This is a genomic window from Microvirga massiliensis (assembly GCF_001006805.1).
Lineage (GTDB): Bacteria > Pseudomonadota > Alphaproteobacteria > Rhizobiales > Beijerinckiaceae > Microvirga > Microvirga massiliensis.
The window spans coordinates 175,385-229,600 of record NZ_LN811360.1; the positions used below are offsets into that span (position 1 = coordinate 175,385).

At 61.5% G+C, this 54,216-nt stretch carries 61 protein-coding genes and 1 pseudogene (1 of these 62 running past the window's edge); 43 read left to right on the forward strand and 19 right to left on the reverse strand.

Features of this window, described 5'->3' with window-relative positions; all coding sequences use genetic code 11:
* The 9 genes and pseudogenes from BN1233_RS28840 to BN1233_RS28880 form a co-directional block, all read left to right on the forward strand.
* Positions 1 to 741: hypothetical protein (locus tag BN1233_RS28840; RefSeq protein ID WP_048710090.1), on the forward strand; the 741-nt coding region annotated here is incomplete at its 5' end.
* Between the two features lie 961 nt (positions 742 to 1,702).
* Positions 1,703 to 2,152, forward strand: a complete 450-nt coding sequence (gene rnhA, locus BN1233_RS28845) for a ribonuclease HI (protein WP_197094644.1) — start codon at positions 1,703 to 1,705, stop codon at positions 2,150 to 2,152.
* 8 nt (positions 2,153 to 2,160) lie between these two features.
* A complete protein-coding gene (locus BN1233_RS28850) occupies positions 2,161 to 2,514 on the forward strand; it encodes a hypothetical protein (RefSeq protein ID WP_046867098.1) in 354 nt (117 codons plus the stop codon).
* 73 nt (positions 2,515 to 2,587) lie between these two features.
* Positions 2,588 to 2,890, forward strand: coding sequence for a hypothetical protein (locus BN1233_RS28855; protein ID WP_046867099.1), 303 nt, complete (start codon positions 2,588 to 2,590; stop codon positions 2,888 to 2,890).
* Between the two features lie 188 nt (positions 2,891 to 3,078).
* Complete coding sequence (locus BN1233_RS28860) at positions 3,079 to 3,471, forward strand: hypothetical protein (protein ID WP_046867100.1); 393 nt, start codon at positions 3,079 to 3,081, stop codon at positions 3,469 to 3,471.
* 328 nt (positions 3,472 to 3,799) lie between these two features.
* Positions 3,800 to 4,081, forward strand: coding sequence for a hypothetical protein (locus tag BN1233_RS28865; protein ID WP_046867101.1), 282 nt, complete (start codon positions 3,800 to 3,802; stop codon positions 4,079 to 4,081).
* A 27-nt stretch (positions 4,082 to 4,108) separates the two neighbouring features.
* On the forward strand, positions 4,109 to 4,420 hold the full coding sequence (locus BN1233_RS28870) for a hypothetical protein (RefSeq protein WP_046867102.1): 312 nt from the start codon (positions 4,109 to 4,111) through the stop codon (positions 4,418 to 4,420).
* Positions 4,421 to 4,608: 188 nt separating this feature from the next.
* Positions 4,609 to 5,100 (forward strand): annotated as a pseudogene (gene ssb / locus BN1233_RS28875) (single-stranded DNA-binding protein); the annotation flags it as partial.
* Positions 5,101 to 5,636: 536 nt separating this feature from the next.
* Positions 5,637 to 5,912: an SWIB/MDM2 domain-containing protein gene (locus BN1233_RS28880; RefSeq protein WP_046867103.1), complete on the forward strand. Its 276-nt coding sequence runs from the start codon at positions 5,637 to 5,639 to the stop codon at positions 5,910 to 5,912.
* 195 nt (positions 5,913 to 6,107) lie between these two features.
* Here the strand turns inward: BN1233_RS28880 and BN1233_RS28885 are convergent, their stop codons facing one another.
* Positions 6,108 to 6,428, reverse strand: coding sequence for a hypothetical protein (locus tag BN1233_RS28885; protein WP_046867104.1), 321 nt, complete (start codon positions 6,426 to 6,428; stop codon positions 6,108 to 6,110).
* Positions 6,429 to 6,971: 543 nt separating this feature from the next.
* On the opposite strand from BN1233_RS28885, the gene BN1233_RS47400 reads away from it, so the two are divergent.
* Positions 6,972 to 7,142 carry a hypothetical protein gene (locus BN1233_RS47400; protein ID WP_154678308.1) on the forward strand — a complete coding sequence of 57 codons (171 nt, stop codon included), beginning with the start codon at positions 6,972 to 6,974 and terminating at the stop codon, positions 7,140 to 7,142.
* A gap of 50 nt (positions 7,143 to 7,192) precedes the next feature.
* Here BN1233_RS47400 and BN1233_RS28890 read toward each other — a convergent pair whose 3' ends face one another.
* Positions 7,193 to 10,447 carry an error-prone DNA polymerase gene (locus tag BN1233_RS28890; RefSeq protein WP_046867105.1) on the reverse strand — a complete coding sequence of 1,085 codons (3,255 nt, stop codon included), beginning with the start codon at positions 10,445 to 10,447 and terminating at the stop codon, positions 7,193 to 7,195.
* A gap of 390 nt (positions 10,448 to 10,837) precedes the next feature.
* Here BN1233_RS28890 and ku point away from each other — a divergent pair, with 390 nt between their 5' ends.
* Both ku and ligD read left to right on the forward strand, forming a co-directional pair.
* The gene (gene ku, locus BN1233_RS28895; RefSeq protein WP_046867106.1) at positions 10,838 to 11,728 is read left to right on the forward strand and encodes a non-homologous end joining protein Ku; all 891 of its coding nucleotides are present in this window, start codon (positions 10,838 to 10,840) and stop codon (positions 11,726 to 11,728) included.
* Between the two features lie 37 nt (positions 11,729 to 11,765).
* Positions 11,766 to 14,348 carry a DNA ligase D gene (gene ligD / locus BN1233_RS28900; RefSeq protein ID WP_187144394.1) on the forward strand — a complete coding sequence of 861 codons (2,583 nt, stop codon included), beginning with the start codon at positions 11,766 to 11,768 and terminating at the stop codon, positions 14,346 to 14,348.
* Between the two features lie 3 nt (positions 14,349 to 14,351).
* On the opposite strand, the gene BN1233_RS28905 is transcribed toward ligD, so the two are convergent.
* Together BN1233_RS28905 and BN1233_RS28910 are read right to left on the reverse strand one after the other, a co-directional pair.
* Positions 14,352 to 15,854 carry a Y-family DNA polymerase gene (locus BN1233_RS28905; protein ID WP_046867107.1) on the reverse strand — a complete coding sequence of 501 codons (1,503 nt, stop codon included), beginning with the start codon at positions 15,852 to 15,854 and terminating at the stop codon, positions 14,352 to 14,354.
* Positions 15,772 to 16,524: an ImuA family protein gene (locus BN1233_RS28910; protein ID WP_046867108.1), complete on the reverse strand. Its 753-nt coding sequence runs from the start codon at positions 16,522 to 16,524 to the stop codon at positions 15,772 to 15,774. Before BN1233_RS28910 ends, BN1233_RS28905 begins: the two co-directional genes overlap by 83 nt.
* A gap of 424 nt (positions 16,525 to 16,948) precedes the next feature.
* Here BN1233_RS28910 and BN1233_RS28915 point away from each other — a divergent pair, with 424 nt between their 5' ends.
* On the forward strand, positions 16,949 to 17,494 hold the full coding sequence (locus BN1233_RS28915) for a hypothetical protein (protein WP_046867109.1): 546 nt from the start codon (positions 16,949 to 16,951) through the stop codon (positions 17,492 to 17,494).
* Positions 17,495 to 17,540: 46 nt separating this feature from the next.
* Here the strand turns inward: BN1233_RS28915 and BN1233_RS28920 are convergent, their stop codons facing one another.
* Complete coding sequence (locus tag BN1233_RS28920) at positions 17,541 to 17,753, reverse strand: hypothetical protein (protein ID WP_046867110.1); 213 nt, start codon at positions 17,751 to 17,753, stop codon at positions 17,541 to 17,543.
* 124 nt (positions 17,754 to 17,877) lie between these two features.
* Between BN1233_RS28920 and BN1233_RS28925 the strand changes: the two genes are divergently transcribed.
* The 3 genes from BN1233_RS28925 (at position 17,878) to BN1233_RS28935 (ending at position 19,072) form a co-directional block, all read left to right on the forward strand.
* Complete coding sequence (locus tag BN1233_RS28925; protein ID WP_046867111.1) at positions 17,878 to 18,132, forward strand: hypothetical protein; 255 nt, start codon at positions 17,878 to 17,880, stop codon at positions 18,130 to 18,132.
* Positions 18,129 to 18,494, forward strand: coding sequence for a GapR family DNA-binding domain-containing protein (locus tag BN1233_RS28930; RefSeq protein WP_046867112.1), 366 nt, complete (start codon positions 18,129 to 18,131; stop codon positions 18,492 to 18,494). Before BN1233_RS28925 ends, BN1233_RS28930 begins: the two co-directional genes overlap by 4 nt.
* Before the next feature lie 215 nt (positions 18,495 to 18,709).
* Positions 18,710 to 19,072: a hypothetical protein gene (locus BN1233_RS28935; RefSeq protein WP_046867113.1), complete on the forward strand. Its 363-nt coding sequence runs from the start codon at positions 18,710 to 18,712 to the stop codon at positions 19,070 to 19,072.
* Between the two features lie 59 nt (positions 19,073 to 19,131).
* Here BN1233_RS28935 and BN1233_RS28940 read toward each other — a convergent pair whose 3' ends face one another.
* Positions 19,132 to 19,518 (reverse strand): DUF3775 domain-containing protein, encoded by a 387-nt coding sequence (locus BN1233_RS28940; RefSeq protein ID WP_046867114.1) that lies wholly within the window; start codon positions 19,516 to 19,518, stop codon positions 19,132 to 19,134.
* A 229-nt stretch (positions 19,519 to 19,747) separates the two neighbouring features.
* Here BN1233_RS28940 and BN1233_RS28945 point away from each other — a divergent pair, with 229 nt between their 5' ends.
* The 8 genes from BN1233_RS28945 to BN1233_RS28980 all read left to right on the forward strand — a co-directional run bounded on the left by BN1233_RS28945 (position 19,748) and on the right by BN1233_RS28980 (position 23,948).
* Positions 19,748 to 20,182, forward strand: a complete 435-nt coding sequence (locus BN1233_RS28945) for a hypothetical protein (protein ID WP_046867115.1) — start codon at positions 19,748 to 19,750, stop codon at positions 20,180 to 20,182.
* Entirely contained in the window at positions 20,182 to 20,949 is a 768-nt protein-coding gene (locus BN1233_RS28950) for a hypothetical protein (protein WP_046867116.1), read from the forward strand. The genes BN1233_RS28945 and BN1233_RS28950 overlap by 1 nt, the downstream gene beginning before the upstream one ends.
* Positions 20,946 to 21,437 carry a hypothetical protein gene (locus tag BN1233_RS28955; protein WP_046867117.1) on the forward strand — a complete coding sequence of 164 codons (492 nt, stop codon included), beginning with the start codon at positions 20,946 to 20,948 and terminating at the stop codon, positions 21,435 to 21,437. Before BN1233_RS28950 ends, BN1233_RS28955 begins: the two co-directional genes overlap by 4 nt.
* Before the next feature lie 7 nt (positions 21,438 to 21,444).
* Entirely contained in the window at positions 21,445 to 21,720 is a 276-nt protein-coding gene (locus BN1233_RS28960; protein WP_046867118.1) for a hypothetical protein, read from the forward strand.
* A gap of 5 nt (positions 21,721 to 21,725) precedes the next feature.
* Entirely contained in the window at positions 21,726 to 22,028 is a 303-nt protein-coding gene (locus BN1233_RS28965; protein WP_046867119.1) for a hypothetical protein, read from the forward strand.
* Positions 22,029 to 22,057: 29 nt separating this feature from the next.
* Complete coding sequence (locus BN1233_RS43405; protein WP_052763969.1) at positions 22,058 to 22,573, forward strand: hypothetical protein; 516 nt, start codon at positions 22,058 to 22,060, stop codon at positions 22,571 to 22,573.
* A gap of 394 nt (positions 22,574 to 22,967) precedes the next feature.
* Positions 22,968 to 23,375, forward strand: a complete 408-nt coding sequence (locus tag BN1233_RS28975; RefSeq protein WP_048710100.1) for a thermonuclease family protein — start codon at positions 22,968 to 22,970, stop codon at positions 23,373 to 23,375.
* Between the two features lie 81 nt (positions 23,376 to 23,456).
* On the forward strand, positions 23,457 to 23,948 hold the full coding sequence (locus tag BN1233_RS28980) for a hypothetical protein (RefSeq protein ID WP_046867120.1): 492 nt from the start codon (positions 23,457 to 23,459) through the stop codon (positions 23,946 to 23,948).
* Between the two features lie 178 nt (positions 23,949 to 24,126).
* Here BN1233_RS28980 and BN1233_RS28985 read toward each other — a convergent pair whose 3' ends face one another.
* On the reverse strand, positions 24,127 to 24,732 hold the full coding sequence (locus tag BN1233_RS28985) for a hypothetical protein (protein WP_046867121.1): 606 nt from the start codon (positions 24,730 to 24,732) through the stop codon (positions 24,127 to 24,129).
* A gap of 167 nt (positions 24,733 to 24,899) precedes the next feature.
* On the opposite strand from BN1233_RS28985, the gene BN1233_RS28990 reads away from it, so the two are divergent.
* The 3 genes from BN1233_RS28990 to BN1233_RS50830 all read left to right on the forward strand — a co-directional run bounded on the left by BN1233_RS28990 (position 24,900) and on the right by BN1233_RS50830 (position 27,247).
* Complete coding sequence (locus tag BN1233_RS28990; protein ID WP_046867122.1) at positions 24,900 to 25,424, forward strand: hypothetical protein; 525 nt, start codon at positions 24,900 to 24,902, stop codon at positions 25,422 to 25,424.
* Between the two features lie 127 nt (positions 25,425 to 25,551).
* Positions 25,552 to 26,175: a hypothetical protein gene (locus BN1233_RS28995; protein ID WP_046867123.1), complete on the forward strand. Its 624-nt coding sequence runs from the start codon at positions 25,552 to 25,554 to the stop codon at positions 26,173 to 26,175.
* Positions 26,176 to 26,407: 232 nt separating this feature from the next.
* Positions 26,408 to 27,247 (forward strand): nucleoside monophosphate kinase, encoded by an 840-nt coding sequence (locus tag BN1233_RS50830; protein WP_063779858.1) that lies wholly within the window; start codon positions 26,408 to 26,410, stop codon positions 27,245 to 27,247.
* 85 nt (positions 27,248 to 27,332) lie between these two features.
* Here the strand turns inward: BN1233_RS50830 and BN1233_RS29005 are convergent, their stop codons facing one another.
* Together BN1233_RS29005 and BN1233_RS29010 are read right to left on the reverse strand one after the other, a co-directional pair.
* The gene (locus tag BN1233_RS29005) at positions 27,333 to 27,755 is read right to left on the reverse strand and encodes a hypothetical protein (protein WP_046867124.1); all 423 of its coding nucleotides are present in this window, start codon (positions 27,753 to 27,755) and stop codon (positions 27,333 to 27,335) included.
* 41 nt (positions 27,756 to 27,796) lie between these two features.
* Entirely contained in the window at positions 27,797 to 28,609 is an 813-nt protein-coding gene (locus BN1233_RS29010; protein WP_046867125.1) for an IS5 family transposase, read from the reverse strand.
* A gap of 375 nt (positions 28,610 to 28,984) precedes the next feature.
* Here BN1233_RS29010 and BN1233_RS29015 point away from each other — a divergent pair, with 375 nt between their 5' ends.
* The 4 genes from BN1233_RS29015 to BN1233_RS29030 all read left to right on the forward strand — a co-directional run bounded on the left by BN1233_RS29015 (position 28,985) and on the right by BN1233_RS29030 (position 31,290).
* The gene (locus BN1233_RS29015; protein WP_046867126.1) at positions 28,985 to 29,392 is read left to right on the forward strand and encodes a hypothetical protein; all 408 of its coding nucleotides are present in this window, start codon (positions 28,985 to 28,987) and stop codon (positions 29,390 to 29,392) included.
* Positions 29,389 to 29,691 carry a hypothetical protein gene (locus BN1233_RS29020; protein WP_046867127.1) on the forward strand — a complete coding sequence of 101 codons (303 nt, stop codon included), beginning with the start codon at positions 29,389 to 29,391 and terminating at the stop codon, positions 29,689 to 29,691. Before BN1233_RS29015 ends, BN1233_RS29020 begins: the two co-directional genes overlap by 4 nt.
* A 114-nt stretch (positions 29,692 to 29,805) precedes the next feature.
* A complete protein-coding gene (locus tag BN1233_RS29025; RefSeq protein ID WP_046867128.1) occupies positions 29,806 to 30,582 on the forward strand; it encodes a hypothetical protein in 777 nt (258 codons plus the stop codon).
* Between the two features lie 384 nt (positions 30,583 to 30,966).
* The gene (locus BN1233_RS29030; protein ID WP_046867129.1) at positions 30,967 to 31,290 is read left to right on the forward strand and encodes a hypothetical protein; all 324 of its coding nucleotides are present in this window, start codon (positions 30,967 to 30,969) and stop codon (positions 31,288 to 31,290) included.
* Between the two features lie 1,016 nt (positions 31,291 to 32,306).
* On the opposite strand, the gene BN1233_RS29040 is transcribed toward BN1233_RS29030, so the two are convergent.
* Positions 32,307 to 33,461, reverse strand: a complete 1,155-nt coding sequence (locus BN1233_RS29040; RefSeq protein WP_046867131.1) for a hypothetical protein — start codon at positions 33,459 to 33,461, stop codon at positions 32,307 to 32,309.
* A gap of 677 nt (positions 33,462 to 34,138) precedes the next feature.
* Between BN1233_RS29040 and BN1233_RS43410 the strand changes: the two genes are divergently transcribed.
* From BN1233_RS43410 to BN1233_RS29085, 8 genes are all read left to right on the forward strand, one after another.
* On the forward strand, positions 34,139 to 34,903 hold the full coding sequence (locus tag BN1233_RS43410; protein ID WP_048710107.1) for a hypothetical protein: 765 nt from the start codon (positions 34,139 to 34,141) through the stop codon (positions 34,901 to 34,903).
* Positions 34,904 to 35,899: 996 nt separating this feature from the next.
* Positions 35,900 to 36,376, forward strand: a complete 477-nt coding sequence (locus BN1233_RS29050) for a hypothetical protein (protein ID WP_046867132.1) — start codon at positions 35,900 to 35,902, stop codon at positions 36,374 to 36,376.
* Between the two features lie 731 nt (positions 36,377 to 37,107).
* Positions 37,108 to 37,380, forward strand: coding sequence for a hypothetical protein (locus BN1233_RS29060; protein ID WP_046867134.1), 273 nt, complete (start codon positions 37,108 to 37,110; stop codon positions 37,378 to 37,380).
* Between the two features lie 2 nt (positions 37,381 to 37,382).
* A complete protein-coding gene (locus tag BN1233_RS29065) occupies positions 37,383 to 37,988 on the forward strand; it encodes a hypothetical protein (protein ID WP_046867135.1) in 606 nt (201 codons plus the stop codon).
* 301 nt (positions 37,989 to 38,289) lie between these two features.
* A complete protein-coding gene (locus tag BN1233_RS29070) occupies positions 38,290 to 38,541 on the forward strand; it encodes a hypothetical protein (protein ID WP_046867136.1) in 252 nt (83 codons plus the stop codon).
* A 6-nt stretch (positions 38,542 to 38,547) separates the two neighbouring features.
* On the forward strand, positions 38,548 to 38,874 hold the full coding sequence (locus BN1233_RS29075; RefSeq protein WP_046867137.1) for a hypothetical protein: 327 nt from the start codon (positions 38,548 to 38,550) through the stop codon (positions 38,872 to 38,874).
* A 175-nt stretch (positions 38,875 to 39,049) separates the two neighbouring features.
* Positions 39,050 to 39,304 carry a hypothetical protein gene (locus BN1233_RS29080; protein ID WP_046867138.1) on the forward strand — a complete coding sequence of 85 codons (255 nt, stop codon included), beginning with the start codon at positions 39,050 to 39,052 and terminating at the stop codon, positions 39,302 to 39,304.
* Positions 39,305 to 39,716: 412 nt separating this feature from the next.
* Positions 39,717 to 40,385 (forward strand): hypothetical protein, encoded by a 669-nt coding sequence (locus tag BN1233_RS29085; protein ID WP_046867139.1) that lies wholly within the window; start codon positions 39,717 to 39,719, stop codon positions 40,383 to 40,385.
* Between the two features lie 162 nt (positions 40,386 to 40,547).
* Here the strand turns inward: BN1233_RS29085 and BN1233_RS29090 are convergent, their stop codons facing one another.
* Positions 40,548 to 40,814, reverse strand: coding sequence for a hypothetical protein (locus BN1233_RS29090; RefSeq protein WP_046867140.1), 267 nt, complete (start codon positions 40,812 to 40,814; stop codon positions 40,548 to 40,550).
* Positions 40,815 to 41,652: 838 nt separating this feature from the next.
* Here BN1233_RS29090 and BN1233_RS29095 point away from each other — a divergent pair.
* The 4 genes from BN1233_RS29095 (at position 41,653) to BN1233_RS43415 (ending at position 45,074) form a co-directional block, all read left to right on the forward strand.
* Entirely contained in the window at positions 41,653 to 42,975 is a 1,323-nt protein-coding gene (locus tag BN1233_RS29095; protein ID WP_046867141.1) for a carbon-nitrogen hydrolase family protein, read from the forward strand.
* A 61-nt stretch (positions 42,976 to 43,036) separates the two neighbouring features.
* Complete coding sequence (locus tag BN1233_RS29100) at positions 43,037 to 43,894, forward strand: winged helix DNA-binding protein (RefSeq protein WP_046867142.1); 858 nt, start codon at positions 43,037 to 43,039, stop codon at positions 43,892 to 43,894.
* Between the two features lie 167 nt (positions 43,895 to 44,061).
* Positions 44,062 to 44,220 carry a sterol desaturase family protein gene (locus BN1233_RS45020; protein ID WP_082145711.1) on the forward strand — a complete coding sequence of 53 codons (159 nt, stop codon included), beginning with the start codon at positions 44,062 to 44,064 and terminating at the stop codon, positions 44,218 to 44,220.
* Positions 44,220 to 45,074: a hypothetical protein gene (locus BN1233_RS43415; RefSeq protein ID WP_048710117.1), complete on the forward strand. Its 855-nt coding sequence runs from the start codon at positions 44,220 to 44,222 to the stop codon at positions 45,072 to 45,074. Before BN1233_RS45020 ends, BN1233_RS43415 begins: the two co-directional genes overlap by 1 nt.
* Before the next feature lie 467 nt (positions 45,075 to 45,541).
* Here BN1233_RS43415 and BN1233_RS29110 read toward each other — a convergent pair whose 3' ends face one another.
* The 8 genes from BN1233_RS29110 to BN1233_RS29145 form a co-directional block, all read right to left on the reverse strand.
* Positions 45,542 to 47,395, reverse strand: coding sequence for an ABC transporter ATP-binding protein (locus BN1233_RS29110; protein WP_082145712.1), 1,854 nt, complete (start codon positions 47,393 to 47,395; stop codon positions 45,542 to 45,544).
* 25 nt (positions 47,396 to 47,420) lie between these two features.
* Positions 47,421 to 48,662: a Zn-dependent hydrolase gene (locus tag BN1233_RS29115; RefSeq protein WP_046867143.1), complete on the reverse strand. Its 1,242-nt coding sequence runs from the start codon at positions 48,660 to 48,662 to the stop codon at positions 47,421 to 47,423.
* Positions 48,663 to 48,714: 52 nt separating this feature from the next.
* A complete protein-coding gene (locus BN1233_RS29120) occupies positions 48,715 to 49,578 on the reverse strand; it encodes an ABC transporter permease (RefSeq protein ID WP_082145713.1) in 864 nt (287 codons plus the stop codon).
* Entirely contained in the window at positions 49,575 to 50,588 is a 1,014-nt protein-coding gene (locus BN1233_RS29125; protein WP_046867144.1) for an ABC transporter permease, read from the reverse strand. The genes BN1233_RS29120 and BN1233_RS29125 overlap by 4 nt, the downstream gene beginning before the upstream one ends.
* A gap of 89 nt (positions 50,589 to 50,677) precedes the next feature.
* On the reverse strand, positions 50,678 to 52,195 hold the full coding sequence (locus BN1233_RS29130) for an ABC transporter substrate-binding protein (RefSeq protein WP_187144395.1): 1,518 nt from the start codon (positions 52,193 to 52,195) through the stop codon (positions 50,678 to 50,680).
* 133 nt (positions 52,196 to 52,328) lie between these two features.
* Positions 52,329 to 53,123 (reverse strand): creatininase family protein, encoded by a 795-nt coding sequence (locus BN1233_RS29135; RefSeq protein WP_046867146.1) that lies wholly within the window; start codon positions 53,121 to 53,123, stop codon positions 52,329 to 52,331.
* Between the two features lie 68 nt (positions 53,124 to 53,191).
* Positions 53,192 to 53,857 carry an isochorismatase family protein gene (locus BN1233_RS29140; RefSeq protein ID WP_046867147.1) on the reverse strand — a complete coding sequence of 222 codons (666 nt, stop codon included), beginning with the start codon at positions 53,855 to 53,857 and terminating at the stop codon, positions 53,192 to 53,194.
* 49 nt (positions 53,858 to 53,906) lie between these two features.
* Positions 53,907 to 54,216: the 3' portion of a RidA family protein gene (locus tag BN1233_RS29145; protein WP_046867148.1), read on the reverse strand. It continues 53 nt past the right edge of the window; 310 of the gene's 363 nt are visible here — the last part of the coding sequence; its start codon lies off the right edge, out of view; its stop codon occupies positions 53,907 to 53,909.

The window sequence follows — 54,216 nt, forward strand, 5'->3', positions numbered from 1 at the left end:
AGGGTCGGTCTTCGCGACGGAACCGGCAGGGGCTTTATGATCGTTCGGCAGAACCTGGATGACCTGGTCACCACCACGCTCGGTGGGCTGCGGGCCATTCGCCAGGATCCTCCCCAGGACGGGATTCCCTTCGCCCAGAAGGAGCCCGCCATTCCCGTCCTGCTGGACTTCCTGAGTCGGGCGAACCTGCCGTCGGGCATCGTCGAGCGCCACGATGTCCTCACGAGCTACGCGGCCGCGATCGCGCCGATCGACCAGTTTCCCCACCGCCTGACGCCTACGGTGCAGGTCCTCCTGACCAGCGTCATGCACCTCGTGGTGCTTGTCTTCAACGACGGCGTCGAAATCGAGTCCATGCCGCGCGGCCAGCTGCGGCACGCCGAGCCCGCCCACGTCGTCTATGTCCTGAGGCATTTCCAGGCGCTGCCGCTGCACGACGCGCTCTGGCCGGCCGACCATCCCGACACTCTAACCTGCAACCTCTATCAGCTCATTTATGAGATCCGCGGGGCTGTCTCGTCTGACGACGCCCCGTTCGTCACCGAGGGCTTCGAGGTCCTCATGCAGATGGGCCGCGAGGAGCGGGATGACCTCCTGAAACGCACCCTGGCGGCGATCGCGGCCTATGGCAGGCCGTATTACCTTCGGATGCCCATGGGCGGGCTCAAGAACGAGCATGGAGAGTTGCTCTGCGTCCTGATCGCTCAGGATCCCGGGAAACCCAATCCTGCGAACCTGTGAGTTCGTGAGGCGCTCGCCAGATTCGTCCCGCCGCGCCATGGCCTCCTGATCCGACCGCCAGGTCACAATAGAGTGCCCCGAACAAGAGAGCTCGCGCTGCAGACCTCACCAAGAGCTTGATCGGGACCGGCACCAGCCCCTGCTGCCTGCTGCCTCGAGCATCTCGAAACGGATTTCCGCAAAACACCATTTAGCATTTTCGAGAGTTCCGGGCTGACGTTGGTTGGCATGATATTCAGCGAAAATACAATCATTTCTTGTGCGACCGAATTATTTTGGCTGCCTTTGATCCAGCTCCCGATAAGTTCGTTATACCAATGCCCGGAATATTCTTGCGTTCCGCCTTGATCGGCCTCGCTCTTTCCTCGCTTACATATTCCGAAGTCGAAGCAGGAAGTCGAAAATCCCGCACTCGCAACATTTCGGAAACCTCTTCGATCACGAGCCGCTCTCCTGCTGAAATTCAGAAAGAAGCGATGCTGTCTCCGGACAGACCTGCCGTCTACCTCGGCCGCGCTGATTGGATCTGCTCGCCAAGCGGCTTTGGCCGAACCTCGCGGTGCTTCGCGCGCCCGCATTAAACCGTATCGGAATAATTGTGCCCGAGGAGTGGAACCGATCTTCGGTTAGCCAAGCTGGACGGAATTATTTTCGCAAAACCCCGGGAAGAACATCCATGGCTAACGGCGCGCATTGCCTCTTTCAGAATACTCTCGTCGATCTACGCGACTGCCATGAGCATCTTGGCGCCGATCTCAGCAACGGCGAGGCCCGCGCACGTACTAAGCTCCTTGATCTCTGCCAGGATATTCTCGCCGATGTCGAGAATATGGGACTCATCAATCCGGCCGAAGTCATTGGCCTTCCAGAGACCGGAGATTTCCAGCGCGATACGGACGGGGTTCTGCTAGGCCCAATCGCCGCGCCCATGCCGGTCACTGACGATGTTTTGCCGATCAGGATGATGGATGGCGACCGGCCCATCGTGGTCGCCTACATCGACGGCGCCTGCTCCGGCAATCCGGGACCCGGCGGCTGGGGCGTTGTGGTGCTCAAGAGCGATGGCTCCTTCCACGAGATCAGCGGCTCCAGCGAGGGATCGACGACCAACAACCGCATGGAGCTTCAGGCCGCCATCGAGCTTCTGTCGCGCCTTCCCGCGAACGCGGAGACCTTCGTCTATGCCGATTCCCAGTACGTCGTGAAGGGCATGACGGAGTGGCTCTCCGGCTGGAAGAAGAACGGCTGGCGCACGTCCGCGAAGAAGGAGGTCCAGAACATCGACCTCTGGCTTCGCCTCGAGGCTCTGGCTCACAACAGGAGCATCCAGTGGCACTGGGTGAGGGGCCATGATGGTCATGCCGCCAACGAGCGGGCTGACCAACTCGCCGTGGCTGCGGTCAGCCGCTGAGACCGAGCGTGTTCGCACAGGCAATCCAGAACGGCGCAGTGCGTGGCGCAACCGCTGGGACGGTCCGCGCCCTGCACAAAATGGGCATCCTCGCCGATGAGGCTCAGGCGTTTCTAGCGAAGGGCGACTTCTCCGCTCGCAGTGCCCACGACCTCGGCGTCCGCGACGCTCTGATCGAGTTCGGATATCTCGAGTGGTCCTGGCTTCGCCTGGGCTACCGCCTGTCCGGCAAGCCGATGCCCTCGGGCAGACCGTTCCTCGATCTCATGAGCCGCGAACTCGATAAGGCTCTCGCGGCCAGAGGGCTTACGTGGGAACAACTCCGCGCCATTCACCGTAGGCGCGAGGCAAACCGGGCCTGAAACTCGGCCAAGGCGCGCGGATCGGCATAGCCATAGCATAGCCCTGAAATTCGAAAATCCCGAGGACTGGACGATGCTCGCTCGTATCTCTGGGGCCGAAGCCATAGCGGCGATAATCCGCGATGCCGAGTGTTTGTCCAAGAACCGAGGAGCAGTACTTCGGGCCGGGTTCGCACGGTTCTTGACGCTCGATGCTGCTGGCCAGGCCAGAGCTCTCGAGTTTGCCGGACACAAGATCGAGTACCTGATGCCGCCCTATTACGTGCGGCGCGCTCTTCCGGGGCCGCTAGCGGCTGATGGAAAACCCACTTTCGTCTATGCTCTCCCGAAATTCGCAAGGCGGTGCGGGTTGTTGAATCTCGGCTCTGACGCGTGACCTCGAACACTTGCCCATGGAAATTCCGGCATTCCGGTCTCCGATAATTGCCCAACCGGAGCGCCGATGATCCGGGGCAGGGGCTTTCAAAACAGAGGTCCTCAAGCGACAGTTACAGGTTTGACACCTCAATGCCGTCATGAAAACGTGCCATCGGTTCATCTGTCGCCGTCCGTCGAGGAGACCCCATGAAGTCCGACGCACTCCTTGAGGCATTCCTGTCGTATCTGCAGAGGCTCCTGGTCCCGCTCACGTCTACCGATAGCGACCCTCAGGTCATGCTCTTCGGCTCTGACGAGTTCGGATTTGCTCCTGGCAAGAGCCAGGTCCGCCTCAAGGAGTTTGGCTGGATGGAGTGCCCTGGAATAACGAAGCAAATCCGACGAACCGCCAAATGGGCAGTTCTCGTTTGGCATAAGGATCGGCATAAGGATGAGTATGAGGTGATATTCGGAAGGGGGAATCCTTTCGAGATCCCAGCAGACCAAAATCTCCTTCCAACGAGAAATGGCGTAATTCCCGCTATACCGCTTACCTATGTGCTCCGACATCGCGCGTTCATGTCGGAGTATCGCGACTAGCTCTTTCGAAACATCTACCGCGAACTTGTATAGCCCACGAAAGTATCATCGACACGATGCTTGCGACGCTGAAGGGGCGGCCTCCTGGCTGCCCCTTTTCTATATTGCGTCAACACACCGCCGAACAGTGCAACAACCTGTTGCACAATTTCCCAAGCTGCCGAAGACAGTTGGACTTCCCGTGGAGAGCGGGTGCCACACGTTACGAGTTCCTCGATTCCCGGAATGATCCGGATTCCGGCGATCAATAATCATATTACCCGGATTTTCAGGGAGGGTCCAAAGCCCTCCCGTTTTGTTTTGGGAGCCCTATCTGCCCGCGCGATTAATGTCGAAGGATCCAAAGACCCTGTCGTGGCAGGAACGCTGCGCCACCGCGGCGGAGATCTACCGGCGCCGCGACAAGCTCTTCCAGCGCTTCATGCACCGTACGACCGCGCTCGCCAGGGCCGCTCACCCGGCAACCGGCGGCAATGAGTGCCTCTGCCACAACTGGGGGAACGAAGAATCCCGCCGGATCTGGCGCGACGGCTGGCGTCGTTGGGACGCCGCCGCTCGTGTCCTGGACGATTGTTACAGCGCCCTCTGGGCCGATCGCCGCGCCGCCTAACCCTGCCACCGCTCCTGGATCTCTGTCATGACCGCTTTCTCGTCTCATCCTCCTGCCGGCTGTCCGCGACCATTCCAGGGCTCTGCCTGGGACGGTCACACCTATTTGGAATGCCGGGACGCCTTCGCGGTCACCGAATTCTTCGGTCGGGGCGATCCCTTCTTCGGCGGATCCGCCGACGATCGCCCGCTCGGCGTTTCGGAGGCATTCCTCGCGGGAAGCTATCAACGCCTCGTCGTGCAGCGCTTTACGACGCGGGAACTCGCTGAGGCCGCCGCGAACCAGGCGAAGGCTCGCGACGGATCCCTCGTGAGCGTGGGCACCGACCGCGAGGCGTGAAGCCAGGTCTACCTGCCTGACAAGCGGTCGGAATATCCGGCAAAATTAACCCACCTCAATTGAGTTGATCACCGTAAATTTGCACGTGCCCAATAAAACGGATAATTTCTGCCCGTGAGCGTATTGGATTTTCGGATAACACCTACCTGTTTTCCGAAAAATGTGTGAAGCGAATGGAGTAGGCCCCCATGGCGGGCAGCGTGAACAAAGTGATCCTCGTCGGCAACCTGGGTCGTGACCCGGAAGTGCGCCGTCTCAACAACGGCGAGCCGGTGGTGAACCTGCGCATTGCCACCTCGGAGAGCTGGAAGGACAAAGCGACCGGCGAGCGCAAGGAAAGAACCGAGTGGCACTCGGTGGTGATCTTCAACGAGAACCTCGCTCGCGTTGCCGAGCAGTATCTGAAGAAGGGCTCGAAGGTTTACGTCGAGGGTCAGTTGCAGACCAGGAAATGGCAGGACCAGTCCGGCCAGGAGCGCTATACGACCGAGGTCATCCTGCAGCGCTTCCGCGGCGAACTGTCGATCCTCGACAGCCGCGGCAACGCCGGCGGCGATCAGTTTGCGGAAGAGCAAAGCGGCGGCAACATCCAGCGCGGTGACTTCGGCAGCCGTCCGTCCTCGACGCCAGCGGGCGGTGGCGGATCGCGCTTCACCGATATCGACGATGACATTCCGTTCGGCCGATCGGTACCTGCTGAGTTCGCCGCTCTCGCGGGTTGCCCCTTCAGCGGCACAGGTCTAGCGACGTCACGCGAATTCTGATTGCACCCGGCACCGGCATTTCGATCAAAGCGGCCTTTCGGGCCGCTTTTTTCTCGGCGTCGCGGAAGTCCGCAGGCAAATTCGTGAACGTGTGAACAGGCGATGCCTTCACCGTCCCTTCTCGATCCGACCTTACCTGACGCTTCGGCCAGAGAACTTCCAGATTGTCGCGCTCGGCGGCCGACCGCTGAGGCCTGAAACCAGTCAGGTGTAGCATTCCATCAGGGTAGTCACCGAAACAAATGTGCGCGAAGCGCCCATCATTGTGGTTTCGAGCCAAAATCCCGACAAGCCCATCTGAACAAACTGGCCTCTACGATTTGCAGTAGGCTGACCTTATGCCTACATGAGTAACCTATGGTGAAAGTAAGAACCTGTTAAGGCTTTTCTCGCCATGGTCACGCCACCTTATTCTTGCAGCTAGCAGGCTAACGCAACAATGGAGTTTCACTATGGCAGAGACTAGTAAGCAAAAGAAGAATCCGAATTCGGCCTTAGCGAAGCCGCTACAGCCGTCGAATGAACTGGCTGCAGTTGTCGGTTCGTCACCCTTGCCCCGAACTGAGGTCGTCAGCAAAGTTTGGGAATACATCAAGGCCAACAATCTCCAGAATCCTGCGAACAAGCGCGAGATCCTGGCAGACGCAAAGCTTCAGGCCGTCTTTGGAGGCAAGGACAAGGTGAGCATGTTCGAGATGAACAAGCACTTCGGTCAGCACCTCTCCTGATGTGGCTTTGAAGGGCCTCTAGCACATCGGCCAAGGCCAAAGTGCTTGAGCAATGCTGATCACCGCAATGCTCAAGCACGAACCTTCAGGCACCTTAGGTCTCGACCGAACCAGAGAAGGTGCTGGTCGTTCGATGGGGTCGCTTCCGATGTCCCGATATGGCGCCGTTCGATTGATAGTATCTAACAGAACCCTTCAGTCGGTGAGACGAATGGAGTTATCGTGGCACACGTCGAACTCCCCGAGTTCAGCGGCTGACTGATCCTCAAAGGTCGCGGAGACGGCTACTATACAGCCTGACATCTTTGGCAGCTTGAGAGTGGTCTTCGCCTTGGAGGCAAGCGGCTGCGCAATCCTCACCGTCTGCCCATTGGCATCTATGGCCACATCGGTCGCGGGCACCTCACGGGCATTCGTGATGACGAGGGCCGAGGCCGGCTTAAGCTTCGTCGGTGCGGCGATGGCATTGCTCGCCGCAAACAGGAGGCTGGAGGCGGCTAGAACGCGGAAAAGCATGATTATTCCCTCTCTACCGTTGGATGCTCACTGTGCACACGAGGGCATGGTCAAGGCCCTCATCCGTAAAACCGTCCGTCTGTATGTCGCGGACCGTCTCGTTCAATTTGGCCAAGCAAGCCGCCCGTGGTGACAGGACGGGACTGTCAAAGAAGAGCGCCCATTCCGGCTGGCGCTTCAGCTAGGCCACCTTACGCGACCCATCCAGGGACAACGACCGTGCCACCAAGGCACGAGAGAAGGCTGCGCCCGATAGGTTAATGAGCCATTAATGAGAAAAGCGGGCCCGCGAAAAGCAGGCAGGCCCGGATTAGGACCTCGCCGACCTCACATCGGGTGCCGTGAGCCTATCCGAGATGAGCCGCCGGAATGGCTTCTTCTCAGCCCTTCCGATCCGTCGTTTCAGGATCGTTGGTCTCGGCGGGGCCCGCTCAATGGCCGGCACCCAAAGGCGAACCGGTCTCGGTGACGATGGATTTTTCCCTTGGCAATCAAAGGTGTCTCGACGCATAGTGCCCGTTAACCACAAGGGGAGTCTCCAAAATGGCAGACCGCAACCTCGACCTGGTGAACGCGTTGACCGAGCTTTCCCGGCTCAAAAGCGCCGCGGAGAACTCAACCCATATCTTGGCCCGCCTATATGCCTCTGCCCTGGAGGAATGGGCCGGTCGCCTTGGAATGGATCGGCGCAAGCTGAGCAATATGATTCCGTAGGCAGGCAGCCTGAAGGCGAGCTCTGCCGGCTACAGGCTCTGGCGCGGGCACTACCGAAAATCCCGGGCCATGACCCTGATATGCGGTTCGTCCGCGACGGCTGGCTGCTCAAGCAGGCCCGGCGGCGCCGTCTCTTTTGCGCCCTGGCGCAGAACGTCCTTCGTTCCCTGCCGGGCCTCGTCGCCACGCCCGTGCGGGAGCCTCAACGGCTGATCCCGACGGCCGACGCTTCTCAGAGGGTCGGAGAGATCCATCACATGCTCCGCGATGAGGTGGATGACCTCGCCCTCGCGCTGAAGACGCCCCCGGCAGGCGAGCATCCCGGCCGACAGCAGGAGGCGCCGCTGTTTCTCCAAAAGCGAAGACCACACCACGATGTTGCCCACGTCGGTCTCGTCCTCGACCGTCATGAACATGACGCCGTTGGCCGAACTCGGCTTCTGGCGCACCAGCACCAGGCCGGCGATCGTGATGCGACGTCCGTCCCGGATGCGCTTGAGATCCGCACACGTCGCGATTCCGCGCCGCCTCAGATCCTCGCGCAGGAACGACACCGGATGCTCGCGGAGCGTCAGCCCTTTCGAAAGATAGTCCTCGACCACCTCCCGGCCCTCCGTCATCGGCGTCAGCGCGACGGCAGGCTCATAGACCTCGGGCCGGATCTGATGATCGCGTGCGTCCGCGGCCGCAAACAGAGGCAGCACTTCGTTGCTCAGGCCGCGGATAGTCCAGAGTGCATCTCGCCGATTGACCCCAAGTGATCCGAATGCATCGGCCTCAGCCAGTCGTTCAAGGGCCGTGACAGGTATGCCCGCTCGCCGCCAGACATCCTCGATCGACGAGAAGGGACGGTCCTCCCGTGAGAGAGGGAGCAACGCGCCGTCGGCATTCGCGAGCCCTTTGACCAGACGCAGACCGAGCCGAACCGCAAACCAGCCAGCCCGACCCGTCTCCTCGAGCGTGCAGTCCCATCGCGAGTGGTTCACGTCGACCGGCCGCACCTCGACGCCATGGTTTCTCGCATCCCGGACGAGCTGTGCCGGGGCATAAAAGCCCATCGGCTGGGAATTCAGGATCGCACAGCAGAACACATCCGGATGATGACACTTCATCCAGGATGACGCGTAGGCAATCTTCGCGAAGCTCGCGGCGTGACTCTCCGGAAAGCCATACGACCCGAAGCCTTCGAGCTGATTGAACGTTCTCTCCGCGAACTCCCGGTCATAGCCGCGGCTCGTCATCCCGTGAATGAGCTTGTCACGGAACTTCGAGACGCCGGCCGTATGCTTGAAGGTCGCCATAGCCCGACGGAGCTGATCGGCCTCCGACGGCGTAAAGCCGGCACACTCGATCGCCACCCGCATGGCCTGTTCCTGGAACAGCGGCACACCGAGCGTTTTCTCGAGCACACGTCTCAGCTCGGGCCGCGGAAACTGAGGCCGCTCCTTGCCCTCGCGTCGGCGAAGATATGGGTGGACCATGTCACCCTGAATCGGGCCCGGCCGCACGATCGCGACCTGGATCACCAGGTCATAGAAGATCTCCGGCTTGATGCGCGGCAGCATCGCCATCTGGGCCCGGCTTTCGATCTGGAAGACCCCGACCGTGTCGGCCTTCTGGATCATCCGGTACGTTGGCCGATCGTCGGTCGGCACGGTCGCGAGATCGAGATCGGCTCCTTTGTGGTCACGCAGCAGGTCGAAGGCGCGGCGCATGCAGCCGAGCATCCCGAGGCCGAGCACATCGACCTTCATGAATTTCAGTGTGTCGATGTCGTTCTTGTCCCACTCGATGACCTGCCGGTTTTCCATCGCGGCGGGCTCGATCGGCACGAGATCGTCGAGCCGGTCTTGGGTCAGCACAAACCCGCCCGGGTGCTGCGAAAGATGGCGCGGCGCACCGATGAGCTCACTGGCGAGGTCGAGCGTCATCCTGAGACGCGAATCCTCGAGATTGAGGTTCAGTTCCGCGGCCTCCTTGTCGGAGATCCCGTCGCGGCCCCAACCCCAGACCAAGCCCGCCAGGGACGAGGTGATGTCTTCGGGCAGGCCCATGACCTTGCCGACCTCACGCACGGCGCCGCGCGCGCGGTAGCAGGTAACGACCGCCGTCAATGCGGACCTGTGGCGGCCATAGGTGTCATAGATCCACTGGATCACCTCTTCCCGCCGCTCGTGCTCGAAATCGACATCGATGTCCGGGGGCTCGCGCCGCTCCTGCGAGACGAACCGCTCGAACAGGAGATCGTGCTCGGTCGGATTGATCGAGGTAAAGCCGAGCACGAAGCATACGGCGGAATTGGCAGCCGAACCGCGGCCCTGACACAGGATTCCGCGGCTCTTGGCGAAACGCACGATCGCATGGACCGTCAGGAAGTAGGGTGCATATTCGAGCTGCTCGATGAGATGGAGCTCGTGCCGCAGCGCCGCCGCGACGACATCCGGGACGCCATCGGGATAGCGCCGGTGCGCGCCCTCCCAGGTCAGCCGCTCGAGTTTGTCGTGAGCGGTCTCACCCGGTTCGGTCTCTGAGGGATACTGATAGCGCAGCTCGTCGAGCGAGAACGTGCAGCGGGCCAGGATCTCCTGAATGCGCCCGAACGCTTCGGGGTGCCGCTCGAAGAGCCGCGCCATCTCGGCCGGGTCCTTGAGGAAGCGGTCGGCGTGTCGCTCAAGCCTGTAGCCCGCTTGGTCGATTGTGCATCCCTGACGAATGCACGAGACCACATCCTGCAGCCGGCGCCGATCGGGAAAATGATAGAGAACATCTCCCATCGCGACCGTCGGGACTTTCGCGGCTCGCGCAGCCTGCTCGATGAAGTGAAGCCGCAGGTGCTCGTTGGGCGCGAACCGCCGGATCAACGCCATATAGGCCCGGTTGCCGAAGGTCGCCTTGAGACGCTCCAAATTGGACCTGAGATCATCGTTGGCCTCATCGCCCAACAGGACGGCGAGCATCCCTTCGTTCCACGCGACCACATCGTCCCAGCTCAGGAAGCATTTGCCTTTGCCGCCACGGCTCTTGCCGACGCTTAGGAGACGACAAAGCCGGGAATAAGCAGCCCGATCGGTCGGGTAAACGAGGAGGGAAGTGCCGTCGGTTAGATCAAGCCGACAGCCGACGACCAGGCGCACACCGGTTTCCCTGGACGCCTCATAGGCACGCACGATGCCGGCGAGCGAGTTACGATCGGTGATGCCGAGTGCCGTAATGCCGAGGAGTTTTGCCTGCTCGAAGAGTTCCGCCGGGCTTGATGCGCCGCGCAGGAACGAAAAATGGGTCGTGACCTGGAGCTCGGCGTACATAGGACAGATCGTTCCTCGGCGTCGGATCTGACCCAGAACATAACGCGAACATCGCAAACAAGTTCTTGACCCGAGGGATCGCCCGGTTGTCCCGATTTTTCACATGCCGCGGCGCGGAAGGCCGATGCCACGGCGACCGGACCCTACCTTCAAGAATTTCCGGTTCACGGGATTCCGGCAAAAATTAGGCTGCCGAAAAAATCCCAGCACCCGACCTGAATTCCTGTTTTAGGGTAAAGATTTAGCCGATTCGTCGCGTGCGGCGGTGTGAATCAGATTCCTGTGGACAGTCCGGAACGAGTCGTTTCGGGGCGACGTTGCTGATTCGCGCGGCAGCCAGGTTCGAGTTGCCTGGAATGCCGCGAGGTGGTGCGTAATAGGAGTCTTCGTATGTCCGAGAGGACCGTCTGGAAGGGTCACATCAAGCTGTCGCTCGTGTCCTGCGCTGTCGGCCTCTATCCCACGACATCCTCCGGCGGGAAAATCCGGTTCAACACCCTGAACCGGAAGACCGGAAACCGCGTGAAGCGCCAGTTCATCGACTCAGAGACCCATGAGGTCGTCGAGCCCGAAGACCAGGTCAAAGGCTATCCGGTCAGCAAGGGCCATTACGTCCAGGTCGAAGACGAGGAACTCGACGCCCTCAAGGTCGAGAGCACCCATACGATCGACATCGAGAATTTCGTGCCGCGCGAGGAAGTCGACGAACGGTTCCTCGATACGGCCTATTACATTGCCCCGACCGACAAGGTGTCCAACGAGGCGTTTTGCGTCATTCGTGACGCGATCCGCGACAAGGGCATGGCGGGTATTGCCCGCATCGTCATGGGCCGACGCGAGCGCATGATCCTGCTCGAGCCGCTCGACGAGGGTCTGATTGGCACGACCCTGCATTCGGCCGATGAGGTCAAGGACGAAGACAAGGTCTTCGACGACATCAAGGATGTCGATTATCCGGAGGAGATGAAGGAACTCGCCGCTCACATCATCCAGAGCAAGGCGGCGCACTTCGATCCGAAGCAATTCGATGACCGCTACGAAAAGGCCGTCACCGAACTGCTCAAGTCCAAGCAGGCCGGAAAGGCCTTCAAGGTCGACGAGGGCTCGGAAAAGCCGTCGAACGTCGTCAACCTCCTGGACGCGCTCAAGCGCAGCGTCGCCGGCACCGAGCCGGCCAATTCCAACACGAAAGCAGCCCCTGCGAAAAAGGCCGCGAAAAAGAGCAGCAAGGCCGCCAAAAAACCTCCTGCCGCTAAGCCCAAGGCTCGGAAAACGGGCTGATCGGAATCGGACGGCGTATGGCATTTAGGAGGTCTTGATGGCGGCCCCGGCAAAACGAAAATCCCGATCGGCACCCACGCGAGCCAAAAAGACCGCAGTGCCCAAGCGGGCGAATTCTCTCGCGGCCTATCAGGCCAAGCGCGATTTTTCAGTCACCGGCGAGCCCAAGCCCAAGCGCTCCCGGGCCAAAGGCAACCGGTTCGTGGTCCAGAAGCACGATGCCCGCCGGCTTCACTACGATCTGCGGCTGGAATTGGACGGCGTTCTCAAGAGTTGGGCCGTCACCCGGGGACCCAGTCTCGTGCCTGGCGAAAAGCGGCTTGCCGTTCACACCGAGGACCACCCGCTCAAATACGTGGACTTCGAGGGCGTGATCCCCGCCGGCCAGTATGGCGGCGGCACGATGATTGTCTGGGATCAGGGGCGCTGGATTCCCGAGGGCGATCCGCATGTCGATTACGCTCGCGGCCGCCTGACGTTCACGCTTGAGGGCGAACGCCTGTCGGGCCGGTGGCACCTCGTTCGCACCTCCGGCAAGCCGGGGCAGAAGCAGGAGCAATGGCTCCTGATCAAATCAGATGACGAGGCGGCCCGGGCTCCGGATGAGCCCGATATTCTCGAAGAAGAGACGACCTCGGTGAAATCCGGGCTGACCATCGAGGAACTCGCGGCCAAGGGCGAGGTCCGGATTGACCATGCCGAGCGCGCGAAGGTCTCCAAGTCCCGTCCGAAGAAAGCCCGTGCTCCCGGCAAGGTGCAAGGCGCCCGCAAGGGCCTCCTCCCGGTTTTCGTCGAACCAGAACTTGCCGAACTCGTCGAGGTTGCTCCCAGCGGCAGCAAGTGGCTGCACGAGATTAAATTCGACGGCTACCGCATGCAGGCGCGGATCGACGGCGGCGATGTGAAACTGCTCACCCGCAAGGGTCTCGACTGGACGGCGAAATTCAGGCCGATCGCCAGTGCTCTCAGGTCATTGAAAATACCCTCGGCCCTACTCGACGGTGAGATCGTCGTCGAGGACGATGCTGGCGTCTCGAGCTTCTCGGCGCTCCAGCAGGCTCTCAAAAGTGGCAAGACCAACACATTCGTCTACTACGTGTTCGATCTTCTCTACCTCGATGGCGAGGATCTGAGGTCGGCGGCTCTCAGCGACCGCAAAGCGGCCCTGCGGCTTCTGTTCGACGATCTTCCGCAAGGCGGCCCCATTCGCTTCAGCGATCATCTCGTTGGCGACGGCAAGGCGCTGATCACCCATGCCTGCCGCATGGGCCTCGAAGGGATCATCTCGAAACGGATCGACCGGCCCTACGTCTCCGGCCGCAGCAAGGATTGGGTCAAATCCAAATGCACCCTGCGGCAGGAACTCGTGATCGCCGGCTATGTGCCGTCATCCACGAGCCCCAAGGCAGTCGGATCCCTCGTCATGGGCCTCTACGAGAACGGTACTCTCGTACATGTGGGCCGCGTTGGGACCGGACTCACGGCCGAGACCGCCGGTGATCTCTTCAAGACCTTGTCCCGCATCAAGATCGCCGCGTCCCCGTTTGCTGAGAAACTGCCGGCGCTCTCGCGACGTGGCGTGCAGTGGGTCAAACCGGAACTCGTCGCAGAAGTCGAGTTCCGCGGCTGGACCCATGATGCCATGATCCGGCAGGCATCGTTTCAGGGACTGCGCGAGGACAAGGATCCGCGTGAGGTCATCCGCGAAACCCGTGTTCCGCAGGACACGGGACCGGCACGCCCTGATGTGCTCGAGACGGCTCATTTCACCCATCCCGACCGTGTCCTCTGGGAAGATGCGGGCATCACGAAGCTCGGGCTCGCAGAGTTCTATGCAGAGATCGCCGACTGGATCCTGCCTCACATCATCAGCCGGCCGCTCTCGCTCCTGCGCTGTCCCGGTGGAACCCAGAAGGAATGCTTTTTCCAGAAACACGCCTGGGCAGGCCTCGATGAGGATGTCGTCCGCCGTGTGAGCATCGGCGACGACACGGTGATCGCAATTGAGGATCTCGCCGGACTTCTCGCGCTGGTTCAGGCCGGTGTGCTCGAAATCCACCCCTGGGGCGCGACCGTGAAGAATCCGGAGAAGCCCGATCGCGTCATTTTTGATCTCGATCCGGGGGAGGGCGTTGATTGGACTGCCGTGGTCCAGGGAGCGATTGCGGTTCGCGACCACTTGGCTGGTGTCGGGCTGGAAACTTTCGTCAAGACATCCGGAGGCAAGGGCCTACACGTCGTCGCGCCCATTCAACCAAAAGCCTCATGGGACGAGGTCAAGGATTTCGCCGCCCATATAGCGGCTGCCCTGACGAAAGCGCATCCCGATCGCTACACCGACACGATGGCCAAGCGCGCCCGCACGGGCCGCATCTTCATCGATTATCTGCGTAACGGACGCGGCGCCACGGCAATCGCGGCCTATTCGACACGCGCCCGACCCGGCGCCCCGGTCTCAACGCCCGTCGGGTGGGATGAACTCGAGAGCCTGCGCAGCGGCAATCAGTATACCGTCAACAATCTTCCGGCGCGGCTCAGGCACTTGGAGAGCGATCCCTGGAAGGGCTTTCTCGACGTGAAGCAATCCTTGCCGAAAGCGGGCAAGCCTCGGCGCAGGTAGACCTCAGGCGAAGATCCCGTGCACCCACCAGCTGCCGCCTTCCGCAGCGGGCGCATCACGGAACACCCAGAACCGATCGCCCTTGGCGGTCTCGAGCCGGTAGTAGTCGCGGACCATCTTCGGCTGATCACCGAGCCACCACTCGGACGTGATGCGCTCGGGCCCGTCGGCCTTCGTGACCTTGTGGCGGACGTGCCGCCAGATGAAAAACGCCGGCGGATGATCCGGCAGCAGTGCCGTCGTCCCGATCGCCTCCGGCGGCTCCAAGAGCCGGGACGGCCGTGGGAGATTGTTCGGCCAGCCCGAGACCGCGGGCGGAGACAAGGGAGGGACCCTGCGGACCATGCGCTCGGGCACGAGCGTCTCGACCGGGGCCAGGCGATAGACCCTCTTGGAACCGACGCGCGCGGTGAGCCGATCGACAAGGCGGCTCATGTCGACATCCCCGTCCTCGCCGCCGTCCAGGTCACGGACCTCCGTTTGCTCGTCGGCCAGGGGTTCTGTCCGACTGGCGATCAGGACGATCTCCTCGATCCCGAACCCCGGATCGATGGTCTCGATGCGTTCGTCGAACAGCCTCGCGAGATGCTTGTGATCCCGCGTGGCTTTGACGGTGCCGACGCGCAGAGACGCGCCTTTCTGATCGACATTCCGGATGACGAGATCCAGCCGGCGTACGCCCTCGCCACGGCGCATGAGGTCGGCGCAGAGATCCTTGGAGAGGCGCTGCACGACATCCCGGATATCCTCGGGCCGGCTGATCGGATCGGCAAACGCGAGTGATGCCAGGACCGTCTCGTCCGGGATGAGCGGATTGATGGGTTCGAACACGTGCCCCATGGCCTGGTCGAGACGAAGAGCGACGTCCTTGCCGAACCGGCGGACCATCGGGGCCCGTGGCATTGCCGCGAGCTGTCCGACCCGCTCGATCCCGAGCTTGTTCATCGCGTTTAGTGCATCGGCGGTGAGCCGCAGTGCCTGCACGCTGAGAGTCGCCACGGCATCGACCGTCCGGCCCGGTGGCACGACCAAGGTGTTGCCGTAGCGCGCCACCGCCCAGGCAGCCCCCGGTGCGTCTGCGACTGCCGCTCGTGCCGTCACCCCGCGTCTTGCCAGTCGCTTCACGAGATCCCTGAGCAGGCCTTCCTCGCTGCCGAAAAGATGCGCGACGCCCGCGATGTCGATCCAGATCCCGTCCGGGGGATCTATGGCGACAACGGGCGAGAAGCCGATCGCCCATCGGGCAAGCTCCCGGAGCGCCGATGCATCCTCCTCTGGCGTGGCGTCCAGGACGTGCAGGTTCGGGACGAGCGCCTGAGCCTGTGCGATCGTCATTCCCGGATAAAGACCAAGCCCCTGTGCCGTTGCATCCGCGGCCGCGATCACGCGCCGCGCACCACTCACGCCAACCGTGACGAGCGGTTTATCGGGCGGCGGACCGCCGAAGCGGCGTCGGATTCTGTCGGTTGGCCAGGTCGGCAGGTACAGCGAGATGACCCTGCGCATCGCAGGCCTCCAGGATCCAGGTTTTCGGTTCCGCGCCACGACAGCGCATGAGTTCGATCTGCCAGCGCGCGCGTCCGAGACCCGGCGCCGGCATGTCCTCCGACGAGACCGGCGCGATCCGCCATCGCGTGGCCGCCGCCGTCGGAAGTTGGGTGAGGTCCTTCTCCGCGACCGTCCACCAGCGCCGCAGCACCAGAGCCGGAACGCCGGAGGACTCGGCCGCGAGTTGAAGGCGCCGCGACGCCGTGAGGCCAAAGCGCGTCACCTCGCCGATGACGGCCGCAAGTCCCTTCTCGCGCAGGCCTTCCTCCACGAGAGGAAGCACATCAGGCTCGCGGGATGTCTCGACGAAGATAACCCGATCCGGATGCAACCCGGCATTCAGGAGACCCGGCGCGAAGAGATCGCGCCGCGTCAGGCACCACAGCACCGGGCCCTTGAGCCGGGCCGCGATGCCGGCCGTGAACAGAGTGGCAGTCCCGGAAAACTCGGAAGCCTGACCTCCCTCAATGATCTCGTGGACTGCCCCCAGGGCCAGTCCTCGACCGGGCAGATGATCGTCGACAGCCCTGATGCCGAACGGCAATGCCTTGCGCCGGCGGGATTTCCCCTCCAGACGTTCGATCTGGCGACGCAGGTCCTCGATCGCAGCACGAGGCTTGGCTTGCATCGGCTACGCTCAGCAAAGAATGCCGGCCAGCAATCCAGTAATCGGCAACTCCGTCATCACACACTCGTCCGCCTTCCGCTCTACACGGCACCAGAACATACCGTGAACAACGCGGAAGGTTCCGAGTCAATCGGAGCGCGATTTCGACCCCTGTGGATTGCGGTGACGATTCTAATATTCGTCTCGAGCCCGCACGTGTTACCACTTTCTTCATCATCTGCCACGGCGGCCCGAGATAGCGCGCGTCCAATACACGCGCTGCTGAATTAACACCGAGGCTGTGATGCCCCAGCGAAAACACCGCGGAAAATAAAAATCCGCAAAGCCGTTTTCGAAAATGGTCGAGCGAAGCTGGATCACAACCCAGATTGCGTGGAAACGGCACTGGTAGTCGAGAAGGTTGCAGTTACTGGAGAGAGTTTTGATGACCAAAGGGAATTTTGTTTACATCGGAGAAGCTGCACGCAAGCTTCGAGCAGAGCTCGCCCGGGAGGGGCGGCTCTATGTGGTCGAGGAAAATCCCAGCGATCTCCCTGCCATGCAGAAACATGCACCATGGACGACGCGGTGCACCGGCCCACACAATCTCGGGCATGGCGGCGTGGATTACTATCGCAGTCGCGAGGAGGCCGAGTGGAGCGCTGACTACAACAACAGAGCCGAGGTACTACGCTATTTTGATCAGCTTGAGTCCGAAGAAATCGCAGAGCGGCTCAGAAGGACCATGCCGCCCGAGCCGGGAAAGGTTGCCAAGTCCGGCCCTTATGGAGTCGTATTTGACAGACGGCGGCACTGGTATGTCGTCGACGGCGCAGGCAGTAGAGTCTCTGGGGACATGCGCTGGGGTGCCGCTAAGGCTCTGGCGGACACTTACAATCGCCGCCCACATGGGCATGGAGCCGGGACAGGAATTTGGATCGCCGTGGTACTGTTAGTGTTGCTGACAGTCATTTTGGCCGCATCGCATTGAGCCCGCCCTTCGAGCATCAAGGCTCACAGTTAGTGCCTTCAGGACGTCAGGAGCCGGCGCGGATCTCCGGCTCTATGAGGAGAAGGTTCCCAAACCGGCGCTCGATCTCAGCCGCAGCTTCCTCGGAGGCCTCGACCGTGATGAGCTGTGGATTGCTGCCGCTGACGATCCGCACGCCGGGAACCTCTCGGACATTCTCCTCGGCCGTTTTCGAGCCCGCCTGAGCCTCACGCCTGGTTACGACCACGTATGTAGGCATTGTTGTACCTCCTCCATCCCGCCTGAGCGGGAACATCCATCGAAGGTGGAAATAGGGTGGTGGGTCGAGCGCCACAATTCTATAGGAACAGGGCGTCTCAACTCGAGAGACGGACGGAGGACGAATGAGTTACCAGCTGATCCAGCTCGCACCGGGCGCCTACGATGTTATGCGGGACGACGAGATTATTGCCAGTGTCGTAAGACATGGTCCCCACAGCCCCTCGAAATGGAGTGCTGAACTCCTAAACGATCTCCCGCCACCGGAGCGACCGGCACCGTTCACCGAGATCGAACATCAGTTCAGCTCGCTCGAAGCAGTTCGCGACTGGCTCGGCCACCCTCCGGTCAAGGCGATCCGGTGTGCCCGGGAGCCATGACCAAGGCGACACCAGCGACGATTTCCAAAGACGATACGGCCGCTGATCTGCTCCGGAGCTTCGTCGATCGCCTCGTGGTGCTTTATCGGGAACGGGAAACCGTCAGCCGGCACATCAAAGAGAACCGTAGGGAAGGGCGCCCCACCGATGCCCTCCGAAAGGAGCTGCAGGCGATCGGCACCGACGTCGGGAACGTCCTCGCGGAGGCGCAGCGGCTCGGTTTCACGCGGAAAGCCGTCGAGATCGTCGCGGCCGAGACCATGGAGACACTGGCCCAGCGGCGGAAGCGCGAGGAGCTCGAGCTGGTCGTGGACTTGTATCGCCAGGCGCTCGGTCTCAAAAACGATCACGGCCGAGGCTGACTTCACCAACGGAGTCCACAAGCCCTTCCGTGCGACCTGATCGCGCCCCGACACCTTCATGGTCGATGGGTCGGCGCCCTGTCGATCATGACTGCAACTCGCAGCATCACCGGGCCATCGAGCATTTCAAGCTGGCCAAACTACACCTTCTGGGAATCGCAGTGGCATCAGCCGCTTGGACCTGAGAGCACTCACAACCCCAGGAGAATACGACCATGGGCTATACCCGCGAGAGCCTTGAACTCGCAGTGAAGAGAATCGTCGATTCCCTCGGCGGTGTCCGTCATCTGTTTAGTCACCATCGGCTGCATCGGGATGGACAAGATCTCGAGACCTTCGAGGCCGAGTGGCCGGCGCTGCCGCTGGAGAGCCGCGTGGGGAAGCTTGCTTGCCTCATCGGCCCGTCGCGCATCGGTGACTGCGGTCTTCTCACCCGCGCCTATTTGGACCTCTGCAGGAAGAATGCCCCGCGCTTCGAAACAGGGCTAGACGGGCACAGTCGCCGTCTGGTCATTATCGGTGACGCCACGCATTACCGGCTCGACGAGTTCGACATTGCCGAAGACGTAACCCGCTGATCCAGGATCCTCCCCAGTTCGGCCTCGCGCCGCTCCGCGCCTGCACTCCGCGACTCAGATCATCTCCTCGGCATCACCTGAAGCCCGCTTTCGAGATACTTGGCCAAGACCAGTTGCTTGTCGGCCAGATACCCCGGCGTATGCCGGTCGAACTCGCTCCGCGCCTCCGCCACCGCATCCCCGAACGAGCGGAAGTCGTCTGGGTAGCGGCCGATCATCATCAAGGCGAGGAGCTCGACCTGCGCTTCCTTGCTCAGGTCAGCGATCTGAGACGACAGAACGGTATGGAAGTCCCGCACGGCCTTGGCTGCAGGTGATAGGGTCGCGACGTCGCTGTTCCAGAGATCGCTTCCGGCGGAGTCCGGGTCCTCGGGCAGATTTGCGACATGCTCATGGCACATCGCGATGATCTGTTGGACCTGTTGCACTGAAATCTGTCGCAGCATCGAACCGGTTCCAGAGTAATAAACAATTCAAGGGGACATCTCAAAAATGGAGGCAACTCTTTAAGGAATTCCTTCCCGGCATCGGCCTGTGAATTGCGCCCATAATCGGCTATCCGACTGAAACATTGCCATTCCTGGGGCTATCGCCAAGCAATGTGGGCGAGCTGTTCATTTCGGGGGTTGCGACGATGACCTGCACGCGGCGGAATAATTCCAAAGGACAAAATCGATGAAGCCTCTCTCCTATAGTCCGCTCGAGACTCTCGGCGCCCAGATTTCCCGACCCGGCAGGGACCTTCCGGGGTTGGAGTTTTTCAAGGAGCATCGCCGGTATATTTCGGCCCGCTATGGCAGCCAGGTTGCCCGGGATATCGCCAAGGTCATCGAGGAGGGGGATTTCGATGCCGCAATCCGCGTATCCAGGGCTCTCTGCCCTGATGCAACGTTCACGGTCGCCATCCAAGGAGGCAAGATCATCGTCGATTACGTGAACCTGGACGATGAATGTCCGGAAAACTGCAACGAGGGCCAGTCGACGCGCTCCCGGGAGCACTCCTCGGAAGCAGTGGCGCTCCTGGGCGCCGCAATCAACTTCCATGCGACGCTCGTCGCAGAGGCTGAATTTGCCCTCGTGCGTCCCGAACTTCAGAGACAGGTCGGCTGATGTCGAAAGTCACCGCAGTCTTCGTAGAGGCGGCCGTCGCCGCGGACCGTCTCGTCGCGGATCATCTGCCGGGCGCGCTCGCGCGAGCCGGGTTCGGACCCGACTGCACCGGCGTTGCGCTTACGGTGGACGGGATCCCCAGATATCGGGCTCGGGACACCGGCCGGGCTGTCGTGGTCGACAGCGCACCGTCGCCAGACAGCGCAGAATACGAAGCCTTCCTCGCACTGCCGCGGATTGAGCTCGTCGACAACGCTCCGGATTTCCGGAGACCCGAGGTTCTTCAGGTCGATGCCTCGTCCTTGATCGGCACCGAGTTGCGGAGGCTTCTCTCCGAGCTTTGGAAAACAGACCCGGTCACCGACAGACAGCAATACGAGGATCGGCCGGTTCCCGAAGGCGAACCCTGGATGCCAAAGCCGGTGTCGGCGGTCGCCCGCAAGCGGATCGTGGAGGAGACCGAGGTCGAGGAGGTTCTCGCGAGACATCGGCAGGCTCTCTTGGACGGGCCTCACCTCGTTTCACTGCTTCGCGATGTCCTCGCCTATGGCGACGAGGCATCGGCCTGGAAAGCCGTGGACATGATTGCCCCAGGCGCCACGCTGCGCGTCGTCGAGGACAAGGGCTGGACATCCGTCGAGGCCATGGAAGGCTGGAAGGTGAACACGTTCCAACTTGGTAGCGGCTCGATCCCGCTGACGCATGCCCTCGTCGTCGGCGCAATTTCTCTGCGCCATCACCGCCTGCGCAACAAGGACGCGTCATGAGCCGCATCCCGATCATCCAGTCTGGAATCACCCGTTACTTCGACGGTCCACCGCCGTACGAGACGAAGAAACAATGGATCAAGCAAGGCACCAGGCACGACCCCGAGATGCGTGTCTATGTCCGAAACCAACCCGTTACAATCGACGAGAAGTGGTATCGCTCTATCGTGATCGCAAACCTAGAAGTTGCGGATCATCTCCAAGGTCAGGGATACTACCGCGATTTCGCGACATGGCTTGAAGAGTTCGCAGCGTCTCATCACTATATCCAGGCGATCTACTACGAACAGGTCAGCAGTCGCGATCTGGGTCGCACACTACAAAAACACAATTATACGCGTTGTTGGAGCTACGCGTCAGCCGAATGCAGCGATGATCCACAAAGAGATTATTATAAATGGGTCAAGGCAGAGCCTTCCGATTGCGACATCGATTTGTGCGAGATCGGGGAATTCCTGTCGCTAAACAAATCCCGAAAGCAGAATTGAACTTGCCATGATGGACATCAATCCGGACGCAGAAATCTATAAAAACATGATCGAGATGGAACACCCCGGCGAAATGCGGGGCGTCCTGCAGATCGAAGACGACGTTCCGGTCCTCTATAGCGGTGATGTCGGCTACGACGTAACCCTCAAGATCGATAATCTCCTGGACGTCATTGCGCTCATTGATCAGGAGGTGATCGTCACCACGGATCGGGTCCTGTGCGCCGGCATGGTGGCCCCGAACCTCGGTCATATCGTCGTGACGGCCATCCGGCCGGCATAAGTCCGATGAGCTGGGCGACCGACTACATCACCAAGCTCCTGCAGGGCGAGACCGTGAACTTTCGCCCGCGGGGGCACTCGATGGTGCCGCTGATCCAGAGTGGTCAATTGTGCACCGTCGAACCGCTCAACGACCGCCTTCTCTCCAGAGGTTCGATCGTCCTCTGCAAGGTGAGGGGAACCCACTACCTTCACCTCGTGACCGCCGTCCGGTCAGATCAGGTCCAGATCTCGAACAATCGCGGGCGTATGAACGGATGGACGCCCTCGAAGAACATCTTCGGGATCCTGACCCAGGTTCAGGACTGAGCCCGTTACACAAACCCTCAGAGGACACGATGAGCCTGCCCGCGATTGCTTTGTCGACCCTGCAGTGCGTTGCTCGAGATGCGATCTCGTTTCAGGCGAGCCATGTTCTCAGCATCCTTGATCCCGGCGAGAACGCTCCGGTTCTCGAGATCCCGGCTGAGAACCACCTCGTGCAGCATTTTCATGACGTGACCACGGGTGTAGGGCAGGGCCCCGCGTGGATCGAGCCCCCGATGGGCGGCCATATCGCCCGGATCATCGAGTTCGCGCGCGCAGCCGGGCCTGAGGCCAGAATCCTCGTGCACTGCCACATGGGCGTTTCCCGGAGTCCTGCGGCCGTGCTGATCATCGCGGCGGCCCTCACCGGAAGCGCGGAAGAGGCCGAAGCCTGCCTGCAGGCGATCGATCCTCGGGCCGGAACCGAGCCGAACGCCCGCATGATCCAGATGGCCGACCGGCAATTGCGCCTCGAAGGCAAGCTCGTGGCCGCGGCGCACCGTCTCAACAGTCGGCGTCCCGAAGCAACGGCCTATCGGGTCTGGTGAGAATCGGCCGCAGTTCTGAGCGTTGCTGGCGCAAAATCGAATGCATATGTTTGAGTCTCGTCGCGAGGGAAGATATGCGCTCCTTTTTGAAATTGTCCGCCAGCACGTTTCGCACGATTTTCGGAGTTTTGTCCGACTCCCTTGCGCAGATCCTTTCCGAGGCCTTCTTTCCTCGACGCCAGGAAATGGTGCCCGTGCGCGTAAAGCGCCGGTCGCCTCCGAGGCGCTGACACCGCGATAGTTGCTCTTACCGATAACCCGCCCCTGGCGGGTTTTCTTTTGCGTGGATTCGAAAATCCCGCAGGAGGGGCAGACATTTCGTCTCGGACAAGGAGGTCGGACCGAGCAGGGGAGGGCGAAAGCCCGAGATCGGAAAACCCCAGGAGGACCCGCGATGAGCCTGACCCAGGTCGTAATCGGCATTGCCCTTGCCATCCTCGTCCTGAAGGTCTTCGACGCGCTCCGGACCCGCACCGTCTCGGCCCGGGACGTCTTCGTGATCGACGGCGATACCATCGGAGTGCGCCGGCGCTTCTTCCGCCCCGAGCGGATCCGCATCGCGAATATCGACGCGCCCGAGACCCGCGGCCTCCGAAGCCTGTGGGAAGGCCGCAGGGGCGAGGACGCCAAGAAGGCGCTCAAGGACCTCATCTGGTATGCCGAGACCATCGAGATCGTCAGCTCCGGCGGCCGGGATCGCTTCGGGCGGACGCTGGCCCGGGTCAGAGCCATCTCGGATCAGGGCCGCGTCGACGCCGGCGAGCATCTGGTCCGCCGCGGGCTCGCCCGGCGCTGGGCCTGAGCGTCGTTCCGGCTTCGGCCGCCTCCACAGGACCGGTCTCGATCGGTCATAACACCCTCAGCCATCCGTCAGGAGAACCCCGTGGCCATTGCCTCCCATCAGAGCATCACTGCCGCCCTGCGCTACATCGACAGCATGCTCCTCGATACGTTCAGCGACATCGTCGGCACGGATCTCCGCCGGGCCGGAACGTCTCCGATCGGCCGCGACTCGGCCAACACCATTGTCCTCACCGACGCGAGCGGATCCGCGACGATGATCCTGAGGGGCTCGGACGTTCACGACGAACTCGACGAGGACACGCTCCAACCCGAAGCGAACAACTTCAGCTTCGGCGAGATCCGCGTTCGCTGGTATCGCTCCGTCGAGAATATCGAAGATGCGAGCGTGTTGACGGTCGACCAGCTCACGGCGCTGATCCAGCAGGCGGGAGATCTCTTCGAGTCGATCCGCGCCACCGCCGAGAGCTTCCCAGATTTTCGGGACAAGATCCTCAGGGCCTCGGAGGGCGGGCTTTGGAGAGTCCAGATCGATGCATCGACCCGCGACGTCCAGTCTGCCCGAAGATCCTGAAACCGTCGCGAGAGAGCAGGTGCTCCGAAAGCCCGCCGATGGCAGGCTTTTCTCTGCGTCAGGACACAAAATCCTCTGAACCGATCATCTCAGCTCACTGGCTCACTAGATGAGCCATATGAGGTGACAAGCCTCTCTTCGGCTCGCACCCCGATTGTCGTCGCAGCCGCACTCGCCGTCACAGCAGCAGCGCACGCTTCCTTGCCTCGGTTACTTGGCGTGGGTTCAACAGTCCGGCGTTCGCGACGCGCGGGTTGCGCCGGTCGTACATCAGGTTGCTCGCATCACCATCCGCGGAATTGTGGTTCGGGTCGTTGATCAGCACATGCCCGAGTTCGTGCGCGAGAGTGTTGCCCGCGAAGCCGGCAATCCCGGACCAGACCTTGACGCCGGCCACCACCGCGACGCGCCCCCCACCCCAGCCGCCCTCCTGCTCGGGAAGATCGTAGACGAAGCCGACACCGACGCCCCGGCCCTTTGGTGACAGGTGGTTGATGAAGTGAGCCCACATGTCGCTGCTGCCTGCCGGAACGACCTCGGAGCGGGGCGTCACGGTGACCGGCGAGAACTCGATCTCGGCCTCGCGAATCCAAATGCGGTTCGCCTCGGCGAATGCATCGGTGATCTCGTCGGGGGCCCAGAACGACGGCAGCGCAAGGCCAAGCTCAAGCGAACGCAGGCTCACGTCGCCTGCCGAGGCGCCGCCGCGTCGGCCACCGCTAGCAGCCGTAGCGGGATAGAGGTCCAGCTTATACCCCGTCACCGGAACGACGATCCGATCCATCGCGCACCCCTTCGCTGAGGCCTTCCAGGGAAATCCTACACTAGCAGCCCTCCGGGGCCGAAGCGGGATTTCACGAGAAGCCAGCCTGAACTCCGGAAGAACACTACGACCCTGGACGAGAGAACGAGCGATCCTCAATCGCCTGAAAATCCCAGGAGGACGCCCCGATGGTCCCCAGCAACGCACCTGCCTACCTCTACCAGGACATGTCGGCAGCCGATCTTCTCGATCTGAGCCGGAGCATCGGCATCAAGTCGGCACCTGCAAAGCGTCGCGACCGGAACGATCGTGAGGTCCAAGCCTACACGGTCTCCGGCTGGACCTCGTCGGAAGCCGCTCGGAAGGCCGCTGTCCGCCTCAGCGATGACGAGCACCAGTTCCTGATCCGCTTCCGCCCCACCCTGATCCAGGATCTCCAGGAGGTCGTCAGCACTGAATCGGGCCACGCGATCGCGGTGTCTCAGCGCCCCTTCGTGATCGATCCCTACTATGCGGAGGTCGAAGTCGGGCTCCCGGGGTCGGGTGAGCCGACCTGGATGGTTCTCGCGCTCTATCGTCTCGCCCCGGACGAGTTGTCTCCTCCGAAGGCCGGCGCGCAGAAGAACCTCCCTTGGACGCCGAAGATGTCCCGTGCGGCCTGGTTCGCGATGAAGCGCCGGCTCGGCCAGCTGCAGCCCCGGCGGGCCGCGTAAGAGCCCCCAGAGAGATAGGGCCGCCGAGAGCCGGCCCTTCACCTCGCCCCCTCGGCGAGCCGGTCTGACCGATCGGCAAACCCACAATGATCACACACAAACTCGAAATCCCGAGAGGACGATAACCATGGATGACGTCGGCTACGTCTACTTCACCGCGACCAGCGATGAGGCCCAGAACATTTCCGTCAACGGCCTCTCGAGCGTCTGCGTCGAGCTTGATGTAAGCGGCGAGAACGTCATCTACGACGGCCTCTACATTGGCCGGCATCTGGACGATGTCACGGCGGCTCTCACCGACGAGCGCCCGGTGCTCATCCGCTTCAATCTCGACTCCGTCGCCGAGATCTTCGACTTCATCGATCTCGAGAGCTCCGTAAACGGCGCCGACCAATTTGGCATTGCTCTCGATCGCTTCACCATCCCGTCCGTAGAACTCGAATATCTCGACACCCTCAGCGGCAACTGGAACGACATGCAGACCTTCACGATCGACATCAGTGCTGTCGCCGACGAGTCCGTCGCAGTCGAGCCCACGTCGGCGAAGAAGGTCTACGACACCCCGTATCTGCCGCGTGGCCTCTGGTTCAAGAAAATGCGCGAAGAGGGGCTGCTGGCACTCCGCCAGCCGAAGGCCAAGAAGGCTCCGGCATCCCAGGACGCGGCTGGTGACAAGCCCGTCCGGAGCCCCGCCCAGCTGGCCGCGATCCGCGGCTACTACGCCCGCAAGGCGCGCCTGCAGGCGGCGTGAGGGCTGGGCGGCCAGATCGCCGGCCCGCCGCCCAAGCCCATCCCTCGGCAGAGGGAGTCCCGACTCAAAACACTGGATCTCTCGAGAGGCTGGGGCTTCGGTCCCGGCTTTTCCGATAGCGGAAGCGAGAAATCCCGATGCCCTGAATTGCTGCGATCATGCCAAAACATCGACTCCACCCCAGGCATGATCGCCCGCCCCGCCGCTCAACCGGAAAACGCACGGACACGTCATGAGACTTCTCCTCCTTGGCCCGCCCGCGGCCGGAAAAGGAACTCAAGCGGAGCGTATTTCCCGGCACTGGAGCATTCCGCACCTTTCGACCGGCGCCATGCTGCGGGCCGCCAAGTACCAGGGCATCTACAATCCGGCCTCCGGTAATCTTGCCCCAGACGCGTTGGTCTGTGAGATCGCCATCGATCGCATCAAGCAGCCCGACACACAGGCCGGTTTCCTCTTCGACGGATTTCCGCGCACTCTCGTGCAAGCCCGCATATTCAATGCCTTTCTATCCCGGAATGAGATGTCGCTTGATGCAGTCGTCGAAATCCAGGTCGATCGCGATATTCTTCTCAAGCAAATCATGAAGCGAGCGTCCGACGCGATCGAGCGCGGAGAGCAACCAAGGTCCGACGACAATCCAGTCGCCTTCGAGACCCGAATGCGGGAATACCGGGAACTCACCGCGCCACTTTCGGAGTTCTACGCCGAATCAGGCGTGTTGAAGACCGTCGACGGGATGAAGTCCCCTGATTGTGTCTGGAGAGAGATCCAGAGCGTGCTCGAACCAAGGCAGACAGCACATGACCTCCGCGCCCCTGCTGAGCGGGTCAGACTCCTGAGAGAGTTGACCGGCCTCGGGATCATGGATTGCAACGGCGCCATGGGGCTGGCGCAAACGCCCGAATACCGTGGCGATATCGTCTTGGCCGTCGCCAGCGTCTTAGCCGGGCACCTGGCGGTCCATGTTCACGGCGATCGCAATGCTTGGAACTTACGCAAGGCGCAGACCGATGCGCCGCAACTCAGGGCCCGCAATCCGGCGCTCGACGCCGCTTTCCCGCCGCCATAGCGCCAGAGATCGGCAATCTCACAAAAGACGAGGGCTTCCATTCGGCTCAAAGCCAGAATGGAAGCCCTGAATCGTCCCGCAATGCCTATGCTGCCGCCGTACCGACGTAGTCGACGCTGCGCACCACCGTCAGGGTGTTGTCGGGAAGCGGCAACAGGTTCCACTGGGGCAGTGCCGCGAGCCGGTGTACCTCCTCCTCGTAAGCGGCCGGATCTTTCCTGGCGAAGGTTAGGATCAGATCCGTGACGCCCACTCCACGACCTGCCGCCCAAAGTCGCTCATAGGTCTCGTCCCGGATTTCTTCCGAAACGTCCAAGCGGACCAGGCCGACTACATCGCTCACGCCCCAGTCGGGATGGAAATATCCAAAGTTCTTCATGAACGCGCGGCGCTTTCCTTCGTCCGGATAATCACTTTCGATCTCAGCAAGAAGAACTTGCATTCCCTCGGTATGGGAGGGAGCAACACGATAAATCCTGTCATAGTCAGCAAACAGACCGGGGATCATAATTCTCTACTCCACTACGCGTCTCAGAGTCCGTCCCGTAATCATGAGTGTCGTCCCAAGCGGCGGACGAGGAGCATGACGGAAGCGGCATAAAGGAAGGCGCGGGCTGAAGTGAGCGTCGCCTCCGGATCCTTCCAGAGCCGGCGATTGCGACTGATCCACGCGAAGAATCTTTCAACAACCCAGCGGCGCGGATGCACCGCAAAGCCCACCTGGTCGGGCGGCTTTCTGACGATCTCGATGCGGATCGAGGTGGCCTGGGCCGGGGTCTCGCCGGCATAGCCGCTGTCGGCGAACGCTGTGGCGATGAATGGGAACGAGCGCCGCGACAGGTGCAGGACCACACAGGCACCATCCCGGTCCTGCACGTCCGCCGGCTGGGGCTCCAGGATCAGACCACGCCCGTCGGTGTCAACCATCACCTGGCGCTTGCGGCCTTTGACCTTCTTGCAGGCATCATAGCCTCGCGGCCCGCCGCTCTCGGTGGTCCTCACGCTTGGGCTGTCGAGCACGGCGGCTGTGGGCGAGGCCTCCCGTCCCACCCGCTCCCGGTCGGCCATGACCAGCAGGTGGTTGATGGTCTCGAACACACCGGTGTCACGCCACAGGCTGAACCAGCGGAAGACCGTGCTCTTGGGCGGCAGATCAGAAGGCAAGAGCCGCCAGGCAATGCCACCGCGCAGCACATAGAAGATCGCGTTCAGGATCTCCCGAGCGGACCAGCGGCGCGGACGTCCTCGGGCGTGGGGCTCGGGCAGGAGCAGTTCGATCAGCGCCCATTCGGCATCGGTCAAATCGGTTTCGTATCGCAACCCGTCGCGGCTATACTGCCGCCGAGTGGTCGGGGTCCACATCGCGGTTCCAGGTCAGGCTTCAGCACCCTCCTGGAATCATAGCGGCCTCGACCACTCAACCATTTTCGGGACGGGCTCTCAATTGAGCCGTTGCCATAGCTCAAACACCCGATTTGTGCGCCGCATAAGCCAATTGCCCGATTCCATTCCCTACCTGCTTCAGCACGCCGCGCGCTCCAGGATCTGCGCCCATCCGTGAGACGGAGCGGTCAAATCGCCTGGCCTGACGCGATGTTCCACATCACAGCCGACGGGATCACTTGGGCGAGCCGGAATACCACGCAATTCCCGCCATCGGCTCGAGTGCAAACAGGTTGAGTCCGAACGGAAGGCGAAAGCAGCCCCGCTGCGAAATCCCTTTAAGGACAGACAATCATGGACGCACAGCAGGATCTCTCGACAGTCGAGGATCTCAGACTCAGCGAACTGCGGCTCGTCACGCTCATTTTCCAGGACACGGGGGACGCCAAGACGCACATTGTTCCGGCGGCCGACGTCCCGAAATTGGCCGAAGCCACGGTGCGTCTCCACCACACGCCAGGTGTCAATCCTAGCACCGGAAATCCCACCCGGAAGATTTGCATGATCACGGCTGAGCCGATGGCTCTCTATGGTCCGTATTGGTGGACCACACCCAGTCTCGAGGGCAACGGCGATGATACCGGAGCGCGGGTCATCCAGGGCAATTGCCACCGCGAAATACCTCTCGAGGACAAGGAGTTCTTCGCGAAACGCGATGCAAAGCAGAATAGCGCCGTCGCCAGAATTGAGAGCTGCCAATGATGAATCCCGCCATCGCAGCCATGCTCGAAGACGTGCTCGTCGAGGAAGACCACGAACTCGGTGGCTTCCTGATCTCTGCTGTCTGGAGGGGAGTCGATCGCCCGAACACCGGCGGCATCGGGCTGCCTGGCAAGGACGCGAAACTCGTGCCGCTCGTTGAGAAAGCAATGAGAGACGGCGCTTTCTGGTCTCACGCCGCGATCGCCACCGACGTCAATGGCAAGACCTACGTTGCCGCCGCGGCGGCGGTTAGCGGCAGGCACCTCAAGGCCGATCTTCGCCGGCTCGGATATCTCTGAGGCAATACCGGCTGCCACATAACCCAAGGTGACCGGGCTTTTCTGATCGGCAGCCCGCTCGCCGAATTGCAGCTCCGAATTTTCGCCAAAAACCAAATAGTCAGGACCAAGACCATGCACGCAAACCATTCGCGCGTCGACTTCGATTTCGACAAGTTCCTCCACGCAAACGTCCAGACGGTGACGGTTCGTATCGTCCACGTCGGCCCAGTTCAGCCCGCAGCCCACGCGAACAACGAGAAGGTGCGCCACCTTCTTGTCGAGCATGTCCGGCCCCGCGGTCAGGACGGCTCCCACATTGAGGAGATCGTCATCATGAGAAACAACAGCCTCATGCAGAAAGGCATCCTCTCAGCATTTCTCGAGGCTCATGGGAAAGGCGCTTCCGAGTTCACCTTCCGCCTGACTGGCCATCCAGGCAACTTGCGGACCGTAGAGACCTTCGAGATCTCCACGGCCCGACCGGCGACCCAGCCGACGCTCGTCGTCAACAACACGACGCCGCCCAAGCAGACCTCGGAACCGGTCATCATCACCTACGGGAAGCGCTACAACAGCCAGGGGACCGACACCTTCTGCCTCTATGTCCCGGCCGAAACCTATGCAGGCGTCATGTTCGCCGGCAAGGGCTTCTATCGATTCAGCGAGTCGCCGGACGGACAGCTGTTCTTCGCCTCGACGGAAAAGCAATCCGAGCTGAAGTTCGAGTCCAGCAAGGTCCTGGCCGATGGAACGCGGAATATCTGCTTCCGTGGCCTCCGCGTCCGGATCCTAGAGGCGAAGGGCCTCGTGGACCTCAAGAAGTACATCGTGCGGGCCTCGCGAGACGGCTTCACGGTCCAACTCGCCAGCGACGGGGCAATCGACTTCGCGATGTCCGCGGCGGCGTGAACCGCGGGCCGGGCATAAAACGCGCCGGAGCCGCGGCACAGCCCGCCATGGCCCCGGCGAAGGCCCGAAGCCGTCGGCAGGCGAATCGGCTGGCCACCTTCGATCGGCCGCTGCCCTTCGGGCCGATGCGTCGCCCGGGCGCGCGAAATACCACCTGCCTGGAGGCCCGGTCGGAAGGCCAAAGAGGGGTCCGGTTACCCGCCCGGCCAGAGTTGTCTGCGAACAACTCAGCGCCGACCCCATCTGGGGCCAACAGCCACTCGTTCCGAACTCTCACGAGCGAGAGGCTCCAACTGGCTCGGGCCGCAGAGTCGCATTGGCTCGCACCTCCGCCCCGACTGGAAAGCCCTCGGGCTCGATCCTCCGCGCTCAAAAGGAATCGTCATGAGGCACTACGTCTACCAACTCGTCCCGAACGGACCCGCCACCAGCGCCTACCGCTACTACACGGGCGCCATCATTGCTGCCAGGACGCTCGAGCAGGCGCTGCGCACCCACCCGGCCAGCAGCGAGCGCAATCGGATTCGCTGGAGCGAGCGGGACCAGGTCTGGATGAGCCATTTCGACGATGGCACCGTCCGGCCCTACATCAACACCGCCTGGCCCGATCATCCGAGCAAGGTCGCCGGCCTAAAGATCGCGGAGATGCTCGACCCGGTCGATTCGCCTGACGCTCGGGTTGTCCTGGCCGCGCAGAACGCGGCGTAACCCGCACTGACAGGCCGCGCCCCGAGACGATTACTGCCGACGGGCAGCAGACGAACTTTGAGCTCACCAGAAGGCGGCACCCATCAGGGTTGCCGCCTTTTTTCTTGCTACTCTCCGCACCGCAAAGAGTCGCTCAGCGTCATCTCTCAAATCGGTGGAAACGGAGTTCTCTGATTCTAGACAGGCTCGAAGAGCGCACATAATTTTGGGCCACAGAGTCTGACGACTTTCACCCAAACATATGGCACCGCACGACATGGCACCTCGCGCACTCAGGCCGTTGACGGTCGAGACGATGAGCCGCGCCCGCAATCCGCGCCCTGCATTCCCCGCGGGTGTTTCAGATACGCAGTTCGATTTCCCCTTTGATTGCGAGCCCGACGATCTACCCATCGTCGACGTGCGGGCGGATATTGAAGACGATCAGGCGAAGAGAGCCACCGAACGGGCCTTCGGTGGACGAGCGGAGGATAGCTCTGCATCTGAGGGGCAAGCCGAGCAGGTCGCGGGGTCCTCGAGCCCAGCGGATGCACCGTCTCCTGAAGCTCCGAGTTCGCCGATAGAGGAGCCTTCTCGTCCCCGCCGTGTCCTGCCCAGCGTGATCCAGCCCGAGATCGAGCTCCAGCGGCAGCTGCAGAACGATCAGGAACGCAGCAATCATCGGGGTCGCACGTTGACCGAGGGGGACGCTAAGCGCGCGGATACCCGCAAGGCCAAGGCTGCGAAGAATCAGCTGGCAATGGCCCAGGATCAGATACCGCCGCTCCTGGCCGCCATAGAGTCTGCTCGGCTTGACAATCACCAGATCGCGGCTCGCCAGGAACTTGTGCTGGAGCCTAGCGTAGAACCCGAGCTCGTTAGCCTCTCAGGGACCGTGGAAATCCCCCACGTGCAGCCTTCAGGCCCTGTTGTTTCGCGCACCCGGTCACGCCCCAGATGGATCGCAGTTCGGAACAAGGATGGGTTCCTGCCGGGACAGCGCTGGAAGCGTCGCCTCCCGAAATACTGCTGGTGATCTAGTTTCCGTCGAGGGGGAGGCTCAGCGCTTTCTCCCCGGCCAGCTGCTGGTTCCTGATCCTGCGCAGCCGGGCGCGCTTCTCCGCGTCATTCGGGATGAACGCGACCGGATCGCTGCCCGTGACCTCCCGGAAATCCTGTTTCTTCCGGGAGGCGATCCGCTGGGCATCGGTCATGTGTTTTGCGAGGCTCTCGGAAGCAATGATCGTATATTCGACATCGACCTTCGAACGTCCCTGCATGATGTCGCGGATCTCGACATCGGCCACGACACCTTCTCCCTTCAATGCGTTCACGGCCTGCGTGACACGGCGGAGGACATCGCGCAGTCGAGTCCATCCGGTCAGCCCGCAACCGTCAATGATCTCCGAAGCTCGGATCACATGCGCGATGGACGGCGACCGCTGGAAGAACATCTCGTGATTGAGACGGCGATACAGCCATCGCTCGATGGGGCTTTTTAGCCGCATGATGACTTCGTAATCCATTTGCCGAAAATCCAGGTGCATGAGCGCCTGAGAGACGAGCCAGTTGAACCCGACGGTCGTGGCCGATTCGGCGTTGCGACGATCGCCGGACCGGTACATCGGGAAGGTTGAACCTGAAACCATGGGTTCCTTGATTGTCCCGTCCTTGCCTTCGACGAGCCGCACGATTTCGACCGTGGATCTGTGCAGGACCGTCAAGGCGTCCTGGATCTCGTAGAAGCTGAATTTGTGACCGGTGCGTTCCAGTTCCCTATCAACTTCATAGATCGAGAAGGTGACGCCAACCTCGCCCTTGTCGCCTGCGACCATCGAGAGTCGGTTCTTCATCACCGCGATTTGCCGGATCACTTCCTCGACAAGCTGCTCACGTTCACCCGGATATTGCTCAGTGTCCTTTCCTTCTCTGCGGATACGAGCCGGGGTAAGAGTCACCATGTAGACGCTGCCGCCATGGGTGAATGTGCGCTCGATCGTTTTCAGGTATTTGCCGTCTCCACTGGCGATTCGGATATCCTCGGCATGCCGGAAGACCGAGCGAGGGGCCACGTCCCACAAAGCGATGGTGTTGGTGAGCCTGCGGTCCGGATCGTCGATCTCCCAGAAATCGAACTGAACGGGTGGCTCATACGGCTTCGGCTGGGGCTTCAGTTGAACGACCTTGGACATGCGAGCACGCTCCTTGCGGCAAGGTTGGGATCACATCGCTTAGGCTTGCAAGAGGTAAACGGTTTTGAATCCCAACTTTCTCGACTGGGGCACTGGGTTTAAGTCGCGCTCCCACTAGGTCTAAGTCGCGCATCACTAGGTTTAAGTCGCGCTGGTCATACTGATCCGGCGGCACGGATATCCGAATCGGCGACTCGATCTCGCGCATTCAAGGCCATGGCTGAAATCCTTTTGGTCTTGACGACTCAACCGGAGCCGTTTCGTTCCATCGAAGCTCGCACCTGTCCACCGGTTTCCGCTCAGGAGTGGAGCGCGACTTAAACCTAGTGTCGAAGCGCGAGTCAGACCTAGTTCCGGAGGCCCTCCTGGGCAAAAAGCTCAACAACTTCAATGAGCTAATCCGGGATGGGACTGGGTTTCACTAGGTTTAAGTCGCGCTTCCGGCATCCGCGACTTAAACCTAGTGGATTTTCCGAGTCGGGCACTAGGTTTAAGTCGCGCTTCGGAACGGCCGCGACCAATACCTAGCGACTCGCGTCGCGGACCTAGCGATTCCGCGACTTAGACCTAGTGAATCCGCGACCTAAACCTAGTGTCCGCGAGAACGGAAATTGACAGCCTTTCGAGAGGGTTATTGTTGATCGAATCCAGGACGAATTCCGTCCCTGGAGACCATCATGTCGGCCCTTCTGAGACCCGCCGGGAGACCGGTTCCGGGAACGAGATCCCGCGCGCGGGGATCACGCCGCCGCTTCATCCCTTCCCGCTGGAACGGCAACTACAAGCTGCCCCGCAGCGCCAACGAGCTCCTGACGGTGAGGCTTTTCTCCTTCCGGAACCGGGAAGCCGCACACAAGCTCGCTGTGTTCCTGGGCCGGATGAACAGCGGGCCGCGGCGCATCGACACCAAGCGGGGTCCCTACGGGATCGCGGCCTTCCCGATCGACCGGCGCGTCCTGAAGGACAACAAGGATCTCGGGCTCACCGAGGCCCAGATCCGCGGCGCGATCAAGACGCTGATCACCGTCGGCTTCATCGAGGTCGTCGAGGTCGACGGATCGGCTTACCAGTCGGTCACGGCCGCGGACGGAACCCCAGGCGTCTACCGCAAGCCAATCCAGTACAAGTTCGCTGGTCAGTTCGAGGCTTGGTTCGCATTCCTTGCTCGGAAACCAAAGTCTCCCAAAGAGACGTTTTTCCAGATTCCTCCTAAGGAAAAAGAAGAGAATCTGAATCAACTAGCGAATGCGGTCCTTTTGGGCGAGAAACGTGAACGGCGTCGCCTGGTAATCACTCCCCCGACCCCGGTTCGGGCCAGGTCCGCGCAGGACGACCCCGCGCTCTTGGCCGCTCTGGCGCGGTGGGGGCTCAACGCCGGGTTTTCGCCCGAGAAACACCTGGAAATGGGAGCGGCTCACGGGAACCTACCCACAGCGGGTTAACGGATCGCTGCTGTGCGCGGCGCACGGACGACTCGAAGGCTTGCTTGCAGAGCGGGGCCACGCTGCGCGGCTCCCGTTGTCGATGCTCAACCGCGAGTTTGGACAAGGCGGTGCCCAGCGCCATTCCGGCGAGGTCTTCGGCACGCCTCCGTCGTGCACGGCCTTCGGACGGCGCGGTAATGCACGCTCCATGCCCAGTACGCATGGCATGTTTGTTGCAGTGCATCTACCGCGCTGCAACATGAATTCCCATATAGAAATCAGACAGAAAGGGGGACAAAAACCATGATTATCATCAGCGCACTTCGCTTCATCCGCACGATCTGGACGGAAGCCCGTCAGCTCGAGGTCGAGAGCCTTCGCCGGTATCCCTACCTACTGGGCGAGTGAGCCACACCGGGTTCGGGGCGGGACGGCTTCAAAGCCGTCCTTCGCCCAGCACGACCCGCCTCGGCGGGTATTTTTATGCCCACACGAAAAACCTCCGGTCCCGACCACCAGCCTTCAGGGTGAGCCGCCCTTCTAGGCTCTGAGCGGCGGAAATTCTTTCTTTACCGTAGCGCTTTACTAAACGTAATGAGAGCCGCGTTGCGTACCAGGCTCCGAATGGAAGCCCTGCCCGGTCCTTCCCTGGGCAGGGCTTCTTTTTCGTACGGGTCCCAGGACACAAGTTCCAGGTTGTGGCCGCTGCAGCTGGCTCCGCCAGATTCCGCGATCAGCAATGCTGCAGAGTCCCGTTCTGGGCACCTCCTCGTGGTTCTGTAGGCCTCGCGCAATCCGTCGCACCAATGCCTCCCATGGCGGTTGCGGCGGCATTTGCTGTGCAGAACCCGCACCGCTGTTACGCGCCTCGAGACTCACAAATAGCCCGGTGCAGGCGCGACGTAGTATAATTCTCAGAGATGATCAGGAGCCCGTGCAGAGTCGAAGCGTCCCAAAGGTCGCATCCTTGATGCAGCAACATCAGCTGAAATCCCCAGGAATGGACTGCCCACTATGGCTCGCGACACAAAGAAGCGTCCTAAGCTGCACAAGTCCCAAAAGGTCGAACCCCTCTTCTGGCGGCGCCGGATGTTCGTCATCACGCCGTCAGGAATCGTCTATGCCTCCGAGAATGATCACCGCTCCTCGGTCGAATGGCTCACCGCTGCGGGATTCGTCACCGGCCCTGAAGATCCGGTTTTGCAGCGACTAGTTCGCGGTTTCGTCGATCACCGCGGCATCGTTGCCTACCGTGGCCCGTCCTTCGAGCACATCGGGGTTTCGCTTCCCCTCTACCCGGTCCTGCACCTGATCCAGGAGGACCTCGAGCTGCCCGGCGACACACCGGTCTGGCTCGGTGCGCGTCCTTCCGCGAGCGGCTACGGCCTGGAGGGAACCCGATTCGCCGGGCACCTCGACGATCTCCTCAAGAAATACATCGCCCGGCGATTGAGGCCGGCAGTCGAAACGCGCGCCAAGAGCGCAGCCTGACGTCCAGATCGCACCATACTTACGGATGAGGGGCCGGCTTCGAGCCGGCCTTTGTCGTTTGGAACGGCGACGAACTCCCTGATTTCCCGGAAAGCGCCCCACTATGAGCAGCAGCACTGCCGCTTCCGCGGCCCCGCTGCCTTTTCTCGTCGTGGTCGGCCTGCGGCTCGGCTGACTTCAATCTTGGAAGATATGACGCTCGCGCCGCGCGAGAATGTCTCGCGGCCTTTGTCGAGCGTTGGAACGACCACGTTATCGTCATTGGCGGATCGCTCTGTGATGAGCTCGAACTCTATCCCCGCCTTCGGCTCGCAATCGAAGGCGCTCTCGACCGCGCCAAAGCTCAAGGCCGGGCCTCGATCCGCAGGCTCGGGGAGGATCCGGACCAAATCGACGTCATCAAGGACATCGTCCAAAGCCTTGCCCTGCCCAAGAACACCGTCTTCGAGATCACCGGCGCTTGGCCTCACGTGGCGAAGACGGTTGCGTTAACTCGGTCCATTCCGCCCTGGAGGGTTTGGGCTATACCCAAGCCACCATCTCCGACAGTGCTGTTTTTATCGACACACCCGATGACGATGCCGACGCAGAATCCGAAGACGATTTCTGACGCCTCAGCCAACCCCTCAGGTTCTGTAGCAATGACCCTCGATGCCCGAAGAATCGGATACCTGCGTCAGGCGCCTGCCGCCGGGAGTTCGTCACGGAATGCCAGCGGGCCCGAGAAGGCCATGTTCAACAAGCTTGCGAAGACCGGCCACATCGCAGTTTCCGGACAGGGCTATCGGAGAACTCGTCGAGGTGATGAGGCCGTGGTAGCCTTCGACCAGGGACTGCAGTCGCATTCAGTCGAGATCCTAAAATTGCTTCTGCGCGGTGAGAAAGCGAATCCCGCAGCGCGGGGATTTCTCAACGTCGTCCACGCCGGCCTGATCCATATCGGGTCGCAGGGTGGCGTCACTCTAACCGAAGACGGCCGGGCTATCGCCGAACAAGCAGGATAGACATGCACTCAGACTCTTCGCACGATCCCCGCCCGAACGTGGGCGAGAGCACCGAAGCGCTCGACCTCGAGGGACAGCTCGCCGCCGAGCGGAAGAAATCCCGGCGGCTTGAGCAAGAATGCCAGCGCCTCAGAGCTCTAGCGGAGGAACGCTTCCATGACGTTCGCCTGTTACGCGCGGGTCCACATGACGGCGGCTTCGTGTTCGATTTCACGGGCAGCCCGGTCTCGTATATTGCCGAATATTTGGCCGAGGTACTGGGATGCCGTGACGGCGCTCCCTCAAACTACGCCGAGATGGAGGTCCAGCAGCGCGAACTTGGTGCGATGACATTGACGCTGCAGCGGCGCTCCGGACTGACACCGCACCAGAAGGCAGAAGCTGCAATCAAGCAGGCCGAGGAAGCCGCTGCCGAAGCAGCTGTCGCCAAAGCACGTGTGCGTGAGCTTGAGGCCCAGATCCCGATCATCGACGGAGCTCCGCTCGCCCTCGACCAGGCCCGTTACATGCTCAGGGATTACGCCGCGAAGGGTGGTGCACCGGGCCGAATGCCCGACATCCTTCAGGAGATCGCCAACGCTCTGAGGAATGCGCGACCCGAGCAATAGGCTTCCACCTGAGCCGGGGTCAGGACACAAATAGGCCAGGAGGCACACGGGAGTGGTTGGATGATGGTCGCTTACTTCCACGACGGTCCGTGGGAACCACCCCGCATCATCGTGGGTCGTGTCGGGCAACGCGTGCCCGTATTCTCGCCATCAACTTCGTGGTGGATCGTGCCCGGAACGCTCAGTGATTGAGAGTGCCGAGCCCTTCTACGTTGAGAGCCGCCGCGCCCCGGCGGCTTTTTTGTTTGTCCCTCCTGTTCGGGATCATCGCAGGCTCAAAATCCCGGGAGGACAATTTTCTATGGAACTTTCCTACTTCAGTCCGCGCCGCACAGTTGAGCGTCTCACCAGCGCGGAGCCAAACTACAAATTTCCCGATCTCGATTTCGACGTGATGGACATCGTCGAGGGCCGCACGAGCGGCGACGCGCTCGAGTGGAAGATCCAGTGGAACCACAAAGAGACGGACGATCTTGGCAACCCCAAGGGGAGCGGGATCGACCTCACAAGACAGATCGTTGAGCAGACGACCGTTCCCTGCCGGTTCGAGTAGCGCTCCATGGATGAAAACGCACTCACCCGGCACATCGTCAGCCTCTGGCCTAAGAGACCCAATGGTGCGGACGGCCACCACCTGATGATCAAGGACACGGGCGTCGTCGGATCAGCATTTGTATTCGCCAAGTACGTCCGCAATGACAGTTGGAAACCGGGCGCACCCGCGCAAATCCGCAAATGGTCCTGGTACACGGGAACCGCTCAGAGCGACACGGTCTACGACACGCCCGAACAGGCGATCGAGGCCGCGTCCCGTTCTCTCGCGCGATTCGCGATCGCGCTATGGACGGGGTTGGGAGCCCAAGGCATTTTGCCTGGGAAAGCCTGATTTCAAGATTTCGGCCGCCAAAATTCCCGTAGGCCGGCGAATTTCGCCAGAAGTTGCATTTCGAGCACGCGCGGGCATTAAAAATCACCGCCCCGCCCAAGCTGGGCTGGACGCGAGTCTGAATTTGATTACAAGCCGATTTATCCACAAGATTTAAACAGGAAAGAGGAAAGGAATGGGTCGCTACACTGGGCTGATCGGCGAAGCGCTTTCCCTGTATGCGCGTGACCACGGAGCGCCTGGGGCGGTGAGCGCTCGGGACCTCATCCGGCGCTATAATCCACAAATGAACGCCCAGGGCATCGGCCAGGTGCTCAAATACCAGAAAAACGAAATCAATGCCGTCCTGAGAAAGGACCGCATCAAGGTCGTCTTCTACGGCTGGAACAGCCGGCGGCGCGCCAACGTGATCGAGCTGGCCCCGATTTAGCAACACGTGCGTCAGGCGAGTCGGAGCCGGTCAGCCAATCCCTCCAGAGATCCGCTCCCGGAATTAACAGGTTTCCCCTGAATCCACACACCGGTGTATCCCAGAGCCGCCGAGATCCGGCGGCACCATTGGTGTTTGCGGCCGCAAATCCGGCAGGGCTTACGCCGCCATTTTCGTTGAGCCTCGAGTCCCAGAAACTGGCGACCGTTCCAAAAATGCAGACGAACCGCGCCGGAGCCTATAAAATAGAGCCTCACAGTAAACAGAATTTCTTTTTCGAATCGCCGGGTCGCCCATGCACCAACAAATATCCGCCCCGCAAACCCAGAAATCCTTCAGGCGGAAGGAATTGTCTTCGAGACGGGCGCCTCGGGCTCCAGTTGAGCATCAGATTTCCGAGGTTCCGGCCACGGTGGTCGAGATCGGAGAGGTCAAAGAATATCGGAATCGGCCGCCTTACCGGCTGGTCACGATTGTGCCGCACGGCTCCGACCAGCCCGAACAGGTTGTGCTGCCGGGCGCCAAGGCGGAACCGCACATAGTGATGGAGGCCCTCGTCGCGCTGAAGAACGCCGGCATCTGCAAGTTCGTCTTCAAGCTTGCCGAGGCGGAGACCTGGAAGAGCCGTCGTATCGAGTCCTTCCAAGTGGTCCCAAGCTTCGCTGGGGAGAGCCCGGCCGCTGAGCGTGCCCCGGAAGCGCACGAGCAGCCCGCAACCCCTGAACCGCAAGCTCTGAAGCCGGAGGTTCTGGAGACCAAGCGCTACAACACCTCCGACGGCAGCGATCGCCAGGTCATCCGGTTGCCGGGGCAGGGACCGCTCTGCAAGCTCTTCGAGGGGATCGGCTACTTCCGGCGTTGGTACGTCGATGGCGACAAGACGATTATCGTCCCCACGCGCCAGAAGTCGAAGTTGATCTACAAATCCTCAGCGCCCCGCAAAGACGGATCCCGCGAGGTCTATTTTTCCGGCCTGAAGCGCTACGCGGCCGCTGCGAAGCTCAATGCGCCGTCGGTTGCGTATGAGGCTTTGCCGCATAATGGCGGACTTCTGCTCACACGCATTCCCAGCCAAAGGTAACGATCGAACTACGGTCGGCGGGATCCGAAAACAAATGGCCCCCGCGCCAGGGGCTTGGGGGGATTGACCATAACGCGGGGGCCTCCCAAGCCAATCCGTCCGGCACAAGCAAACGGACGTCGGCTCGGAAAGCGCGATTTATGGACGTGGGATGACGTCACGTCAACTCAGTGAGCGATCATCGTCCTCGTGCATCTCGGCAAGTTGGCGGGAGATCTCGATCTGCATTTCGGCGAACTGTCGCCGGGCCATATGCACGTGTTCCTTCTCGGCGCCGGTCTTGGTGTTCGCCTCGACTCTATCAAGCCAGGCGGGCATCTTTTCGATGAGCTTCAACAGCAAGTAGCCCTGTTCCGCGTGCGACAGCTCATCCATGGTTTCCTGGAGCTGCTGGAGCCATGCGGGCGCATCGTCGTCAGCGGCGGACATCAGCAGCTTTCCATCTCGCGGGACTCAAGAAGTGCTTTTACTGCGGCTGTGGAGATAGGGCGTAAGAGGATTGTCTTGTACTCGGGCAAACCGCTCCAGTCCTCCGGGTCTCTCGATTGTATCTGCGCAAAGGTCACGCGGGCCATTGCGTCGATCTCGAGCCGCACCTTGTTCGGCAGCGTGCTGAAGATTGCGACGGTCCTGCAGTTACATGCCCGCCGTCGTAGACTGCGGATGGAACAGGCTCCTCCCCAGCAACCGCATGCCTCTCCTGTTGGGTAGCGCATACAGCGCCCCGAGTCCCAACACGATCAATGTCAGAGTCATCGCAATAGCCTCAAAAGAGACCCCACCAAGCACGACGTGGCCGGGCGGGGGAAGATCAAGGGAGACGAGCCGGTTGAACCGACCCGGCCATGAGGCTGCGCCCAGATGGTTAACGACTGGTTAACGCCTCACCGAATGCAGCCGCAGGTCTCAAACGGCATTCCGGTGCCAAATTACCAAAATCCCAGAGAAGCGGTTCTCCTCATCCGCAACTCACAGCCCAAGCCGCCGGACGAGGAACCATCCATTTCGCCAATCAAGTGGAGGCATGAATGCTTGCCAAGCTACCGCGGCTCCGGAAGAGGAGGTCATGCCCGCGTGCAAGGATGAACGGAGTCGACGGTGTGTTCAGCCGAAGACACGCAATCCACGTCGATACCGATCGCTTCCTGTTCCCGCCATCGGGCAACTCCCTTAGGGGAGACATATGGACCAGTCCCGGGCGATCCAGTCGTCGGTGTTGACCGACGTAGTCGGGATTTCCTGAAGGGGGAGGAGACGATCGGGGCAGATGGACGACATGAATGAGAAACAGTGGATCGAGCACGCGCGGAGCGTGATCGCGCGCATGGGTGCTGCAGGAAGGCGCGGGCATCGCGGGATGGCCGCCTCGCTCGTCGAGCTTGCGGAGTTGATGGATTGCCTGCCGCTCGCCACCAAGCGGAACCGGAGCGTGGTCAGCATGTCCCGCCTCGAGAGGAAGCGCGAGGCTGCAAGGGGCAGGATCCTCGCGGACAACCACGCCATGGTCCAAACGGACGATCCGGCGGACCTGCTGCTGCGGATTGCCGCCCAGATCCAGGCCCTCGACGAGGTGCATCACGACCTGGTCGGCCCTGACCAGCCATACGATCCCAACTCACAGTGGCGCATCCCAGGTACCGATCGGGACTTCCTCCTCATTCCCAGGCAAGGGGCCTACCGCACATCTCGCAAAGAGGGATCGGTCGATGACCGGATCCGGCTCGTCCGCCGGGATCTGATGAAATCCCATCGTCTCCTCCCGGCTCACATGAACGGGTTGGAGGTGCGGCTGACCTGGCGGGACATGGCCGGCGAGTGGCCCGTCGGCCTCAGGCTCGCGGGCGCGGTGTTCCCAGACCTGTGCTTCGAGCTCGACGAAAACGACGTGGACTTCGTGGTCACTGGTGTCGAATGCGACGGTCAGGATAGCCAGATCAGGGATCACCTCGAGACCGCGCATCACGAGCGGTGCGCGGCGCTCGTCCTCCCTGAGCTCACGATCACGCCGGCCTCGCTCGCCAGCCTAAAGGCGCACTTGGGCAATCGACTCGGCTGGTCAACGCCCTCGGCTGACCCGGCCCGCCCGCTCCTTGTCGTTGCCGGATCCTGGCATGAAGAGGACGGGGCGGATTTCGTGAACGAGGCCAAAATCGTCGACGCATACGGTTATGAGATCCTGCGTCACCGGAAGATCCTCACATTCACCGATCCGGAGCTCCGCAAGGAACGGATCCGGCCCGGCGATACCATCAACATCTTGGTCACAGAGGAAACGCTGATCGCGTTCGGGATCTGCCTCGACTTCTGCGAGAAGGGGCGCGGCGGCCCCTTCGAGGACCTAGATGTCGACTACGTGCTCGTCCCTTCCTGCGGCTGGCGCTCGACCATGCAGGGCCACATCAGGACGGCAGACCTGATGCGGTCGAGATACCGAACGCGCAGTCTCGTCGTCCAGCAGCCGGACCGCCTCCTCCCGCCGGACGAGAGGGGCAAGCCCTTGGGCTACGTGCTGCTGCCCCGGGAGGATCTCGATCTCCGGGTGAGCGACACGCATGTCTACCGACCATGGACGGCTGACGTCGCCGGCTAGCCTTGACGGGGGAACCCCGCGTGATGTAAATCGTTGTAAAACGTCAGTCGTGAGGTATGTCATGTCCGGCATCGACTTGGAAGAGGGAATGGAGCGCATTTCGCTCGCGGATCTCTCTCCACGGGATGCCATCCCGGTGTTCCGGCAATTGCTCGAGACCGCCCCCGAGGTGTTCCCCGCGCGGGCCTATGCGGCCCTGAGCGCGGCAACGCTGCGGATCCTGACCGCCCGGCAGACGACCGAGCTGAGGGATTGGACTGACCTTATCCGGCAGGCCTCCGCCCAAGCCAGGAGTCTGAGCAGTCCGGTATTCGGCCAGCAGTTGCTCGCGCTTTCGGACCTGACATCTGCCTGGACCAGGCTGAGCGAGGCACATCCCACCGCCGACATCCTCGAACGTCCGCACTGTCGCGCCATCCTCGAGGAGCTTCGGCGTCAGGATGGCACGGCCCTGCGCCGGGACATCATCGCGGCCGTCGGTATTGGTGAGGCCAACCTCTCCAGAATTCTTGGATCGCTTGAGGCGGTCGGTCTCATCCGGCGCAACAACCGCAGGGTCCGCACGATCACCCTGACGGCGGAGGGAGAGCGCCTGCTCCGGCAGAGCCGGACGGAGGCCCCGCCGCGGCAATCGCCGTCACGGAGGTCCGGAACGGCTCCCGGGCGACCGGAACGGACCGGACGACCCGTCGTCCCTGCGGCGGAGCCGCCGTTCCGACGGGCGGCAATCCCCGGGGTGCCGCGTGGCATGATCGGCGAGCCGGGTAGGCTTGCGGCGCACGCGCTGCCGGAATTCGAGGCCGTGAAGGCGGATTTGCTCCGTCACGCCAGTGTGCCGGCCCTGGAGGCGAGCGCGACAGCCACGGATGACGATCGCACGGCGCTTCACGTCGGGCAGCCAAGGATGATCGGTGCCTAGACAGGAGCACCGCGGGCGATGTGATCCAGGGGCAGGCTCCGCAGTGCCTCGACAGGGCAGTCACTCCTGAGGAGCTACGAACCCGGAGGAGAGCGCGATCAACGCGATCCCGGCCGCCTAGGTCCACATGCCCGTAGCCGCCGTGGCTCGAGGTCGCCGCCGTCGTCGTGGTGCGCGACCTCGTGATCTACTGCCAGCACGTGCTGCTCCACGCCGTCCCGGCGCTCTGGCGACTGCACCGGATGCACCACGCCGACCTTGAGTTCGACGTCACGACGGGCGTGCGCTCGCCCATACCTGGACCGTTGATCGGGGCGAGGACATAGTGCGGGAAGGAGACCGGCCCAAGGAGAGCATCCTGCGCCTCTATGGGCGCGAGGCCCGCAGCGCGATCACGATCGACACCACAAAGGCTCGTATCGCCTGTTCGTTTTCCGCAATTGTAAATGAGGTCGACGAAATGAAGGTGCCAGGGAAACTAGAAGCTGCATACAAAGAATCCCTAAAAAAGCGCTTCGAGTTCCCCGACGAGTGGTTCTACTTGGAGAAGATTGACGGCAAGATGAGCTCTGGAGGTGTACGGGCCTTCGAGCCACCTGATCCCGGACGCCTGCCAGACGATGTTCTAAAAGATCGTGGGTTGTTTGACCGCCTGATACTTACCCTGCGGGATTTGGCCCATGCGCGCAGCGCTATCACTTTCATCGAAGAAGATGTGGATTTTGAGGAGCGCTATCCACTAGCGGGGCTTCGAAAATTTGCTTGTTATGAAACGACGTTGATCGTGTCATACTGCAGGCCATTTTCGGAATCGCAAGGGGGACTTCCTCGCCTCTCGTACAGGAAAATGGGCATTAGGCTTTCACCGTTTACCCGGACGTTGCATGAAGAGCTAATCGCCAAGCGTAACAAAATTTTTGCTCATAGCGATGGCGACCACATAGACCACGCGCCACCTACGGTAATGAATGGGGTGAATTGGCAGGGGCAGTCATTCACAACCTTGTTCCCACCAAGATTCCAAGAAGGCATACTGCTGGATTACGCTCGCGTGCAGCAGGCCAGCATATTGGTTTCCTCTCTGTCCAATGCAGTCATGCACCAGCTTCAGGCTATGCATATCCATTTCGTCGATGTTTTACCCTCGATGGACCTCGATTTGCCTCGTTCAACTGAGTGAGACCCGGAGTCGAACCACGACCCTGAAGCGCGAGCGCATTGTATTGGCTACCAAATACATGCCGACCCGGCAGAAATCTTAGGGCCGGGCGGAGCTGTTGTAACTACCCTCGTCGACGCCGACAGTAAATTTACGAAATTCCTAGTGACTGCGTCAGAGATCGAAGCTGCGAGAGCAGATCCCACGAAGGTCGTCCTCGGCCCACTCGACGTGGACTGGCGTATTAAGGAGGATGGGCCTGACCGCGCAGCACCAAAACTGAGTTCCGCACCCTTAACGCCGGCCCCGCGATTGCGCGACCGCTCTTTACGCCCCAAACTAGAACACCAGCTACCGGTTCACCACCGCGCGCAGCTCGCTGCGGAACCGCCGGATGCACACGATCGCCTTGTGACCCTAATTTCCGTCACTGGAACGCGCGATCTGGGGACCAACGCTTGGTCCTGCTCATTCTTAAGGGAGCGTGCCTACTCCCATTCCTGAACCAAATGCTCAGGTCCGACCTGCCGGTAGATGCGGGCGGGCGGGACGAAATCCGGTGGGCGCACCGGACTCTGAATCTCATCGTTCGAGAGGCCACGACGCACGCGCCGCTGGTGTGGATCAGGTACTGGCACGGCCGACATCAGCTGCCTCGTGTAGGGGTGCCGGGGGTCGCCGAACACTTCGGCGCGCGGGCCGATTTCGACGATTTCCCCAAGGTACATCACCGCCACGCGGTGGCTGACCCGCTCGACGATAGCCATATCGTGCGAGATGAACAGGTAGGACAAGCTGAGGCTCTCCTGCAAGTCGAGCATCAGGTTGATCACCTGCGCCTTGATCGAAACGTCAAGGGCGGAAACAGCCTCATCAGCGATGATCAGCTTCGGATCGAGCACGAGCGAGCGCGCGATGCAGAGGCGTTGGCGCTGGCCGCCGGAGAACTCGTGTGGGAAGCGCTTGCCCATCTCGGGCTGCAAGCCAACTCGGCGCAAAACATCAGCCACCTTCTCCTTAGCCTCGCGGGGCCCGCAGAGACCGTTCACGACCAGCGGCTCGGCAATGGCCTCACCCACGCGCATGCGAGGGTTGAGGCTCGCCATCGGATCCTGGAAGATCATCTGCATTGCGCGCCGCTTCTCGCGCAGCGCGCTGCCCGTTAGTGCCAGTACGTCGACACCGTCGACCCGGACTGATCCCTGCACGGGATCAACGAGACGGACGATCGAGCGGCCCGTCGTTGATTTGCCGCAGCCAGATTCGCCGACGAGAGACAGAGTTTCACCCGGACGCATGCTGAACGAGACATTCTCCACCGCGTGGACACGGCCGACAACTTTCTGGAGCATACCGGCCCGAATGTCGAAACGAGTCGAAAGGTTCTTTACCTCGAGCACCGGCCCGGCCGCCTCCGCCACCGTATCACCGATCGGCCGTGCGGGCGTTGTCTCGCCGCTCATGGGGTCGACGGTCGGGAAGCGCAACGGCCTCGGCTCGCCGCGCATTGCACCGAGCCTCGGCACCGATGCCATCAGAGCTCGGGTATAGGGATGCCTCGCGCTTGCGAAGAGTTCCTCCGTCCGGCCGGTTTCGACGACATCGCCTCGATACATCACCACCACGCGGTCGGCGATCTCCGCGACCACGGCCATGTCGTGGGTGATGAAGAGAACGGCCATGCCCTCCTCTTCCTGCAACAGCTTCACGAGCTCGAGGATCTGCGCCTGTATGGTGACGTCGAGTGCGGTTGTGGGTTCGTCCGCAATCAGGAGCTTTGGATTGCATGCGAGCGCCATCGCGATCATCACGCGCTGGCGCATGCCGCCCGAGAGCCGGTGAGGATAATCGGAGAGACGTTCGCGCGCCGCCGGGATGCGGACGCGCTCGAGCAGCCGTAGAGCCTCAGCTTCGGCGGCTGCGCGCGACATGCCGCGGTGGCGCATCAATGCCTCGCCGATCTGGAAGCCAATCTTCAGCACCGGGTTGAGGCTCGTCATCGGTTCCTGAAAGATCATCGCGATGTCGCCACCCCGGATCTTCTGCATGTTCCGCTCGGGAAGGCTCAAAAGGTCCACGCCCACGAGCTCTGCCCGCCCGCCGAGTCGCGCCTGCCCCTCATCGAGGAGTCGCATGATCGAGAGGGCAGTCACGCTCTTGCCGGAACCCGACTCCCCAACCAGCGCAACAGTCTCGCCAGGGCGGACATCAAAGGAGACGCCCTTCACCACCTCCTGCCATTCGCCGCCACTCCGGAAGGACGTGCGAAGGCCCGAGACTGAGAGGACTGGCGACGAGGCGCCCGCAATCGCGGATGTTTTTGAGGCAACCATAATCGTCATCTGGGTATCCTCGTCGCCCCTTCCCTCAGTAGGCGAGCTTATGGAGCGTGGCGGCAAGGACGCGGATGCCCGCCACGATATCTTTGATGGACGAGAACTCCTCGGGCGTATGGCTGCGGCCGTCCTTGCTGCGCACAAAGATCATCACGACCTTTGCGATCGCGGCCATCTGCTGGGAGTCGTGGCCCGCGCCGCTTGCCATTGTCATGAATGGCACGCCCTGATCACGGGCAGCTTCTTGCGCTACTGCGTAGAGGCCAGGATCGCTCGGGCAGGCTGGCTGATCAATCATCACCTTCCAGGAGATCTCAAGATTGCGGCGCGCGGCGACCTCCCGCATCAGTCGCTCGTGGGATGCCATCAGTCGCTCATACGATTCTTGCACGGGATGGCGGGCATCCACTGTGAAGCGCACGCGCTTGGGCACCACCGCGACGCTGTTTGGCTCAACTTCGACCCGCCCGACCGTCGTGACGGCGGGGCGGCCCCAGCGATGGGCCGTGTCAACAAGGGAGTTTGCGATCTCAGCGAAGCCCGCCATCGGATCGCGCCGCATGTCCATGGGAAAACCGCCAGCGTGGTTCTGCTGGCCGATCAGCTCGACATCATAATGGCGGATGCCGGTGATACCCGACACGATCGCGACCGGCAGGTCGACCTGCTCCAGGATGGGACCTTGCTCGATATGCAGCTCGACGAAGCTGTCGATGTCATTGCGCCGGGCAGCGGCAACGTCATCTGGATCAAGGCCGACCGCGCGCATGGCGTCAGTCATGGTCTCGGTACCGTCGAGGCTGACGAGCTTGTCGGAATCGCCTGGAGCGATCCGTCCGGTAATCCCGCGTGAGCCCCACCAACCAGCCGACGGGAAGCGGCTTCCCTCTTCCTCACAGAGCGCAACCGCTTCGAGCGTCCGGCGTGGGATGCCGAACTGCGTCTTCAAAGCACGAATGGCAATCAGTCCGGCAAGTGCGCCAAGCGTTCCGTCGTACCGCCCACCGGGCCGCTGGGTATCGATATGTGAGCCAGAGACGATGGATGGCCCTGGCTCACGACCTTTCAACCGCCCCCACACATTACCCACCGTGTCGTGGTGGACGGTTAAGCCCGCGTCCTCGCACCAGCGTGCATATTGCTGGGTCGCTGCAACCCATTCCGGGGAGTAGACGGTGCGCCAGACGCCAGTTCCGCTGTGCTCGCCGAACTTCGCAAGCTCCATGATGTACTTTTCGATGAGTCCGGCATCGATATCGATCGTTTGCGACATTGTTACCATCACTCCCTCATGACAATCTGATCTCTCTGGAGGTCGAAGCCGGTCACCACCGCGAGAGACTGCGCGGATCAAGCCTGTCCCGAACGGCATCGCCAACAAAGTTAAAGGCGATCACGACAGTGAGAATCGCGAGCCCCGGAAAGGTCGCGATCCACCATTGCTCTATGTACTCGCGCCCCTCGGCCACCATCGCCCCCCACTCCGGAGCCGGTGGCACCACGCCCAGCCCAAGAAAGGACAGGCTCGCGAATGTAATGATCGCGTTACCGAGGTCGACAGTCATCAGCACGATCAGGGGGCCGAGCGTATTCGGAAAAACATGGCGCAGCAGGATGCGCGTTGGCCCGAGGCCGGAAACCCGTGCGGCGTCGACGTAGTCCTGTCGGCTCTGGACGAGAACAATGCTGCGCGCAAGGCGCGCGAATTTCGGCCACCAAACGACCACCATTGCGATGACGGTGTTGATGACGCCGACTCCAAGCGCGGCAGCAATGGCCATGGCGAGGATGATCGGCGGAAAGCACATCACGAGATCCGTGAGACGCATCAGGGCCTCGTCCACCCAGCGGCCGGCATAGGCCGCGATGCTGCCAACAATGGTGCCGATAATCGCTCCAAGAAGGATTACGCCGAAGCTTGCTGCAAGCGTCATCCGCGCGCCAGCGAGCACCCGCGAGAGGACGTCACGGCCGAGGGGGTCGGTTCCGAGCGGATGCTCGAGCGAGGGCGGCAGAAGTCGCGTCTCCATTACCGGAAGGGTCGGATCGTAGGGCGAGAGCCACGGTGCAAGCAGAGCCACCAGAAGCCAGATCACGAGCACCGCTGCACCGATCCCTGCGAGGGCGTACTGTCGTCCACGCCGCCGCGTGGCGCCCGTGGCCATCACTGTCGCCGCGAGGGTGCTCATGACCGGGTAACTCTTGGATCGAGCAGCGGATAGGAGAGGTCGATCAGGAGGTTGATCAGCAGGTAGACAATAGCAACGAGCAGCGTCATGGCCATGATCGCGGGGAAGTCGAGGGTCACCGTGCTGCGAAACGTGTAGCGGCCGAGCCCCGGCCAGGAGAAAATTGTTTCAGCCATTACCGCACCGGTGAGAAGCTGGGCATAAGCAAGGCCGCTCAGCGTCACGATAGGAATAAGGGCATTGGGGAAGGCGTGACGCAGAATGATGGTGCGACGGTCGACACCCTTGGCACGCGCAACGCGGACGTAGTCCTGCCCCAAGGTATCCAGCATCGCGGCGCGTGTGGTGCGGGTGATAAGACCCATAGTCGCCGCGGCGAGCACGATCGAGGGCAGCACGAGATGAGCCGCGGCGCTGCGCCATGTTTGCCAATCGCCGGCCAGCGCTGCGTCGATCAGGTAGAGTCCGGTCACGGTCGGCGGGGGAAGATCGGCAATGCCAAGCCGACCTGGCCCAGGCGCAATCTGAAGCCCGCCGTAGAAGACAGTGAGGAGAACGAAGGCCAACCAGAATGAGGGCGAGGATACGCCAAGGAGCGAGACGAACCGGGCGAGGTGGTCGATCCAGGTGTTGCGCCTGACCGCTGCAAGCACACCGAGCGGAATGCCGGTCAGGAGCGCCAGCAGGAAACCGACCGTCGCGAGTTCAAGCGTCGCGGGGCCGTATTGGGCGATATCGTCCAGCACCGGGCGCTGGCTGCTGATCGAAATGCCGAGATCGCCTTGGAACAGCCGTCCGAGAAAAACGAGATACTGTTGCCAGAAGGGTAGATCGAGCCCCCAGCGCGCGCGGAACGCGGCCACGAATTCCTTATCCGACGCGGCAATATCGCCAAGCTGAGCAAGAACCGGATCACCAGGCACAAAGTTCGCAATGGCGAAAACAACAAAGGTCGCCAGAAGCGCCGTAATGGTGGCCATCAGCAGGCGAGAGATGACGTATTTCAACATCGTCTGCGGCTATCTCAGAAGGCAGGATTGCGTCACTGTCGCCGGCGGGACCAAGTGTCCTGTCCCGCCGGTCTGCATTCAGCAGCGTATCACTTCACGGGGATTGCCCTGGCCAGTTCGGCAAACCAGCCGGCGCCAGTGAGCTGGATACCCTCTACACTGTCCCTGATCGCCACTTGGTAGAACGGCTGGAAAAGCACGATGAAGTGGCCTTCCTTCTGCACCTCCTCAGTAAATCTGCGATAGAGGGCCTCCTGCTGCTCGCGGTCCTGCGAACGCGATGCGCGAATGGCGAGATCGGCGATCTCGGGCTTGATATCCCATTTCACACGCGTCGCGCCGCGCTTGAAGACCGCCTCGGCGTTCAACAATGGCTCAGGCGCCGGCGGGTTCCAATAGCCGAAAGCTGCCGCCGTTTTGCCGTTCACGAACAGGGTCCGCAGCGTGACCGGATCCATTGGCTTCAGCTCGGCCTTGATGCCGACACGCGCGATGTCGGCCTGTATCTTTTGGGCCATGAGCTGGTAGGGCACGCCGCCGAAGGAGCCAGCCTGATAGTAGAGTGGGAAGGAAAAGCCGTCCGGATAGCCTGCCGCTGCGAGTAGCTCCTTTGACTTCTCGAGATCCTGTCGATACCCGATCTCCTTCGTCAGCTGCTCGGTCGAGCCGCCAATGCCGACCGAGATGTAGCTGGCCGGGCGGGTGGCGGCGCCGCCAACGAGGGAGTCGCGCATCCCGTCATAGTCGATGGCATAGGCGACTGCGAGGCGAGCCTCCCTCTTGGTGAAGGCCGGGGCGGCCTCCGGGTTATTCGTCAGGGCGATATAGGTCCAATCTTGGCTGGCGGTACGAGCGATCGAGATACCCTTCTCGCCTTCAAGCGATTTGATCTGTTCAGGCGTCAGGTTGAAGGCGACATCGGCATCGCCGCGCCGGATAGCGAGGAGTTGCGCGCCGCTTTCGGCCATATGCCGGATCACCACCCGCTCGTAGCCCGGCGTGCCGCCCCAGTAATGAGGATTACGCTGCAGCACAATGGACCCGTTCCGCTCCCACGACACAATCTGATAGGCACCACTGCCGGCCGATTTCGTGTTGAGCCACTGGGTCGCCTTGTCGGTCTCCTTCGCGTCGGCAGCATCGGTACCGCCGTTGGCCTTGACCACCCTGGAGTCGAGGATCGAGCCTGCCGGCGCGCATAGCACCGTCAGAAGCGGATCATCCGGGTCGATCGTGAAGATGTCGACGGTCATGTCGTCGACCTTCTCAACCCGCGACACGGTACGGAAATAGCCGCTTGGCTGGTCCTTGAGGTTCAGCATGCGATTGAGGGAGAACACGACATCGTCGGCCGTGATCGGATTGCCGCTCGCAAACTTCAAACCCGGGCGCAGTTTGAAGCGCCATCCCTTTTGGTCCGGTGTGCGGACAAAGCTCTCTGCGAGTAGTGGCTTGATCGTGACGTAGTCGCCCGGCTCCATGGTCACGAGCGTGTCGTAGGCAGTGTGCAGGGCCAGGGCTGGAGTGTACGTCGCCATGCGCCCCGGATCGAGCGAGATCGTATCCCCGATATCGTTCGCGATGACGAGCACACGCGGATCGGCCATTGCCGGCGCCGCAAACGCTGACGCTGCAAGCATCGCAAATACGATGCCTCTCCTCGTAAGCGGAAGATACCACATCTCGGCTGTTCCTTGCTTGTTGCCTTCTTGAGAGCGATGAGCCTTGAGGACGATCGGCTCAGGTCACATCACCCACTCCCGATGACACTAATGGTGGGTCTGCACGCAGGTCCTGAACAATGGTCGCGAGATGGCCGATTACCGCCTCGGTGATGCGGGCACCTTTGCCGGGGCTCGCGAGCGACGGATCGCCCAGCACGCCTGTGCCGTTCGACATCTCCTTGACGGTCCGGAACAACCCGGCGCGGCCGGCCGTCATCATGTCGGAATCAGCCCAGTGGTAGGTCGGAACGTAACTCTGGCCGTCAATCAGGCCCTCCCGAACGGAATTCGGCACGCCATGCATCATGATCGAAGTCTCGAACTCGCAAGCATGCCCGACGCCGCCGAAGCCAGATTCCTGGATCTTCGAGAGGTCGTCTGCCGCCATGCGCCACCACGTGAGGAACACAATGCGGCAATCGCGATGTGCGGCGCCAAATTTCTCGAGGATCACTTGGCCGATCGCCTGATTGCCACCGTGACTGTTGACCAGCACGATGGTCTTGAAACCGTGTGCTACAACGCACTCGAGGATTTCGGTGACATAAGCGAGCATCGTCTCGTGGCTGACGCTCAGAGTCCCCGGGAAATCCATGTGGTGCGCCGAGCAGCAGACTTTCACCTGCGGCAAGACCAGTACTTGGTGGCCGAGCCGTCGCTCAAGCTCCCCGACAAAATAGCGACCGATCGCAGAATCCGTGTTGACGGGCAGGTGCGGCCCATGCTGCTCAATCGATGCTACATTGAGGACGACTGGCGTACGCCGATCGAGCGCGTCGATCTCGGTCCAAGTCAAATCTTCCCAGAACATCTTATTGGACTCCACTCATTGAGCGTGATGGCGGTTGTTCGCCAGGAACGCTCAAGATTTTTGTTGCCTTACGCCACGCTTCTCGTGTTCATTCTTGAGTAAAGATATTCGACGACGTCTTTCGTCGGGACAACATCTCCATAGCGCATGTCGATATCAATGAGGTTGCATTCGTGGGCGAGTGACGACCGGTCGGCCACGGCCTCCTTCGCGATAATGGTGTGAAGACCGGCATTGTGGGCGCTCTCCGCCGTGGCGCGTACACAGCCGCTCGTACTGCAGCCGGTGATAATCAGAGTATCGATCCTGCGGGCCGTCAGATACGCCCCGAATGGCGTCCCCCAGAACGCGGAGGCACGCTGCTTCTCGATGAGGATCTCGTCTGCCCGCCGTCCGAGGCGTGGATCGAGGTCGGGCATTCCACTGTTGCGATCGAGCGCACGCTGGTCTGAGCTATGCCGCAGCTTGCGCCCAACCGGCCCGGCCGCCTCGGCTCCGGCCGGGTCGAAGGTCATCGTGGTGAAGAAGACCGGCACGGCGGAGCCGCGCGCCGCGGCTAGTACGGTGAGGATCGGCTCGATGACGCCTGCAGCGTTCCGGGAGCCGAGCGGGGAGGACTCGTCGAGCCAGGACCGGGCCATATCAATGACAATCACGGCTGGATTCATGCCGAACCCGACGCGCCCGCCAAAGCCCCTGCTCAGGTAAAGTTCACGCACTTCTTCGTACATCATCTCGCCACCATCGTGTGCTTCGGGAAAGTCCGTTATCCACTTAATCGTTTCACGCGCCTTTGATCGCGATCGCCTCAATCTCGACGTCCGCGTCGATCGCGACTTCTGCGCGCACGCACGAGCGCGCTGGTGGATTGCTCGGAAAGAACTTGCCGTAGACTTCATTCATCCCGCTGAAATCCTTCATGTCCCGCAGAAACACGGTCGTCTTAACGACATCGCCCAGACTAAAGCCCGCCTCCTCGGCGAGAGCGCTGAGCTTTTCGAGCACGAGCTGCGTCTGCGGCCCGATGCCTTCCGGGATTGAGCCGTCCGGTCGGGTCGGCACCTGGCCGGAGAGGAACAGCATGTTGCCGACC

What these genes read in the sequence shown, in the direction of transcription:
- rnhA (WP_197094644.1), top strand. Translation starts at nt 1,703, where the DNA reads ATGATGGATGGCGACCGGCCCATCGTGGTCGCCTACATCGACGGCGCC.
- BN1233_RS28855 (WP_046867099.1), top strand. Translation starts at nt 2,588, where the DNA reads ATGCTCGCTCGTATCTCTGGGGCCGAAGCCATAGCGGCGATAATCCGC.
- BN1233_RS28860 (WP_046867100.1), top strand. Translation starts at nt 3,079, where the DNA reads ATGAAGTCCGACGCACTCCTTGAGGCATTCCTGTCGTATCTGCAGAGG.
- BN1233_RS28865 (WP_046867101.1), top strand. Translation starts at nt 3,800, where the DNA reads ATGTCGAAGGATCCAAAGACCCTGTCGTGGCAGGAACGCTGCGCCACC.
- BN1233_RS28870 (WP_046867102.1), top strand. Translation starts at nt 4,109, where the DNA reads ATGACCGCTTTCTCGTCTCATCCTCCTGCCGGCTGTCCGCGACCATTC.
- BN1233_RS28880 (WP_046867103.1), top strand. Translation starts at nt 5,637, where the DNA reads ATGGCAGAGACTAGTAAGCAAAAGAAGAATCCGAATTCGGCCTTAGCG.
- BN1233_RS28885 (WP_046867104.1), bottom strand. Translation starts at nt 6,428, where the DNA reads ATGCTTTTCCGCGTTCTAGCCGCCTCCAGCCTCCTGTTTGCGGCGAGC.
- BN1233_RS47400 (WP_154678308.1), top strand. Translation starts at nt 6,972, where the DNA reads ATGGCAGACCGCAACCTCGACCTGGTGAACGCGTTGACCGAGCTTTCC.
- BN1233_RS28890 (WP_046867105.1), bottom strand. Translation starts at nt 10,447, where the DNA reads ATGTACGCCGAGCTCCAGGTCACGACCCATTTTTCGTTCCTGCGCGGC.
- ku (WP_046867106.1), top strand. Translation starts at nt 10,838, where the DNA reads ATGTCCGAGAGGACCGTCTGGAAGGGTCACATCAAGCTGTCGCTCGTG.
- ligD (WP_187144394.1), top strand. Translation starts at nt 11,766, where the DNA reads ATGGCGGCCCCGGCAAAACGAAAATCCCGATCGGCACCCACGCGAGCC.
- BN1233_RS28905 (WP_046867107.1), bottom strand. Translation starts at nt 15,854, where the DNA reads ATGCGCAGGGTCATCTCGCTGTACCTGCCGACCTGGCCAACCGACAGA.
- BN1233_RS28910 (WP_046867108.1), bottom strand. Translation starts at nt 16,524, where the DNA reads ATGCAAGCCAAGCCTCGTGCTGCGATCGAGGACCTGCGTCGCCAGATC.
- BN1233_RS28915 (WP_046867109.1), top strand. Translation starts at nt 16,949, where the DNA reads ATGACCAAAGGGAATTTTGTTTACATCGGAGAAGCTGCACGCAAGCTT.
- BN1233_RS28920 (WP_046867110.1), bottom strand. Translation starts at nt 17,753, where the DNA reads ATGCCTACATACGTGGTCGTAACCAGGCGTGAGGCTCAGGCGGGCTCG.
- BN1233_RS28925 (WP_046867111.1), top strand. Translation starts at nt 17,878, where the DNA reads ATGAGTTACCAGCTGATCCAGCTCGCACCGGGCGCCTACGATGTTATG.
- BN1233_RS28930 (WP_046867112.1), top strand. Translation starts at nt 18,129, where the DNA reads ATGACCAAGGCGACACCAGCGACGATTTCCAAAGACGATACGGCCGCT.
- BN1233_RS28935 (WP_046867113.1), top strand. Translation starts at nt 18,710, where the DNA reads ATGGGCTATACCCGCGAGAGCCTTGAACTCGCAGTGAAGAGAATCGTC.
- BN1233_RS28940 (WP_046867114.1), bottom strand. Translation starts at nt 19,518, where the DNA reads ATGCTGCGACAGATTTCAGTGCAACAGGTCCAACAGATCATCGCGATG.
- BN1233_RS28945 (WP_046867115.1), top strand. Translation starts at nt 19,748, where the DNA reads ATGAAGCCTCTCTCCTATAGTCCGCTCGAGACTCTCGGCGCCCAGATT.
- BN1233_RS28950 (WP_046867116.1), top strand. Translation starts at nt 20,182, where the DNA reads ATGTCGAAAGTCACCGCAGTCTTCGTAGAGGCGGCCGTCGCCGCGGAC.
- BN1233_RS28955 (WP_046867117.1), top strand. Translation starts at nt 20,946, where the DNA reads ATGAGCCGCATCCCGATCATCCAGTCTGGAATCACCCGTTACTTCGAC.
- BN1233_RS28960 (WP_046867118.1), top strand. Translation starts at nt 21,445, where the DNA reads ATGATGGACATCAATCCGGACGCAGAAATCTATAAAAACATGATCGAG.
- BN1233_RS28965 (WP_046867119.1), top strand. Translation starts at nt 21,726, where the DNA reads ATGAGCTGGGCGACCGACTACATCACCAAGCTCCTGCAGGGCGAGACC.
- BN1233_RS43405 (WP_052763969.1), top strand. Translation starts at nt 22,058, where the DNA reads ATGAGCCTGCCCGCGATTGCTTTGTCGACCCTGCAGTGCGTTGCTCGA.
- BN1233_RS28975 (WP_048710100.1), top strand. Translation starts at nt 22,968, where the DNA reads ATGAGCCTGACCCAGGTCGTAATCGGCATTGCCCTTGCCATCCTCGTC.
- BN1233_RS28985 (WP_046867121.1), bottom strand. Translation starts at nt 24,732, where the DNA reads ATGGATCGGATCGTCGTTCCGGTGACGGGGTATAAGCTGGACCTCTAT.
- BN1233_RS28990 (WP_046867122.1), top strand. Translation starts at nt 24,900, where the DNA reads ATGGTCCCCAGCAACGCACCTGCCTACCTCTACCAGGACATGTCGGCA.
- BN1233_RS28995 (WP_046867123.1), top strand. Translation starts at nt 25,552, where the DNA reads ATGGATGACGTCGGCTACGTCTACTTCACCGCGACCAGCGATGAGGCC.
- BN1233_RS50830 (WP_063779858.1), top strand. Translation starts at nt 26,408, where the DNA reads ATGAGACTTCTCCTCCTTGGCCCGCCCGCGGCCGGAAAAGGAACTCAA.
- BN1233_RS29005 (WP_046867124.1), bottom strand. Translation starts at nt 27,755, where the DNA reads ATGATCCCCGGTCTGTTTGCTGACTATGACAGGATTTATCGTGTTGCT.
- BN1233_RS29010 (WP_046867125.1), bottom strand. Translation starts at nt 28,609, where the DNA reads ATGTGGACCCCGACCACTCGGCGGCAGTATAGCCGCGACGGGTTGCGA.
- BN1233_RS29015 (WP_046867126.1), top strand. Translation starts at nt 28,985, where the DNA reads ATGGACGCACAGCAGGATCTCTCGACAGTCGAGGATCTCAGACTCAGC.
- BN1233_RS29020 (WP_046867127.1), top strand. Translation starts at nt 29,389, where the DNA reads ATGATGAATCCCGCCATCGCAGCCATGCTCGAAGACGTGCTCGTCGAG.
- BN1233_RS29025 (WP_046867128.1), top strand. Translation starts at nt 29,806, where the DNA reads ATGCACGCAAACCATTCGCGCGTCGACTTCGATTTCGACAAGTTCCTC.
- BN1233_RS29030 (WP_046867129.1), top strand. Translation starts at nt 30,967, where the DNA reads ATGAGGCACTACGTCTACCAACTCGTCCCGAACGGACCCGCCACCAGC.
- BN1233_RS29040 (WP_046867131.1), bottom strand. Translation starts at nt 33,461, where the DNA reads ATGTCCAAGGTCGTTCAACTGAAGCCCCAGCCGAAGCCGTATGAGCCA.
- BN1233_RS43410 (WP_048710107.1), top strand. Translation starts at nt 34,139, where the DNA reads ATGTCGGCCCTTCTGAGACCCGCCGGGAGACCGGTTCCGGGAACGAGA.
- BN1233_RS29050 (WP_046867132.1), top strand. Translation starts at nt 35,900, where the DNA reads ATGGCTCGCGACACAAAGAAGCGTCCTAAGCTGCACAAGTCCCAAAAG.
- BN1233_RS29060 (WP_046867134.1), top strand. Translation starts at nt 37,108, where the DNA reads ATGTTCAACAAGCTTGCGAAGACCGGCCACATCGCAGTTTCCGGACAG.
- BN1233_RS29065 (WP_046867135.1), top strand. Translation starts at nt 37,383, where the DNA reads ATGCACTCAGACTCTTCGCACGATCCCCGCCCGAACGTGGGCGAGAGC.
- BN1233_RS29070 (WP_046867136.1), top strand. Translation starts at nt 38,290, where the DNA reads ATGGAACTTTCCTACTTCAGTCCGCGCCGCACAGTTGAGCGTCTCACC.
- BN1233_RS29075 (WP_046867137.1), top strand. Translation starts at nt 38,548, where the DNA reads ATGGATGAAAACGCACTCACCCGGCACATCGTCAGCCTCTGGCCTAAG.
- BN1233_RS29080 (WP_046867138.1), top strand. Translation starts at nt 39,050, where the DNA reads ATGGGTCGCTACACTGGGCTGATCGGCGAAGCGCTTTCCCTGTATGCG.
- BN1233_RS29090 (WP_046867140.1), bottom strand. Translation starts at nt 40,814, where the DNA reads ATGTCCGCCGCTGACGACGATGCGCCCGCATGGCTCCAGCAGCTCCAG.
- BN1233_RS29095 (WP_046867141.1), top strand. Translation starts at nt 41,653, where the DNA reads ATGGACGACATGAATGAGAAACAGTGGATCGAGCACGCGCGGAGCGTG.
- BN1233_RS29100 (WP_046867142.1), top strand. Translation starts at nt 43,037, where the DNA reads ATGTCCGGCATCGACTTGGAAGAGGGAATGGAGCGCATTTCGCTCGCG.
- BN1233_RS29110 (WP_082145712.1), bottom strand. Translation starts at nt 47,395, where the DNA reads ATGACGATTATGGTTGCCTCAAAAACATCCGCGATTGCGGGCGCCTCG.
- BN1233_RS29115 (WP_046867143.1), bottom strand. Translation starts at nt 48,662, where the DNA reads ATGTCGCAAACGATCGATATCGATGCCGGACTCATCGAAAAGTACATC.
- BN1233_RS29120 (WP_082145713.1), bottom strand. Translation starts at nt 49,578, where the DNA reads ATGAGCACCCTCGCGGCGACAGTGATGGCCACGGGCGCCACGCGGCGG.
- BN1233_RS29125 (WP_046867144.1), bottom strand. Translation starts at nt 50,588, where the DNA reads ATGTTGAAATACGTCATCTCTCGCCTGCTGATGGCCACCATTACGGCG.
- BN1233_RS29130 (WP_187144395.1), bottom strand. Translation starts at nt 52,195, where the DNA reads ATGGCCGATCCGCGTGTGCTCGTCATCGCGAACGATATCGGGGATACG.
- BN1233_RS29135 (WP_046867146.1), bottom strand. Translation starts at nt 53,123, where the DNA reads ATGTTCTGGGAAGATTTGACTTGGACCGAGATCGACGCGCTCGATCGG.
- BN1233_RS29140 (WP_046867147.1), bottom strand. Translation starts at nt 53,857, where the DNA reads ATGATGTACGAAGAAGTGCGTGAACTTTACCTGAGCAGGGGCTTTGGC.